Below are 46,715 nucleotides of genomic sequence, written 5' to 3' on the forward strand. Positions count from 1 at the left end.
CGTGAAAAAAGTTAACAGTAAATAGAATTCTATTAAATATATTGTATCATAAGAATATAGAAAGTAAATAAGAGGTATCATGTAGCTAGAAAATAATAGATTGGAGGTTGTTTCAATGCGTAAAAATAAAGATCTATTTCGGGTAATCATTGTCTTTGTGGCAGGGGTTATTTTGATTCTAGCAACCCCAGTGTTATTTAGAGTTGTTATAGAACTACTGTCAAAATAAAATCTGCATTGGTTAGATTCATTAGGATTTAAAATCATTACATGAGAGCTTCTGGATAAATTTAATTTGCTGTAAGATTTGCTTATTTCATCAATTGCTTTTAGTTAGAATCCTGATTTTTAATTTACCATATTTGTATTCACAGAAGTTCTAATCAAGACATTAAAGTGGATATCATGAGAAGAAAATAAGAAAGGTGATTTTATCTATAGTAGGTAGAATCTAAAAAATAAATTATGATTCATTTAAAATTTTATATCAAATCCGTTCTTTGTTCATTGGTATTTTTTATCCTTTTAATTCTTTTTATTAAAAATATATATTATCCTGTTCTAAAGATAACTATTGAAGTTATTCTGTCGTTTTCGATAGGTAGTCTTTGTTATGCCATTTTTTGTAAAACAAATCGAGCTGCTTTCCTGCCAATTTCGGTTATTTTATTTTTGATGACTCTCTATTTGCTGGGAGGATAGTATTTTAGCAGGAATTTTGTCAGTTTGCATTTTTTCTTGGAGAAATTCTGACGATTGAAATCTTAGTGGCTTTAAGTGGAGTAAATTTGCTATCAAGATTTTTCAAAAAAGAGAAGTCAATTGATTTGCTTGTGGATTATAAAGATGGAAGGTAAAATTGGGATATTTAAAATGAAACATTTTTTTGCAGGAATTGGTGAGATAAGATTTATTAGTTATCTATTGTCTCTATGTGTAGGACTAGCCCCTCTTTTTCATATATATGTTATAGGTTCTGAAATGAGTTTTATGAAAATAGTGTTATCTATTTTGGGAATTATATTTGTTTGTATTTTAACTATTGCACGAATTTATAGGTGTTTTTTCTATAAAGAATAGTTTGGAATGAAAAAGTGTCTTATGCTAGAGCTTGGTAGATTATCAGCCTCTTCCTTGTCTTCTCCAACCAAGCATGTTATAATGAAAACTGCTCAAACGACCTTCAATCGTGAAGCACACACGACCTTCAATCGTGAATAAACGAATAGATGGGAGAACTACCATGAGTGATAACTCTAAAACACGTGTTGTCGTGGGGATGAGTGGTGGTGTCGATTCGTCAGTGACGGCTCTTTTGCTTAAGGAGCAGGGCTACGATGTGATCGGTATCTTCATGAAGAACTGGGATGACACAGATGAAAACGGCGTCTGTACGGCGACCGAAGATTACAAGGATGTGGCTGCGGTGGCAGACCAACTGGGCATTCCTTACTACTCTGTCAACTTTGAAAAAGAGTACTGGGACCGCGTTTTTGAGTATTTCCTAGCGGAATACCGTGCAGGACGCACGCCAAATCCAGATGTTATGTGTAATAAGGAAATCAAGTTTAAGGCCTTTTTGGACTATGCCATGACCTTGGGGGCAGACTATGTGGCGACTGGTCACTATGCCCGTGTGGCGCGTGATGAGGATGGCATCGTTCACATGCTTCGTGGCGTGGACAATGGCAAGGATCAGACCTATTTCCTCAGCCAACTTTCACAAGAACAACTCCAAAAGACCATGTTCCCTTTGGGACATTTGGAAAAGCCTGAAGTTCGCAGACTAGCAGAAGAAGCAGGCCTTGCGACTGCTAAGAAGAAAGACTCAACAGGGATTTGCTTTATCGGAGAAAAGAACTTTAAAGAATTTCTCAGCAACTACTTACCAGCTCAGCCTGGTCGCATGATGACTGTGGATGGTCGCGATATGGGTGAGCATGCTGGTCTGATGTACTATACGATCGGTCAGCGTGGCGGACTCGGTATCGGTGGTCAACACGGTGGTGACAATGCCCCTTGGTTTGTTGTCGGAAAAGACCTGAGCAAAAATATCCTCTATGTCGGTCAAGGTTTCTACCATGATTCGCTCATGTCAACCAGTTTAGAGGCTAGTCAAGTCCACTTTACTCGTGACATGCCAGAGGAATTTACGCTCGAATGTACGGCTAAATTCCGCTACCGTCAGCCAGACTCGAAGGTGACGGTTCATGTCAAAGGAGACAAGGCTGAAGTCATCTTTGCAGAACCTCAGCGCGCCATTACACCAGGACAAGCAGTTGTCTTTTATGATGGTGAAGAATGTCTCGGTGGCGGTTTGATTGACAATGCCTACCGTGATGGCAAGGTTTGTCAGTACATTTAGATTGACAAATTTTCTCAATTTGCTACAATAATAAAAGCAATAGAAATGATGGTCAAAGCTCATGGATGTTGCAGGCTTTTTGTCCTGCACTTCTTTGGAGTTTTGACTGTTTTTGTGTCGTTTAGAGGAAAGGACAAAAATGACTCAACAAGACTTTCGGACAAAAGTAGACAATACGGTTTTTGGTGTTCGGGCGACAGCCTTGATTCTTCAAAATCGCAAGCTCCTAGTTACCAAAGACAAGGGCAAGTATTATACTATTGGCGGCGCGATTCAAGTCAATGAAAGCACGGAAGACGCGGTAGTTCGTGAAGTGAGGGAAGAATTAGGTATCCGAGCTCAAGCTGGGCAGCTAGCTTTCGTGGTTGAAAATCGCTTTGAACAAGACGGTGTTTCCTATCACAACATCGAGCTTCATTATCTGGTAGACTTGCTTGAAGATGCTCCATTGACCATGCAGGAAGATGAGAAAATGCAGCCCTGCGAGTGGATTGACTTGGATCAGCTCCAGAATATCCAGCTGGTTCCAGCCTTTTTAAAAACAGCCCTACCAAATTGGGACGGACAATTACGACACATCCATCTTAACGAATAGGAGAGAAAATGATGGTTAAGCTTATTGCCCATGTGCTTGTTCATAGTGGTGGTGATTATTTGCTCATTCAGCGTTCGGAAATTAAAAGAGGACAACCCAACGTTTATCCGACTTACTGGGATATTCCTGGTGGCGGGGTTGAAAAGGGTGAACTTCCGCGAGATGGAGCTCTTAGAGAATGTATTGAAGAAGCGGGAGTTAGGCTAGACAGCAGTTCGCTCAAACTTCTTCACGAAGATAGTCAACTGGATACCTCAAAGGATACTGTCTTTACTCGCTTAGTTTATAAAGCAGAGTGGGTTGGGGAGAAGCCAATTATCAGATTAGATCCTGAAGAGCATACGCACTTTAAATGGGTTACCATGGATCAAGCTCTAGAGGAGGAGAAGTTAGTTCCTTATTTGCGAGAAATTTTTGAAAGGTTAAAAAATGACTTATAATTTTACAGAAGAATACGATATTATTGTAATCGGTGCGGGACACGCTGGGGTTGAGGCTTCCTTGGCTGCCAGCCGTATGGGCTGCAAGGTCTTGCTTGCGACTATCAACATTGAAATGTTGGCTTTCATGCCATGTAATCCATCCATTGGTGGTTCTGCCAAGGGGATTGTCGTGCGCGAAGTCGACGCTCTTGGTGGTGAAATGGCCAAGACCATTGACAAGACTTACATCCAGATGAAGATGCTTAACACTGGGAAAGGTCCAGCTGTTCGTGCCCTTCGTGCGCAAGCTGACAAGGAGCTCTACTCTAAGGAAATGCGCAGGACGGTTGAAAATCAAGAAAATCTAACCCTTCGTCAAACCATGATTGATGAGATTTTGGTGGAGGATGGCAAGGTTGTCGGTGTGCGTACGGCAACTCATCAAGAATATGCTGCTAAGGCTGTAATTGTGACTACAGGGACAGCCCTCCGTGGGGAAATCATCATCGGAGATCTCAAGTACTCATCAGGTCCAAACCACAGCCTAGCTTCGATTAACCTTGCTGATAACCTTAAGGAACTTGGTCTTGAAATCGGTCGTTTCAAGACAGGAACACCTCCACGTGTCAAGGCTTCTTCTATCAACTACGATGTGACAGAGATTCAGCCAGGAGACGAAACACCAAATCACTTCTCATATACTTCACGTGACGAAGATTATGTCAAGGACCAAGTTCCATGCTGGTTGACTTATACCAATGGTACCAGCCATGAGATTATCCAAAACAACCTCCACCGTGCGCCTATGTTTACAGGTGTGGTCAAGGGAGTGGGGCCTCGTTACTGTCCATCGATTGAGGATAAGATTGTTCGCTTTGCGGATAAGGAACGTCACCAACTCTTCCTTGAGCCAGAAGGTCGCAATACAGAGGAAGTTTATGTTCAAGGGCTTTCAACCAGTCTTCCTGAGGATGTCCAACGTGAGCTGGTTCATTCTATCAAAGGTTTGGAAAATGCAGAGATGATGCGTACAGGTTATGCTATTGAGTATGACATGGTCTTGCCTCATCAGTTGCGTGCAACTCTAGAGACCAAGAAAATCTCTGGACTTTTCACTGCTGGTCAGACAAATGGAACGTCAGGTTACGAAGAAGCAGCAGGCCAAGGGATTATCGCTGGTATCAATGCGGCTCTGAAAATCCAAGGCAAGCCTGAGTTGATTTTGAAGAGAAGTGACGGCTATATCGGGGTCATGATTGATGACTTGGTGACCAAGGGAACTATTGAACCTTACCGTCTCTTGACCAGTCGTGCTGAATACCGTCTCATCCTCCGTCATGACAATGCCGATATGCGTTTGACTGAGATGGGACGCGAGATTGGTCTTGTGGATGATGAGCGCTGGGCTCGTTTTGAAATCAAGAAAAATCAATTTGAGAATGAAATGAAGCGCCTAGACAGCATCAAACTTAAACCAGTCAAGGAAACCAATGCTAAGGTTGAAGCAATGGGCTTCAAGCCATTGACTGATGCCGTGACCGCCAAGGAATTCCTCCGTCGTCCGGAAGTCTCTTACCAAGACGTGGTAGCTTTCATTGGGCCTGCCGCTGAAGAATTGGATGACAAGATTATCGAATTGATTGAAACGGAAATCAAGTACGAAGGATACATCTCAAAAGCCATGGATCAGGTTGCTAAGATGAAACGCATGGAAGAAAAACGGATTCCAGCCAACATCGACTGGGATGATATTGACTCCATTGCGACAGAGGCTCGCCAGAAGTTCAAGCTCATCAATCCAGAAACCATCGGTCAAGCCAGCCGTATTTCGGGAGTAAACCCAGCAGATATTTCTATTTTGATGGTGTATCTGGAAGGTAAAAATCGAAGCATTTCAAAAAACTTAGAAAAAAAGGCTGACTAATACTCAATGAAAATCAAAGAGCAAACTAGGAAGCTAGCCGCAAGCTGTACTTGAGTACGGTAAGGCGACGCTGACGTGGTTTGAATTTGATTTTCGAAGAGTATAAAGACAAAGTGCTGAATTCTCTTTTGGGAATTCAGCTTTTTTGATAGAATCGTCCTCTTTTTTCGAATAAAGAGAAAAGGAGGAATGACCATGCTGACAGTAGAAGAAAAAAATTTTTTAGACCACTATAAAAATGCTTCCTATCATCGTTTTTATGAGATTGAGCGCTTCGCTAATCTCTGTCAAAAGTTAGACAAATGGCCACCACAGGCTGACAAGCTCTAGACTTTTTGATATACTAGAACAAATCAAAATCTAGGAGAGAATGAATGAACGTATATGGCAGATTAGAAGACGAACCAACTCCAACTTGGACTGGAAATCAAGAAAATTCAGCTGGGGGAGAGGAGCGAGAAGAGTTTGAAACACGACAATCTGCTCGCTTACCATTGTTTAAAATCTTAATTTGGAGCACTTTAGCGGTACTTGTATCTGTAGTTCTTCCTTTTGTGCTAGGATTGACCAGTCCAGAGCAGGCTCAGGATTTCTATATTGGATGGGCCATGCACCAAGGAGGAGAAATCTACACAGACTATTTTGGAACGAGTGGTCTCCTCTATTATTTCCTACAGTATCTAGCTAAAGGTAGCCTTTTATTTGCGGCATTTAATTGGCTTGCTTTAGTGGGCGCTGGAATTTTTCTTTTTCGTTCAACCTATGACTTGACGAAAGAGGACGAGCAGTCGCGACAAGTGTTGACGATTTTTTACCTTCTTGCTGGAGGTCTTAGCTTTGGTGGTGGCTATGCCACAATTCTTGCCCTTCCATTTTTATTCTACGCCCTAAACTTAGTCACAACCTATTTTGCAGAATTTAATCATGACAAAGGTTTCTTGCGTATCGGGATGAGTTTGGCTCTAGCATTTTTCTTCGCCCCTCTAGTCACAACTTTATATGCTCTGGTCTTATTCTTTGCTTTGTTAGCCTTTAATATTGGGCGTGGTTACTGGGCTCGCGGCTTTTATCAATTTCTTGCGGTTGGTCTAGGATTTTCACTCTTCTTTTATCCAATCGGTTACTACACAGTTTATAAAGGTAGCTTCGGGAGTGCTATTAGTCAAATTCTCTATCCAATTGATAGTTTGAATTTCATGTCCAACCCTGGTCTGCTAGATAATCTCCTCTTTTATGGATTATTAGCAATCGGTCTTGGAGGATTGACCCTGGTGTTTGCAGGCTTTTTCCAGTCTAAACCAAGCAAGCAATATGTCTTATCTATATTTGCTGCGCTTGCTCTTGTACTATCACTAGGCTTGGAAATTTTCTCTACTGAACCGATCCATGGAAGTCGTCTAGCTGAGTTGCTTCCTTTCATGTCCATTTTGTTGTTGACTCGAATTCGTGCCAATGATGCAGAGGGAGTGAGTCGTCGTAGAAGATATAGCGAAGCTCCTTCAGTATGGGCAATTTTCCTCAAAGGAAATGCTTACCTGCCTATCTTGGCCCTTGCTTACCTATTCTTGGCACCTTTAGTAGCGCGCTATGTCTTTCACCCAGAACAATATCAAGAACGCGCTCGTATGGAAACTACGGTTAAAGGACAAACACAGGCAACCGATCGTATTTATATATGGGATGATCTTGCTAATGGTTATAAGACTAGTGAACGTTTAGCAGCTAGTCAGTTACTAACACCGAAATTACATACAGCTTTATCTGAAAATCATACCAAGCTGGTAAATGATCTACGTGATAACCAGGCTAAAGTGATTGTGGTCAATACAAAAACAGCTCTCTGGACGGAAGTAGAACAGCTTCTAGCAGAAAGCTACCAACCAGTTCAAAGTGAATTCAAAGACTTTAAACTTTACAAATTAAAATAAAACAATCAATATCTAGTGTAAAATTTATGAAAATAGGAATTTTGGCACTAGATGTTGATTTTTATTTTTTTAGTGATATAATACTTTTTAGATACTAGTTTTAGAAAAGAGCCTGGAAATGATTGTATTGGAAGAGAAAATCAGCCCTGATCCAACCTTATTCGTTGAAAAACGCGACGGTAGACGCGTCATTTTTGATGTGGATAAAATTGACAAAGCGCTTCATAAGGCTGCGGAAAAAGTCATGGATGTAACCCCCTTGGTAGAAAAGCGTCTTAATACTCTAGTTGAACGTATTGTAGAAGAGATTCATAGTCGCTTTCCTCAAGGTGTAAAAATCTATGAAATCCAAAATATCGTAGAACATGAGTTATTGGAAGCTAAAGAATATGCCTTGGCAGAGGAATATATCACTTACCGAACTCAAAGGGATTTTGAGCGCTCAAAAGCAACAGATATCAACTTCAGTATCCATAAACTTCTCAACAAAGACCAGGCAGTTGTCAATGAGAATGCTAATAAAGATAGTGATGTTTTTAATACCCAGCGTGATTTGACGGCGGGGATTGTTGGGAAATCAATCGGTCTTCAAATGCTTCCTAAGCATGTGGCTAATGCCCACCAAAAAGGGGATATCCACTATCACGATTTGGACTATAGCCCTTACACCCCGATGACCAACTGCTGTCTGATTGATTTCAAGGGTATGTTGGAAAATGGTTTTAAGATTGGGAATGCTGAGGTAGAGAGTCCGAAGTCTATTCAGACTGCAACTGCTCAGATATCGCAAATCATCGCTAACGTTGCATCAAGCCAGTATGGAGGCTGTTCAGCAGACCGTATTGATGAAGTCTTGGCTCCTTATGCAGAAAAAAATTACCAAAAACACCTCAAAGATGCAGAGGAATGGGTACTGTCTGACAAGTGCGAAGAATATGCCTGGAAGAAAACCCAAAAAGACATCTATGATGCTATGCAATCATTGGAGTATGAAATCAATACCCTCTTCACTTCAAATGGGCAAACACCCTTTACTTCCCTTGGTTTCGGATTAGGAACCAATCGTTTTGAACGCGAAATTCAAAAGGCAATTTTAAACATTCGTATCAAGGGGCTTGGTTCAGAACACCGTACAGCTATCTTCCCTAAACTCATCTTCACTCTTAAAAGAGGACTTAACTTGGAGGAAGGCTCACCTAACTACGATATCAAGCAGTTGGCCCTTGAGTGTGCAACTAAGCGCATGTATCCAGATGTCTTGTCTTACGATAAGATTATCGAATTGACAGGTTCTTTCAAGGTTCCGATGGGATGTCGTTCATTCCTTCAAGGATGGAAGGATGAAAATGGAGTAGAAGTTAATTCAGGTCGTATGAACCTAGGTGTGGTAACAGTCAATCTTCCTCGTATCGCCCTCGAGTCTGAAGGAGACCTGAACAAGTTCTGGGAAATCTTCAATGAGCGTATGAATATCGCTGAAGATGCTCTAGTTTATCGTGTGGAAAGAACCAAGGAAGCCACTCCAGCTAATGCACCAATTCTTTATCAATACGGAGCTTTTGGCCGTCGTCTTGGGAAAGAAGAAAGTGTTGATCAACTCTTTAAGAATCGCCGTGCTACTGTTTCGCTTGGCTACATTGGACTTTATGAGGTGGCAACAGTATTCTTTGGCAACAATTGGGAAAACAATCCAGAAGCTAAAGAATTCACTCTTGATATCATTCGAGACATGAAACATCGAGTAGAAGAGTGGTCAGACCAATATGGCTATCACTTCTCTATTTATTCGACACCATCTGAAAGTTTAACAGACCGCTTCTGTCGCCTGGATACAGAGAAATTCGGTTCTATTCCAGATATAACGGATAAAGAGTACTACACAAATTCCTTCCATTATGATGTCCGTAAAAATCCAACTCCTTTTGAAAAATTGGATTTCGAGAAGGTTTATCCAGAAGCGGGAGCATCAGGTGGATTTATCCACTACTGTGAGTATCCTGTTCTTCAACAAAATCCAAAGGCCTTGGAAGCTGTTTGGGATTATGCTTATGACCGTGTAGGTTATCTAGGAACAAATACTCCGATTGATCGTTGCTACAAGTGTGATTTCGAAGGAGACTTTGATCCAACTGAGAGAGGATTTGCGTGTCCTAACTGTGGCAATAGTGATCCTAAAACAGTAGACGTGGTTAAACGAACCTGTGGCTATCTTGGGAACCCACAAGCGCGTCCGATGGTGAATGGACGCCACAAGGAAATTGCTGCGCGTGTGAAACACATGAACGGTTCAACTATTAAAACAGCAGGACATGAAGTAAGAAATTAGAAAGAGATAGAATGGGAAAATATCAATTAGATGATAAATAGAGCATTATGTTGGATAAAAAATAATTATAAGTTTGTAGTAGAGACGTTGCTAATTGGTTGTATAGGGCTTGTTCTCAGTGCTCAATCGAATCAATTGAGTAAGGTGGCTAATGCTATAGCAGAACAGGCAAATAGTCTCTCAAACGAGGCGAATAATGTGGCTAGAAAAGAATATGGAATTGAGATTACAGACATAGAGACGACTCCTCCCAAGTTGCATGCACCAGTTCAAATAATGGGGGTTGAAGGGCTTACGATTGTAAATAAGACGTTAAACTACAATATAAACATTCGTGAATTAAATGGCGTCCAACAATTAAAACTGCTATCTGAGAATGGAAATGTTATTCAAAGCAGTAGTTCGAAACGTCCGTATCTCCTTTTTAAAAGAGAGGAGATACAAAATGGTGAAATTAATTTATATTTTTCAGATGAAATTCGAGATGAGGATGGAAGCAAGGTTATTCATTCGGCGCCTTTAAACACATCAATTGAATCAATGGAGAAAATTGGTTATTATCGTTACTTTTACATATTAGCAGAATACAATGAATCATTTCAATTGTATTTAGTGGCAATGAAAAATTCACATAAAGGAGAAGAACTGTTTGAAAAATACAAAGTATATAATAAATTTGATATTCATGAGTTAAAATACTCGGATGATGAAGTATTTAAAGAGCTTGATTATAAAATGGCAGAGCAGTACGAAATGATTTATAATCATTATAGTGAATTGAAGCATTAGAAAGAAATAGAATGGGAAAATATTAATTAGATGATAAGGGAAAGGCCTTGGTTCAACGATTCCACGAAAAACATTCAAAGGGTGGAGTTAATAAAAAAGACCGAGTGGCTAGCCTTAGAGAGCAATTTTTAAATAAGAATAAGAAAAAGTGAGAGTCCGCTCTCGCTTTTCTCTTAGTTGGAGGTAAAGATGATATTACGCAGACCAAGATTGGCAGATAAAGAAACAATTTTAGAGATGATGTCAGAGTTTGAGCAGACTCAATCAGCCCACGACGGTGGCTTTTGGGATGCTGAGGGTTTTTCTTACGAGAATTGGCTAGAAACTAACCTTAATAAAGAAATGGGAATAAACTTGCCTGAAAATCGTGTTCCATCAATTCAGTTCGTATTGTTTGATGAATCAGGTCATGCTTTAGGTTTTTTAAATTTACGATTGAGACTAAATGAGGGCTTGCTGAATTATGCCGGTCATATCGGTTACTCCATCCGCCCTTCTGAAAGGGGAAAAGGTTATGCTAAGGAAGCTCTCCATCAAGGTCTAAAAATTGCTAAAGAAAAGAATATCAAACGAGCGCTTGTGACTTGTAGCACAGAAAATCCTGCCAGCAGAGCTGTTATCTTAGCTAATGGAGGGCAGTTAGAGGATGTTCGTAATGGAACGGAGCGCTATTGGATAGAGTTGGAGTAGAAAGCATGACATGGAATACACCAAAACCAGGCGAGTGGAAGAGTGAGGAGCTTAGTCAAGGGCGTATTATTGACTATAAGGCTTTTAACTTTGTGGATGGAGAGGGAGTGCGCAACTCTCTCTATGTCGCAGGCTGTATGTTTCACTGCGAAGGTTGCTATAATGTTGCGACCTGGTCATTTAATGCGGGAATTCCTTATACACCAGAGTTAGAAGAACAAATCATGGCAGACTTAGCCCAGCCCTATGTTCAAGGTTTGACCTTGCTGGGAGGAGAACCATTCCTCAATACAGGTATTCTCTTACCCCTTGTAAAACGCATTCGGAAAGAATTGCCAGAAAAAGACATCTGGTCTTGGACAGGATACACCTGGGAAGAAATGATGTTGGAGACGCCTGATAAACTAGAACTTTTATCCCTGATTGATATCCTAGTCGATGGACGGTATGATAAAAGTAAGCGTAATCTTATGCTTCAGTTCCGCGGCTCTTCCAATCAACGAATTATCGATGTGAAAAAATCCCTGCAAAGTGGAAAAGTAGTTATTTGGGAAAAGCTTAACGATGGAAAAGAAAGCTATGAACAGGTGAAGAGAGAATGAATAAAAAAGAGTTAATAGAAAGACTAGTATCTGAAATAGAGTCGGGAAAAATAAAAACGCTGGGTATCTACGGTCACGGAGCATCAGGGAAATCAACTTTTACCCAAGAATTATACCAAGCATTGGATGCTGAAAAGGTAAATTTACTAGAGACAGGTCCCTATATTACTTCGGGACGACATTTGGTAGTGCCTAAAGAAACACCGGACCAAAAGGTAACAGCATGTTTACCAGTAGCGCATGAGCTGGCAAGTTTGCAAAGAGATATTCTTGCTCTGCAAGCGGGTATGGACATCTTAACAATTGAGGAACCCTGGAAGGCTAGTGAGGTCTTATCGGGAGCAAAACCAATTCTGATAGTCGAAGGGATGTCTGTGGGTTTTCTACCCAAGGAACTCTTTGATAAAACTGTTTGTTTCTACACAGATGAGGAGACCGAATTAAAAAGACGTCTAGCTCGAGATACGACTGTGAGAAATGATGATGCATCCATTATATTGACTAGTCAGCAGATAAGACGAGAGCAGTATCTACAATACTATAAAGAAACCGAGTCAAGAGCTGATATCTTGGTAGATCAATCAGATGATAAATTTCAAATTAAAACTAGCATTATATAGAAGAAAAGACAGATAATCTAGCACTTAAATATGAAAATTTATTAAAATGGAATAAGAAAACAGTTTCATATAAAAAATTTAAAAAAACCTGTCAAAACCCTTGCAATCGCAGGGGCTTTGTGTTATTCTATTATGGTGCTGTAAATTACAGCTTTAGCTTTGATGCAAGAGGTTGCGACACGCTCGGTTGCATTGCCACGCAACGCGCGTCGGTTTTCTTGTGGAGCTAGCCTATTATCTTAAATAGACGAAAAGGAGAAAAAGATGGCAAACAAAAAAATCCGTATCCGTTTGAAAGCTTACGAACACCGTACGCTTGACACAGCGGCTGCAAAAATCGTAGAATCAGCTACTCGTACAGGTGCACAAGTTGCGGGTCCAATCCCACTTCCAACTGAGCGTAGCCTCTACACAATCATTCGTGCGACTCACAAATACAAAGACTCTCGCGAACAATTTGAAATGCGTACACACAAACGTTTGATCGATATCGTTAACCCAACTCAAAAAACAGTTGACGCTTTGATGAAATTGGATCTTCCAAGTGGTGTAAACGTAGAAATCAAACTTTAATTTAAAGCTTGATAACTTGAGCATAAAAAACGCTCGTTAAAAACTTTTTGAATAAAAAATATAGAAAAGGAACTATTTTCTCATGACAAAAGGAATCTTAGGGAAAAAAGTGGGAATGACTCAAATCTTCACTGAAGCTGGCGAATTGATCCCTGTAACAGTTATTGAAGCAACTCCAAACGTTGTTCTTCAAGTTAAAACTGTTGAAACAGACGGATACAACGCTATCCAAGTTGGTTTCGATGACAAACGCGAAGTATTGAGCAACAAACCTGCTAAAGGACATGTAGCAAAAGCTAACACGGCTCCTAAGCGCTTCATTCGTGAATTCAAAAACGTTGAAGGCTTGGAAGTTGGTGCTGAAATCACAGTTGAAACTTTCGCAGCTGGAGACATTGTTGATGTAACTGGTACATCTAAAGGTAAAGGTTTCCAAGGTGTTATCAAACGCCACGGACAATCACGTGGACCTATGGCTCACGGTTCTCGTTACCACCGTCGTCCAGGTTCTATGGGACCTGTTGCACCTAACCGCGTATTCAAAGGTAAAAACCTTGCAGGACGTATGGGTGGCGACCGTGTAACAATTCAAAACCTTGAAGTTGTACAAGTTGTTCCAGAAAAGAACGTTATCCTTATCAAAGGTAACGTACCAGGTGCTAAGAAATCTCTTATCACTATCAAATCAGCAGTTAAAGCTGGTAAATAATAAGGAAAGGGGAATACAGTCAAAATGGCAAATGTAACATTATTCGACCAAACTGGTAAACAAGCGGGCGAAGTTGTTCTTAACGATGCAATCTTTGGTATCGAACCAAACCAATCTGTTGTGTTTGATGTCATCATCAGCCAACGTGCTAGCCTTCGTCAAGGAACTCACGCTGTTAAAAACCGTTCAGCCGTTTCAGGTGGCGGACGCAAACCATGGCGTCAAAAAGGAACTGGACGTGCTCGTCAAGGTTCTATCCGCTCTCCACAATGGCGTGGTGGTGGAATCGTCTTCGGACCAACTCCACGTAGCTATGCGTACAAACTTCCTCAAAAAGTTCGTCGCCTTGCACTAAAATCTGTTTACTCAGAAAAAGTTGCTGAAAACAAATTTGTAGCCGTTGATTCTCTTGAATTTACAGCTCCAAAAACTGCTGAATTTGCAAAAGTTCTTGCAGCTTTGAGCATCGATTCTAAAGTCCTTGTTATTCTTGAAGAAGGAAACGAATTCGCAGCTCTTTCAGCTCGTAACCTTCCAAACGTGAAAGTTGCGACTGCTACAACTGCAAGTGTTCTTGACATCGCAAATAGTGACAAACTTCTTGTTACTCAAGCAGCTATCTCTAAAATCGAGGAGGTTCTTGCATAATGAATTTGTATGATGTTATCAAAAAACCTGTTATCACTGAAAGCTCAATGGCTCAACTTGAAGCAGGAAAATATGTATTTGAAGTTGACACTCGTGCACACAAACTTTTGATCAAGCAAGCTGTTGAAGCTGCTTTTGAAGGTGTTAAAGTTGCAAATGTTAACACAATCAACGTAAAACCTAAAGCTAAACGTGTTGGACGTTACACTGGTTTTACTAACAAAACTAAAAAAGCTATCATCACTCTTACAGCTGATTCAAAAGCAATCGAGTTGTTTGCTGCTGAAGCTGAATAATCTAAGGAGGAAATATCGTGGGAATTCGTGTTTATAAACCAACAACAAACGGTCGCCGTAATATGACTTCTTTGGATTTCGCTGAAATCACAACAAGCACACCAGAAAAAACTTTGCTTGTTGCTTTGAAGAACAAGGCTGGTCGTAACAACAACGGTCGTATCACAGTTCGTCACCAAGGTGGTGGACACAAACGTTTCTACCGTTTGGTTGACTTTAAACGTAACAAAGATAACGTTGAAGCAGTTGTTAAAACTATCGAGTACGATCCAAACCGTTCTGCAAACATCGCTCTTGTACACTACACTGACGGTGTGAAAGCATACATCATCGCTCCAAAAGGTCTTGAAGTTGGACAACGTATCGTTTCAGGTCCTGAAGCAGATATCAAAGTAGGTAACGCTCTTCCACTTGCTAACATCCCAGTTGGTACTTTGGTCCACAACATTGAGTTGAAACCAGGTCGTGGTGGTGAATTGGTTCGTGCTGCTGGAGCTTCTGCTCAAGTATTGGGACAAGAAGGTAAATACGTTCTTGTTCGTCTTCAATCAGGTGAAGTTCGTATGATTCTTGGAACTTGTCGTGCTACAGTTGGTGTTGTCGGAAACGAACAACATGGACTTGTAAACCTTGGTAAAGCAGGACGTAGCCGTTGGAAAGGTATCCGCCCAACAGTTCGTGGTTCTGTAATGAACCCTAACGATCACCCACACGGTGGTGGTGAAGGTAAAGCACCAGTTGGTCGTAAAGCACCATCTACTCCATGGGGCAAACCTGCTCTTGGTCTTAAAACTCGTAACAAGAAAGCGAAATCTGACAAACTTATCGTTCGTCGTCGCAACGAGAAATAATTTAAAACTAGTCGCTTAAGCAACTAGGAAATTCCGCCAGCTCGGTAGCGCTCCTTGTGAGCGCAAGCCGCTGTGGTACAACATTTAAAGGAGAAAATATAAAAATGGGACGCAGTCTTAAAAAAGGACCTTTCGTCGATGAGCATTTGATGAAAAAAGTTGAAGCTCAAGCTAACGACGAAAAGAAAAAAGTTATCAAAACTTGGTCACGTCGTTCAACGATCTTCCCAAGTTTCATTGGTTACACAATCGCAGTTTATGATGGACGTAAACACGTACCTGTTTACATCCAAGAAGACATGGTAGGTCACAAACTTGGTGAATTCGCACCAACTCGTACTTACAAAGGTCACGCCGCAGACGACAAGAAGACACGTAGAAAATAAGGAGAACATAAATGGCAGAAATTACTTCAGCTAAAGCAATGGCTCGCACAGTACGTGTTTCACCTCGTAAATCACGTCTTGTTCTTGACAACATCCGTGGTAAAAGCGTAGCCGATGCAATCGCAATTTTGACATTCACTCCAAACAAAGCTGCTGAAATCATCTTGAAAGTTTTGAACTCAGCTGTAGCTAACGCTGAAAACAACTTTGGTTTGGATAAAGCTAACTTGGTAGTATCTGAAGCATTCGCAAACGAAGGACCAACTATGAAACGTTTCCGTCCACGTGCGAAAGGTTCAGCTTCACCAATCAACAAACGTACAGCTCACATCACTGTAGCTGTTGCAGAAAAATAAGGAGGTAAAATCGTGGGTCAAAAAGTACATCCAATTGGTATGCGTGTCGGCATCATCCGTGATTGGGATGCCAAATGGTATGCTGAAAAAGAATACGCGGATTACCTTCATGAAGATCTTGCAATCCGTAAATTCGTTCAAAAAGAACTTGCTGACGCAGCTGTTTCAACTATTGAAATTGAACGCGCAGTAAACAAAGTTAACGTTTCACTTCACACTGCTAAACCAGGTATGGTTATCGGTAAAGGTGGTGCTAACGTTGATGCACTCCGTGCTAAACTTAACAAATTGACTGGAAAACAAGTACACATCAACATCATCGAAATCAAACAACCTGATTTGGATGCTCACCTTGTTGGTGAAGGAATTGCTCGTCAATTGGAGCAACGTGTTGCTTTCCGTCGTGCACAAAAACAAGCAATCCAACGTGCTATGCGTGCTGGAGCTAAAGGAATCAAAACTCAAGTATCAGGTCGTTTGAACGGTGCAGATATCGCCCGTGCTGAAGGATACTCTGAAGGAACTGTTCCACTTCACACACTTCGTGCAGATATCGATTACGCTTGGGAAGAAGCAGACACTACATACGGTAAACTTGGTGTTAAAGTATGGATCTACCGTGGTGAAGTTCTTCCAGCTCGTAAAAACACTAAAGGAGGTAAATAACCAATGTTAGTACCTAAACGTGTTAAACACCGTCGTGAATTCCGTGGTAAAATGCGCGGTGAAGCTAAAGGTGGAAAAGAAGTAGCATTCGGTGAATACGGTCTTCAAGCTACAACTAGCCACTGGATCACTAACCGCCAAATCGAAGCTGCTCGTATCGCCATGACTCGTTACATGAAACGTGGTGGTAAAGTTTGGATTAAAATCTTCCCACACAAATCATACACAGCTAAAGCTATCGGGGTTCGTATGGGATCTGGTAAAGGGGCACCTGAAGGTTGGGTAGCACCAGTTAAACGTGGTAAAGTAATGTTTGAAGTTGCTGGTGTATCTGAAGAGATCGCTCGCGAAGCGCTTCGTCTTGCAAGCCACAAATTGCCAGTTAAATGTAAATTCGTAAAACGTGAAGCAGAATAAGGAGAAGGCATGAAACTTAATGAAGTAAAAGAATTTGTTAAAGAACTTCGTGGTCTTTCTCAAGAAGAACTCGCGAAGCGCGAAAACGAATTGAAAAAAGAATTGTTTGAACTTCGTTTCCAAGCTGCTACAGGTCAATTAGAACAAACAGCTCGCTTGAAAGAAGTTAAAAAACAAATCGCTCGTATCAAAACAGTTCAATCTGAAGCGAAATAATAGACTAGGGAAGGAGAAATTTCAATGGAACGCAATAATCGTAAAGTTCTTGTTGGACGTGTTGTATCTGACAAAATGGACAAGACAATCACAGTTGTAGTTGAAACAAAACGTAACCACCCAGTCTATGGTAAACGTATTAACTACTCTAAAAAATACAAAGCACATGATGAAAACAATGTTGCCAAAGAAGGCGATATCGTACGTATCATGGAAACTCGTCCGCTTTCAGCTACAAAACGTTTCCGTCTTGTAGAAGTCGTTGAAGAAGCGGTTATCATCTAATCAAACCTGAAAGGAGAAAACTGAAATGATTCAAACAGAAACTCGTTTGAAAGTCGCAGACAACAGCGGTGCACGCGAAATCTTGACTATCAAAGTTCTTGGTGGTTCTAAACGTAAATTTGCGAACATCGGTGATGTTATTGTGGCATCTGTAAAACAAGCTACTCCTGGTGGTGCGGTTAAAAAAGGTGACGTTGTTAAAGCAGTTATCGTTCGTACTAAATCAGGTGCTCGTCGTGCTGATGGTTCATACATCAAATTTGACGAAAACGCAGCAGTTATCATCCGTGAAGATAAAACTCCTCGCGGAACACGTATCTTTGGCCCAGTTGCACGTGAATTGCGTGAAGGTGGCTTCATGAAGATCGTGTCACTTGCTCCAGAAGTACTTTAATTGATTGCTCAAAGAAAATTAAATCAAGTCTAGGAAGTAAGACGAAAGCATAACTTAAGTTAGGTGAGTTGAAACTGACGAAGGATTGCTTTAATTTTCACAGAGCAAAAACAAACAAACACAGTCCCCTGGCTTAGCCAGGGTGCCCATTGGGCGTAAGAATAAAAGGAGAAAAAAATGTTTGTAAAAAAAGGCGACAAAGTTCGCGTAATCGCTGGTAAAGATAAGGGAACAGAAGCTGTTGTCCTTACTGCCCTTCCAAAAGTAAACAAAGTTATCGTTGAAGGTGTTAACATCGTTAAGAAACACCAACGTCCAACTAACGAACTTCCTCAAGGTGGTATCATCGAGAAGGAAGCAGCTATCCACGTATCAAACGTTCAAGTTTTGGACAAAAACGGTGTAGCTGGTCGTGTTGGTTACAAATTTGTAGACGGTAAAAAAGTTCGCTACAACAAAAAATCAGGCGAAGTGCTTGATTAATCACGAAGGAAAGGAGAAGTATAATGGCAAATCGTTTAAAAGAAAAATATCTTAATGAAGTAGTTCCTGCTTTGACAGAACAATTCAACTACTCATCAGTGATGGCTGTGCCTAAAGTAGATAAGATCGTTTTGAACATGGGTGTTGGTGAAGCTGTATCAAACGCTAAAAGCCTTGAAAAAGCTGCTGAAGAATTGGCGCTTATCTCAGGTCAAAAACCACTTATCACTAAAGCTAAAAAATCAATCGCCGGCTTCCGTCTTCGTGAAGGTGTTGCGATCGGTGCAAAAGTTACCCTTCGTGGTGAACGTATGTACGAATTCTTGGATAAATTGGTTTCAGTTTCACTTCCACGTGTGCGTGACTTCCATGGTGTTCCAACAAAATCATTTGATGGACGCGGAAACTACACACTTGGTGTGAAAGAACAATTGATCTTCCCAGAAATCAACTTTGATGACGTTGACAAAACTCGTGGTCTTGACATCGTTATCGTAACTACTGCTAACACTGACGAAGAGTCACGTGCATTGCTTACAGGCCTTGGAATGCCTTTTGCAAAATAATATAGGAGGTATAACTAATGGCTAAAAAATCTATGATTGCTAAGAACAAACGCCCAGCGAAGTTCTCTACTCAAGCATACACTCGCTGTGAACGTTGTGGACGTCCACACTCAGTTTACCGCAAGTTTAAACTTTGCCGTGTTTGCTTCCGTGAATTGGCATATAAAGGTCAAATCCCTGGTGTAACAAAAGCATCTTGGTAATTTCATGATACAAAGAGCGTAACAACCCCAGCAAAAATAGGAGATTTGGTGCAGGAGCGATACTCCAAGACAAATCTATCTTTTTTGCCCAGGTTGTAGCTCGTGTTCAAATGAGATTATCTTGTTTGAATGTGTCAATACTATCTGAGCCCAGCTCAATCATTAACTAGCAAGTGCAACTTGCAAACTACTAGTAAGAGGAGAAAAATAAAATGGTTATGACTGACCCAATCGCAGACTTCCTAACTCGTATTCGTAACGCTAACCAAGCAAAACACGAAGTACTTGAAGTACCTGCATCAAACATCAAAAAAGGGATTGCTGAAATCCTTAAACGCGAAGGTTTTGTTAAGAACGTAGAAATCATCGAAGATGACAAACAAGGCATCATCCGTGTATTCCTTAAATACGGACCAAACGGTGAAAAAGTTATCACAAACTTGAAACGTGTTTCTAAACCAGGACTTCGTGTCTACAAAAAACGTGAAGACCTTCCAAAAGTACTTAACGGTCTTGGAATTGCTATCCTTTCAACTTCTGAAGGTTTGCTTACTGATAAAGAAGCACGCCAAAAGAACGTTGGTGGAGAAGTTATCGCTTACGTTTGGTAATATTTAACTCCCAATTTCTTTGTGACTCGTCGTTATCGTGTTGCCTAACCCAAAGTTATTTCTGCGAGACGATGCCTAGATTCACTTTGAAATTGAAACCTAAATGTTCCTTCAAATCGAGAAATCGATTTACCCCCGTGAAAACTGGCCAACATGGCCTGACAATTTAACAGGAGAATAAAAACATGTCACGTATTGGTAATAAAGTTATCGTGTTGCCTGCTGGTGTTGAAATCACTAACAATGACAACGTTGTAACTGTAAAAGGACCTAAAGGAGAACTTACTCGTGAGTTCTCAAAAGATATTGAAATTCGTGTGGAAGGTACTGAAGTAACTCTTCACCGTCCAAACGATTCAAAAGAAATGAAAACTATCCACGGAACTACTCGTGCTCTTTTGAACAACATGGTTATTGGTGTATCAGAAGGATTCAAGAAACAACTTGAAATGCGTGGGGTTGGTTACCGTGCTCAACTTCAAGGAAACAAACTTGTTTTGGCTGTTGGTAAATCACATCCAGACGAAGTTGAAGCTCCAGAAGGAATTACTTTTGAACTTCCAAACCCAACAACAATCGTTGTTAGCGGAATTTCAAAAGAAGTAGTTGGTCAAACAGCTGCTTACGTACGTAGCCTTCGTTCACCAGAACCATACAAAGGTAAAGGTATCCGTTACGTTGGCGAATATGTTCGTCTTAAAGAAGGTAAAACAGGTAAATAATATTGAGTGGTTGATTTTCAGCCACCAATATCATTTCCAACTTTGTGCATAGCACACGATTTAAAACTAAAGAGGTGAAAACTGTGATTTCTAAACCAGATAAAAACAAACTCCGCCAAAAACGCCACCGTCGCGTTCGCGGAAAACTCTCTGGAACTGCTGATCGCCCACGTTTGAACGTATTCCGTTCTAATACAGGCATCTACGCTCAAGTTATTGATGACGTAGCGGGTGTAACGCTCGCAAGTGCTTCAACTCTTGACAAAGAAGTTTCAAAAGGAACAAAAACTGAACAAGCCGTTGCTGTCGGTAAACTCGTTGCAGAACGTGCAAACGCTAAAGGTATTTCAGAAGTGGTGTTCGACCGCGGTGGATATCTATATCACGGACGTGTGAAAGCTTTGGCTGATGCAGCTCGTGAAAACGGATTGAAATTCTAATAGGAGGACACTAGAAAATGGCATTTAAAGACAATGCAGTTGAATTAGAAGAACGCGTAGTTGCTGTTAACCGTGTTACTAAAGTTGTTAAAGGTGGACGTCGTCTTCGTTTTGCAGCTCTTGTAGTCGTTGGTGACCACAATGGGCGCGTAGGATTTGGTACTGGTAAAGCTCAAGAAGTTCCAGAAGCAATCCGCAAAGCAGTAGAAGATGCTAAGAAAAACTTGATCGAAGTTCCTATGGTTGGAACAACAATCCCACACGAAGTTATTTCAGAATTCGGTGGAGCTAAAGTATTGTTGAAACCTGCTGTAGAAGGTTCAGGGGTTGCCGCTGGTGGTGCTGTTCGTGCCGTTATCGAGTTGGCAGGTGTAGCTGATGTTACATCTAAATCTCTTGGCTCAAATACTCCAATCAACATTGTTCGCGCAACTGTTGAAGGTTTGAAACAATTGAAACGCGCTGAAGAAGTTGCTGCCCTTCGTGGTATTTCAGTTTCTGATTTGGCATAAGAAAGGGGATAAAATGGCTCAAATTAAAATTACTTTGACTAAGTCTCCAATCGGACGCATTCCATCACAACGTAAAACTGTTGTAGCACTTGGACTTGGCAAATTGAACAGCTCTGTTATTAAAGAAGATAACCCAGCAGTACGTGGTATGATCACTGCAGTATCTCACTTGGTAACAGTTGAAGAAGTAAACTAATTAAATTTTAGGGGATGTGCAGTATACCATCCCCTAAAACTAGATATAGTCATCTTTGATGACAAACGTATAGGCGAGTTGATAGGAGAGACAACCTTTTCTCTCTTATCGGCGCTAGCATTTTACAAAAGAGGAGAAAATATATAATGAAACTTCATGAATTGAAACCTGCAGAAGGTTCTCGTAAAACTCGTAACCGTGTTGGTCGTGGTACTTCATCAGGTAACGGTAAAACATCTGGTCGTGGTCAAAAAGGTCAAAAAGCTCGTAGCGGTGGCGGAGTACGTCTTGGTTTTGAAGGTGGACAAACTCCATTGTTCCGTCGTCTTCCAAAACGTGGATTCACTAACATCAACGCTAAAGAATACGCAATTGTTAACCTTGACCAATTGAACGTCTTTGAAGATGGTGCAGAAGTAACTCCAGTTGTTCTTATCGAATCAGGAATTGTTAAAGCTGAAAAATCAGGTATCAAGATTCTTGGTAACGGTGAGTTGACTAAGAAATTGTCTGTAAAAGCAGCTAAATTCTCTAAATCAGCTGAAGAAGCTATCACTGCTAAAGGTGGTTCAGTAGAAGTCATCTAAGAGAGGTGACCTATGTTTTTTAAATTATTGAGAGAAGCCTTCAAAGTCAAGCAAGTTCGATCAAAAATTCTTTTTACAATTTTTATCGTCTTTGTCTTCCGTATCGGGACTAGCATTACGGTTCCATGGGTGAATGCCAATAGCTTGAATGCTTTGAGTGGTCTATCTTTTCTAAATATGTTAAGTTTGGTGTCTGGTAATGCCATGAAAAACTTTTCAGTTTTTGCACTTGGTGTTAGTCCATACATTACTGCTTCTATCGTTGTCCAACTCTTACAAATGGATTTATTACCGAAGTTTGTAGAGTGGGGCAAACAAGGGGAAGTTGGTCGTAGAAAGTTGAACCAGGCAACTCGATATATTGCCCTTGTTCTTGCATTCGTGCAATCTGTCGGAATTACTGCTGGTTTTAATGCTTTATCTGGAGCCAAACTTTTGACTGTTCCTTTAACACCACAAGTTTTCCTTGTGATTGGAGCAATCCTAACAGCGGGTAGTATGATTGTAACTTGGTTGGGAGAGCAAATTACTGATAAGGGTTATGGAAATGGTGTTTCCATGATTATCTTTGCGGGGATTGTTGCTTCAATTCCTGATATGATCAAGGGAATTTATGTTGACTACTTTGTCAATGTACCAAGCAGTCGCTTGACTTCATCCCTCATTTTTGTTGCTATCTTAATTGTAGCAGTCTTATTGATTGTTTACTTTACAACTTATGTTCAACAAGCTGAATATAAGATACCAATTCAGTATACTAAGGTAGCACAAGGAGCACCGTCAAGTTCCTATCTTCCATTGAAGATTAACCCTGCAGGAGTTATTCCAGTTATCTTTGCTAGCTCGATTACTGCAGCACCAGCGGCAATTTTACAATTTGTAAGTGCATCTGGTCTTGATTGGGCCTGGGTACGTAGTGCTCAGGAGTTGCTATCTACAACAGCCCCTACAGGTATCGCTTTGTACGCTTTGTTGATTATCCTCTTTACATTCTTCTATACATTTGTACAGATTAATCCAGAGAAAGCAGCAGAAAATTTGCAAAAGAGCGGTGCTTATATCCACGGTGTCCGTCCTGGTAAAGGGACAGAAGAGTATATGTCAAAACTTCTTCGTCGTCTCGCAACAGTCGGTTCCCTCTTCCTAGGTGTCATTTCTATTTTACCTATTGTAGCTAAGGATTTATTTGGTCTTTCAGAAGTTGTTGCTTTTGGGGGGACAAGTCTTTTGATCATTATCTCAACAGGTATTGAAGGAATTAAACAATTGGAAGGTTATTTATTGAAACGTAAGTATGTTGGTTTCATGAATACAACAGAATAATTGTAATAGAAAAGAAAATTCACTATTGCTCAGAGAGTGGAGTTTAAAAATCAAAGACCTTGTCAGATTTTTATCTCCTCTCTTCTATTTTGTTTTTAAATAGGAGTTGAAATGAATTTTTGCTTCTATTTAAAAACAAAAAAGGAGTTTGAATCATGAATCTTTTGATTATGGGCTTACCTGGTGCAGGTAAGGGTACACAGGCAGCAAAAATTGTTGAACAATTCCATGTTGCTCATATCTCAACAGGTGATATGTTCCGTGCGGCGATGGCTAACCAAACTGAAATGGGTGTCTTAGCTAAGTCTTATATCGACAAAGGCGAGTTGGTTCCAGATGAAGTTACAAATGGTATCGTGAAAGAGCGTCTTTCACAAGATGACATTAAAGAAACTGGTTTCTTGTTGGACGGATACCCACGTACAATTGAGCAAGCTCATGCCTTGGATAAAACTTTAGCTGAATTAGGGATTGAGCTTGAAGGTGTTATTAACATCGAAGTAAATCCAGATTGTCTTTTGGAACGTTTGAGTGGTCGTATCATTCACCGTGAAACTGGCGAAACTTTCCATAAAGTTTTCAACCCACCAGTTGACTACAAAGAAGAAGACTATTACCAACGTGAAGATGACAAACCTGAAACAGTAAAACGTCGTTTAGATGTTAATATTGCCCAAGGTGAACCAATTATTGCCCACTATCGTGCAAAAGGTTTGGTACATGATATCGAAGGTAACAAAGATATCAATGATGTCTTTGCAGATATCGAAAAAGTATTGACAAAATTGAAATAAAAGCGTTTTTCATGCTTGCAAAATGTCTCTACAAATGTTATACTGAGTTAGTCTGACTTATAATTGTTGTCTCTGTGTCTAGAGGCATCAAATCGAAATTTATGGAGGTACTTTTGCGTGGCAAAAGACGATGTGATTGAAGTTGAAGGTAAAGTAGTTGATACTATGCCGAATGCAATGTTTACGGTTGAACTTGAAAATGGACATCAGATTTTAGCAACAGTTTCTGGTAAAATTCGTAAAAACTATATTCGTATTTTAGCGGGAGATCGTGTTACTGTCGAAATGAGTCCATATGACTTGACACGTGGACGTATCACTTACCGCTTTAAATAATCGAAAAACTTGGAGGGATAAGAAATGAAAGTAAGACCATCGGTCAAACCAATTTGCGAATACTGTAAAGTAATTCGTCGTAATGGTCGTGTTATGGTAATTTGCCCAGCAAATCCAAAACACAAACAACGTCAAGGATAAGATAGAAAGGAGAAAACATGGCTCGTATTGCTGGAGTTGACATTCCAAATGACAAACGCGTAGTAATTTCATTGACTTATGTGTACGGTATCGGACTTCCAACATCTAAAAAAATCTTGGCAGCTGCTGGAATTTCAGAAGATGTACGTGTTCGCGATCTTACACCAGATCAAGAAGATGCTATCCGTCGTGAAGTGGATGCAATTAAAGTTGAAGGTGACCTTCGTCGTGAAGTTAACTTGAACATCAAACGTTTGATGGAAATCGGTTCATACCGTGGTATCCGTCACCGTCGTGGACTTCCTGTCCGTGGACAAAACACTAAAAACAACGCTCGCACTCGTAAAGGTAAAGCTGTTGCGATTGCTGGTAAGAAAAAATAATATAGGAGGTAAAAGTCTTGGCTAAACCAACACGTAAACGTCGTGTGAAAAAGAATATCGAATCTGGTATTGCTCATATTCACGCTACATTTAATAACACTATTGTTATGATTACTGATGTGCATGGTAATGCAATTGCTTGGTCATCAGCTGGTGCTCTTGGTTTCAAAGGTTCTCGTAAATCTACACCATTTGCTGCTCAAATGGCTTCTGAAGCTGCTGCTAAATCTGCACAAGAACACGGTCTTAAGTCAGTTGAAGTTACTGTTAAAGGTCCAGGTTCTGGTCGTGAGTCAGCTATTCGTGCTCTTGCTGCCGCTGGTCTTGAAGTAACAGCAATTCGTGATGTGACTCCAGTGCCACACAATGGTGCTCGTCCTCCAAAACGTCGCCGTGTATAATCATAACCTTACACTGCTTTTCGTTTAAGAGGGAGTAACTAAATGATCGAGTTTGAAAAACCAAATATAACAAAAATTGATGAAAATAAAGATTATGGCAAGTTTGTAATCGAACCGCTTGAACGTGGTTACGGTACAACACTTGGTAACTCTCTTCGTCGTGTACTTCTAGCTTCTCTTCCAGGGGCTGCTGTAACATCTATCAATATCGAAGGTGTATTGCATGAATTTGATACAGTTCCGGGTGTTCGCGAAGACGTGATGCAAATCATTCTGAACATCAAAGGTATTGCAGTAAAATCTTACGTTAAAGACGAAAAGATCATTGAACTAGATGTGCAAGGTCCTGCTGAAATTACAGCTGGAGATATCTTGACAGATAGCGACATTGAAATTGTAAATCCAGATCATTATCTCTTTACAATCGGTGAAGGTTCTTCTCTAAAAGCGACAATGACTGTTAACAGTGGTCGTGGATATGTACCTGCTGATGAAAACAAAAAAGATAATGCACCAGTTGGAACACTTGCTGTAGATTCTATTTATACACCAGTTACAAAAGTCAACTATCAAGTTGAACCTGCTCGTGTAGGTAGCAATGATGGTTTCGACAAATTAACCCTTGAAATCTTGACTAATGGAACAATTATTCCAGAAGATGCTTTAGGGCTTTCAGCACGTATCTTGACCGAGCACCTTGATTTGTTTACAAATCTTACAGAGATTGCTAAGTCAGCAGAAGTGATGAAAGAAGCTGATACTGAATCGGACGACCGTATCTTGGAACGTACGATTGAGGAACTTGACTTGTCTGTACGTTCATATAACTGTTTGAAACGTGCCGGTATTAACACTGTGCATGATTTGACAGAAAAATCTGAAGCAGAGATGATGAAAGTAAGAAATCTTGGACGCAAGAGTTTGGAAGAAGTGAAAGTCAAACTCATTGATTTGGGTCTTGGATTAAAAGATAAATAAAGGAGGAATAAATGGCTTACCGTAAACTAGGACGCACTAGCTCACAACGTAAAGCAATGCTTCGCGATTTGACAACTGACCTTTTGATCAACGAATCAATCGTGACAACTGAAGCTCGTGCTAAAGAAATCCGTAAAACTGTTGAAAAAATGATTACTCTAGGTAAACGTGGTGATTTGCATGCACGTCGTCAAGCAGCTGCTTTCGTACGTAATGAAATCGCATCTGAAAACTATGATGAAGCAACTGATAAGTACACTTCTACTACAGCACTTCAAAAATTGTTCTCAGAAATCGCACCTCGTTATGCTGAGCGTAACGGTGGATACACTCGTATCCTTAAAACTGAACCACGTCGTGGTGATGCAGCGCCAATGGCGATCATCGAATTAGTATAAAATCATCAATTTTGTTGAGTGTTATGATGATGGAGTCTTGTGCTCTTAGTCTAGCTCTGGTCTACCGCTAGGACTTATGTCCTAGCGGGAACACTCATCATAAGATGATAAGGTAGACGCTTGTTTACGAAATTGTTTTTCACTTAAGAACAATTTCGTAAGCAGGCGTTTTTGAGTATTTTATTAAGAAATATGCTATACTATTGAAAAAGAAAATCAGCAATATTCATTTTTTCAAAAATATTCTATAAAGAGGTTATGTGCCAATAAATTATCAGTTTTAAGTTCTAAACTAGCGACTTGGTAAAAAATATTAGCCTGGTACAAGATCACCTAAGAGATTTTTTTAGGGTTTCAACTTGGATAATTATTCACTATTAAGTGATTTAGTTACTCTATCCTCCTTTTTCATTTTATTTTTGTCCAAAATGGATATCGTTCTGTGTTAGAAATGGAGTTTAATCATGAAAGCTATTATTACTGTTGTTGGTAAAGATAAATCTGGAATTGTTGCAGGTGTTGCGACAAAAATTGCTGAATTAGGCTTAAATATTGATGATATCTCACAAACAGTCTTGGATGAATTCTTTACTATGATGGCTGTGGTATCTAGTGATGAAAAACAAGATTTTACACATCTTAGAAACGAATTTGAGGTTTTTGGTCAGACTTTGAATGTCAAAATCAATATTCAAAGTGCGGCTATTTTTGATGCTATGTACAATATCTAGGAGGTATTTATGGATATTAGACAAGTTACCGAAACAATCGCCATGATTGAGGAGCAAAACTTTGACATTAGAACCATTACCATGGGGATTTCCCTTTTGGACTGTATCGATCCAGATATCAATTGTGCTGCAGACAAAGTATATGAAAAGATTACTACAAAAGCAGCTAATTTAGTGGCTGTTGGAGATGAAATTGCGGCTGAGTTAGGAATTCCTATTGTGAATAAACGTGTGTCAGTAACTCCAATTTCCTTGATTGGTGCTGCTACCGATGCGACGGATTATGTAGTCTTAGCTAAAGCACTGGATAAAGCTGCGAAAGAAATTGGTGTTGACTTCATTGGTGGTTTTTCAGCCTTGGTACAAAAGGGTTATCAAAAAGGTGATGAAATCCTTATCAACTCCATTCCTCGTGCTTTGGCAGAAACGGATAAGGTGTGTTCATCAGTAAATATTGGTTCGACTAAATCGGGTATCAATATGACCGCAGTAGCGGATATGGGACGCATTATCCAGGAAACAGCTTCTTTATCTGATATGGGGGCGGCTAAATTGGTTGTATTTGCCAACGCGGTAGAGGACAATCCTTTTATGGCAGGCGCTTTTCATGGGGTTGGTGAAGCAGATGTCATCATCAATGTCGGTGTTTCTGGTCCAGGTGTTGTTAAACGTGCCTTGGAAAAGGTTCGTGGTCAGAGCTTTGATGTTGTTGCTGAAACTGTTAAAAAGACAGCCTTCAAGATTACCCGCATTGGTCAATTAGTTGGTCAAATGGCTAGTGAGCGACTTGGAGTTGATTTTGGAATTGTCGATCTGAGTTTGGCTCCAACTCCAGCAGTGGGTGATTCTGTAGCCCGTGTCCTTGAAGAAATGGGGCTAGAGACAGTTGGGACTCATGGAACGACTGCTGCCTTGGCTCTCTTGAACGATCAAGTTAAAAAAGGCGGAGTTATGGCTTGCAACCAAGTTGGTGGTTTGTCAGGTGCTTTCATCCCAGTTTCTGAGGACGAGGGGATGATTGCTGCAGTGCAAAACGGCTCCCTTAATTTGGAAAAACTAGAAGCTATGACGGCTATCTGTTCAGTTGGTTTGGATATGATTGCCATTCCTGAAGATACACCTGCAGAAACGATTGCGGCAATGATTGCGGATGAAGCTGCTATCGGAGTCATCAATATGAAAACAACTGCTGTACGTATTATTCCAAAAGGAAAAGAAGGCGATATGATTGAATTTGGTGGCCTTCTAGGAACGGCTCCAGTCATGAAAGTTAACGGTGCCTCGTCTGTCGACTTCATTGCACGTGGAGGGCAAATCCCGGCTCCAATCCATAGTTTTAAAAATTAAAAAGAAGTGAAATCTGTTTAAGTTGGATTTAAGGATAGACCTGTATACTACTATCATTAAATAAAGACCTCCTAACTTTATTTAATTAAAATCCTAACTTTTTCATAATAATCTCCTACAAAAGTCACTCCAAAGGGTGACTTTTGTTTTATCTCAAGAGAAAGTAGCATGTTCAAATTTGTAAATTTGTTCAAAAATAAGATGATTCAAAGGATAAAACTAGTTTTTTTATTCTGTAAAATGGGCTAAAACCTTGCTATGATTGGCTTTTTGAAAAATTATGGTATAATAGTAGTAGTTTTAATAGATGGAGTTGAATTTTGAAAAAACGCTTTCGTGTAAAAAAAGAGAAAGATTTTAGTGCAATATTTAAAAAAGGTGAGAGTTTTGCTAATCGTAAATTTGTTATTTATCGATTAGAAAATAATGAACAGCATTTTCGAGTTGGCCTATCTGTCAGTAAAAAATTAGGAAACGCTGTCACAAGGAATCAGATCAAAAGAAGAATTCGACATATTCTGATTGAACATAAAAATCAGCTGGTTGAAATTGTAGATTTTGTTGTGATTGCTCGAAAAGGTGTTGAAATCTTGGACTACGCGGAAATGGAAAAAAATCTACTTCACGTATTAAAGTTATCAAAGATTTACCAGGAAGGAAATGGGAGTGAAAAAGAAATTACAGTTGACTAGCTTAATGGTGCTTGCTTTATTTGTGATGAGCGCCTGCACGGCTAGTGGTACGCCGAGTGAGATTACAGCTGAATCAACAGATTTTTGGAGTAAATTTGTTTATTTTTTTGCTGAAATCATTCGCTTTTTATCATTTGATACAAGTATTGGTCTGGGGATTATTTTATTTACCCTTCTAATCAGAACCATTCTTTTACCAGTCTTTCAGATACAAATGGTGGCATCTAGAAAGATGCAAGAAGTACAACCACTGGTTAAGGAGTTGCGAGAACGTTATACGGGACGGGATATGGAGAGCCGTACCAAGTTGGATCAAGAAATGCGTCAGTTGTTCAAGCAACATGGTGTCAAACAGTCAGCTTCTCTTTGGCCAATCTTAATCCAAATGCCAGTCTTGTTGGCCTTGTTCCAAGCTTTGAGTAGGGTAGAATTTCTAAAAACGGGTCATTTCTTATGGATTAACCTTGGTGGTGTTGATACGACTTTTGTTTTGCCTATTCTGGCAGCTATCTTTACTTTCCTTAGCACCTGGTTATCCAATAAGGCCATGGTTGAGAAAAATGGCGCCATGACAGGGATGATGTATGCAATGCCAGTCATGATTTTCTTCTTTGCCATGTATTCACCAAGTGGGGTTGCCTTATACTGGGCGGTATCCAATGCTTATCAGGTGCTCCAAACCTATTTGCTCAACAATCCATTTAAGATTATTGCAGAGCGTGAGGCAGGAGTACAGGCTAAGAAGGATTTAGAAATCAAGAAGAGAAAAGCTCTCAAGAAAGCACAGAAAAAGAAAAAGTAAGGAGGAATCTTGTAATGGTATTATTTACAGGTTCAACTGTTGAGGAAGCGATCCAAACGGGATTGAAGGAATTGGGGATTCCTAGAATGAAGGCGCATATCAAGGTTGTCTCAAGGGAGAAAAAAGGTTTCTTTGGCCTTTTTGGGAAGAAACCAGCGCAAGTTGATATCGAAGCAATTAGTGAGACAACTGTTGTGAAGGCAAATCAGCAAGCAGTCAAAGGAGTTCCAAAGGAAGTTAATGCTAAGAACGAACCCGTTAAGACTGTTAGTGAGGCAACAGTAGACTTAGGTCATGTTGTTGAAGCAATCAAGAAAATCGAGGAAGAAGGGCAAGGAATCTCTGAAGAGGTTAAGGCCGAAATTCTAAAAAATGAGAAAGAGGCTAGTACAATTTTAGAGGAGACTGGTCATATTGCCATTCTAAAAGATTTACTGCCAGAAGAATCTAAAGAGCAGGAAGAAGTCGAGCAGAATGATGATTTAGAAAATCTAGGTTTGAAGATTGAACCGACCTATGATATTGACCAGGTGGTTGAAGAAGTGACCAGCTATGTTCAAGGTATTATTGATGATATGGATGTTGAGGGAGCAATTTCAAGTACCTCAAATCGCCGTTCTATCAATATGCAAATTGATACCAATGAACCGGGCCGTATTATCGGTTACCATGGTAAGGTTTTGAAATCTCTTCAGCTCTTAGCACAAAATTATCTTTATAACCGCTATTCAAGAACCTTCTATATTACCATCAATGTTAATGATTATGTAGAGCACCGTGCAGAAGTCTTGCAGAGCTATGCACAGAAGTTAGCTACACGTGTCCTAGAAGAGGGGCGTAGTCAGGTGACTGATCCAATGTCTAGCAGCGAACGTAAAATCATCCATCGTATTATTTCACGTATGGAGGGTATCACTAGTTATTCAGAAGGTGATGAGCCAAATCGTTACGTTGTGGTTGATACAGAATAATCAAAGCAAAATCAGGGGCACCCTGATTTTTTGCTATCTAAGGGAGGTTGATCTTATGTTGAATACAATGAGAGAATATCTAGCTTTCTCTGGCTTACAGTATCAAAAACCAGAGAAGGCAGGTCAAGAAGTTGAAAAAATGCTTTATTTGAGGAGTAAGGGGCAGGAGGCTAGAAAGGTCTTTACACACTTAGCCAAGGCTTTTCAAGAAGGACATCCAGAATGGAACCTTCAAGGGACGAGTCAGTGGATGAATCAAGCCCAACGTTTGCGACCGCATTTCTGGGCCTATCTACAGCGTGAGGGGGAAGTGTCAGAACCTATGTTGGCCCTTCGTTTGTATGGAAACCCTTCTGATTTTGGAGTTTCACTAGAAGTGAGTTTTATTGAACGTAAGAAGGATGAGCGAACATTAGGCAAACAAGCCAAGGTCCTAGAAGTTCCAGTGGTAGAAGGAATTTATTATTTAGTATACTCAGAGGGAGAAAGTCAAAGGATGGAGGCTACTGAGGAAAATCGCCGAGTTTTAAGGAAAAAAATCTCCCATCAGGAAGTTCGCAAAGTTTTAGTTAAATCGGATGTTCCAGTGGCCGAAAATTCATCTGAAGAAGAAATCCTAGAAGCTCTACTGGAATCTTATGAAACAATTCTTCCCTTTTATCTAGCTACGAGAAAATAAGATAAGCCGTAAAATATCATAAATCATACAGTCCAAGAGTGAACAGTCCGCTGTGTAATTCTTGGTCTTTTTGTTTCCGTTTTCACATTATATAATAAACTTACAAAAACAATTCAAAAGGAGAACAATTATGGAAGTCATTTCAAGTGTTCTAAATTGGTTTTCTAGCAATATTTTGCAGAATCCCGCATTTTTCGTAGGTTTATTGGTGTTGATAGGATATGCACTTTTGAAAAAACCTGCTCATGACGTTTTCTCAGGTTTCGTTAAAGCAACAGTAGGATATATGTTGCTCAACGTGGGTGCTGGTGGTTTGGTTACAACCTTCCGTCCAATCTTGGCAGCCCTTAACTACAAATTCCAAATTGGTGCAGCGGTTATCGACCCTTACTTTGGACTTGCTGCAGCAAACAACAAAATTGCAGCTGAATTTCCAGATTTTGTCGGAACTGCAACTACAGCTCTGTTGATCGGTTTTGGAGTAAATATCTTGCTTGTAGCTCTACGCAAGATTACGAAAGTAAGAACCCTCTTTATTACTGGTCACATCATGGTACAACAAGCTGCGACTGTATCTCTTATGGTTCTATTCTTAGTCCCACAATTGCGAAATGCTTATGGTACAGCAGCAATCGGTATCATCTGTGGCCTTTACTGGGCAGTTAGTTCAAATATGACTGTTGAGGCAACTCAACGTCTGACTGGTGGTGGCGGATTTGCGATTGGTCACCAACAACAATTTGCAATCTGGTTTGTAGATAAAGTGGCAGGACGCTTTGGTAAGAAAGAAGAAAGTCTAGACAATCTTAAATTGCCTAAGTTCCTCTCAATCTTCCATGATACTGTTGTTGCATCTGCTACTTTGATGCTCGTATTCTTTGGAGCCATTCTGTTAATCTTGGGTCCAGATATTATGTCTAATAAAGAAGTCATCACTTCAGGAACTCTATTCAATCCTGCAAAACAAGATTTCTTTATGTACATTATCCAAACAGCCTTCACCTTCTCAGTTTACTTGTTTGTTTTGATGCAAGGTGTCCGCATGTTCGTATCTGAGTTGACAAATGCCTTCCAAGGTATTTCAAACAAATTGTTGCCAGGTTCATTCCCAGCGGTCGACGTTGCAGCTTCTTATGGATTTGGTTCTCCAAACGCGGTCTTGTCAGGATTTGCCTTTGGTTTGATTGGTCAATTGATCACAATTGTCTTGCTTATCGTCTTTAAAAACCCTATCCTTATTATTACAGGATTTGTACCAGTGTTCTTTGATAATGCAGCCATCGCGGTCTATGCTGATAAGCGTGGCGGATGGAAAGCAGCCGTTATCCTATCCTTCATTTCAGGTGTCCTCCAAGTTGCTCTAGGAGCTCTCTGTGTAGCCCTTCTCGACTTAGCATCTTACGGTGGTTACCATGGAAATATCGACTTTGAATTCCCATGGCTTGGATTTGGTTATATCTTCAAATATCTCGGTATTGTTGGTTATGTACTTGTATGTCTCTTCTTGCTCGTTATTCCTCAACTTCAATTTGCAAAAGCAAAAGATAAAGAGAAATATTACAAGGGTGAAGTTCAAGAAGAAGCTTAGTGTCTAGAAAAGGAGAAATAAAATGGTTAAAGTATTAGCAGCGTGCGGAAATGGAATGGGTTCATCTATGGTTATCAAGATGAAGGTTGAAAATGCCCTCCGTAAGCTTAATCAAACAGACTTTACAGTCAATTCATGCAGTGTCGGTGAAGCAAAAGGTTTAGCAGCAGGCTATGACATCGTAATCGCTTCTCTTCATTTAATCCAAGAATTGGAAGGTCGGACTAATGGGAAGTTAATTGGGCTTGACAACTTGATGGATGATAAAGAAATCACTGAAAAACTCAGTCAAGCACTACAGTAAAAGGTTGGAGGGGGCTGGACAGAAACTGAGAGTTATCGTTTCTGTCCTTCTCCCTCTTTAAATAAAGGAGGCAGATATGAATTTAAAACAAGCTTTAATTGACAATGACTCGATCCGACTAGGTTTAGAAGCTAACGATTGGAAAGAAGCAGTCAAAGTAGCAGTAGATCCCTTGATTGAAAGTGGGGCAATTTTGCCAGAGTATTACGATGCTATTATCGAATCAACTGAAGAGTATGGGCCTTATTATATTTTAATGCCAGGTATGGCTATGCCCCATGCTAGACCAGAAGCTGGGGTGCAAAGAGATGCCTTTTCATTGATCACCTTACAAAATCCTGTTGTATTTTCAGATGGGAAAGAGGTCTCTGTTTTGCTTGCATTAGCAGCAACAAGCTCAAAAATTCACACAAGTGTAGCTATTCCACAAATCATTGCCTTATTTGAATTAGAAGATTCTATCGCACGTTTACAGGCTTGTCAGACTAAAGAAGATGTCTTGGCGATGATCGAAGAATCTAAGGATAGCCCTTATCTTGAAGGATTGGATTTGGAAAGTTAGAAAGAGGAACAAAGAGATGACAAAAAGAATACCTAATTTACAAGTTGCATTAGACCATTCAGACTTGCAAGGAGCGATTAAAGCAGCTGTTTCTGTTGGTCACGAAGTAGATATTATCGAAGCTGGAACTGTTTGCTTGCTTCAAGTTGGAAGTGAATTGGTTGAAGTTTTACGTAGCCTTTTCCCAGATAAGATTATTGTGGCAGACACAAAATGTGCCGATGCTGGTGGAACAGTTGCCAAAAATAATGCCGTTCGTGGAGCAGATTGGATGACTTGCATCTGTTGTGCAACCATCCCTACTATGGAAGCAGCTCTAAAGGCTATCAAGGCTGAACGTGGAGACCGAGGAGAAATCCAAATCGAGCTTTATGGTGATTGGACTTTTGAACAAGCTCAGCTTTGGCTAGATGCAGGTATCTCACAAGCTATCTATCACCAATCTCGTGATGCCCTTCTTGCTGGTGAAACTTGGGGTGAAAAAGACCTTAATAAGGTTAAAAAACTCATTGACATGGGCTTCCGAGTTTCTGTAACAGGTGGTCTAGATGTAGATACTCTCAAACTCTTTGAAGGCGTTGATGTCTTTACCTTTATCGCAGGTCGTGGAATTACAGAGGCTGCGGATCCAGCAGGAGCAGCGCGTGCCTTCAAGGATGAAATCAAACGAATTTGGGGGTAAGCCATGACACGTCCAATTGGAATTTATGAAAAGGCAACCCCGACCCACTTTACTTGGCTAGAACGTTTAAATTTTGCCAAGGAGTTAGGCTTTGATTTTGTCGAGATGTCTATTGACGAACGTGATGAGCGCTTAGCAAGACTTGACTGGAGCAAGGAAGAGCGCTTGGAAGTTGTCAAAGCGATCTATGAAACTGGTGTTCGTATTCCCTCTATCTGTTTTTCAGGCCATCGTCGTTATCCATTGGGATCAAATAATCCAGTTCTAGAGGAAAAATCTCTGGAACTCATGAAAAAATGTATCGAATTAGCTCAAGATTTGGGAGTTCGTACGATTCAATTAGCTGGTTACGATGTTTACTATGAGGAAAAGTCACCCCAGACACGCCAACGTTTTATCAAAAATTTGAGAAAAGCTTGTGACTGGGCTGAAGAAGCTCAGGTGGTACTTGCTATTGAAATTATGGATGATCCTTTCATCAATAGCATCGAAAAATACTTGGCTATAGAGAAAGAGATTGACTCTCCCTACCTTTTTGTCTACCCAGATATTGGTAATGTATCTGCCTGGCATAATGATGTCTACAGTGAATTTTATCTCGGTCACCATGCCGTCGCAGCTCTCCATCTCAAGGATACTTATGCAGTGACAGAAAGTTCAAAGGGCCAGTTCCGAGATGTACCTTTTGGGCAAGGTTGTGTCGAATGGGAAGAAGCTTTCGATATTTTAAAGCAAACCAATTATAATGGACCTTTCCTAATCGAAATGTGGTCTGAAAATTGTGAAACTGTAGAAGAAACACGCGCAGCCATTCAAGAGGCCCAAGCCTTTCTCTACCCACTTATTAAGAAAGCAGGTCTGATGTAAGATGAATCAAGTAATCAATGATATGCGTAAACGAGTCTGTGATGCCAATCAATCATTGCCAAAACATGGACTTGTTAAATTTACCTGGGGGAATGTATCGGAAGTCAATCGCGAACTCGGTGTCATTGTTATCAAACCATCAGGTGTAGATTATGACGAATTGACACCTGAAAATATGGTGGTAACTGACCTAGATGGCAAGGTTCTAGAAGGAGATTTAAGACCATCTTCTGATCTTCCAACTCATGTGCAGTTATATAAGGCTTGGCCAGAGATTGCTAGTGTGGTCCATACCCATTCGACTGAAGCTGTTGGTTGGGCTCAGGCAGGTCGTGATATTCCTTTCTATGGAACAACCCATGCGGATTATTTCTACGGTTCCATTCCTTGCGCCCGTAGTTTGACAAAGGATGAAGTAGAAGTGGCCTATGAAAAAGATACTGGCCTAGTTATCGTAGAAGAGTTTGAACGTCGTGGTCTCAACCCTGTTGAAGTACCAGGGATTGTCGTACGTAATCACGGTCCATTCACTTGGGGCAAAAACCCAGAGAATGCTGTTTATCACTCAGTTGTACTAGAGGAAGTATCAAAGATGAATCGCTTCACAGAACAAATCAATCCAAGGGTTGAACCTGCTCCTCAGTACATCCTAGAAAAACACTACCAACGTAAGCATGGACCAAATGCTTATTACGGTCAAAAGAAATAAGAAAATGAATTGAAAAGAGGCTAGGACCTTGCGATCCAAGCCTCGCTTTTGTAGTTGTAAGTATCCACTGTTAAGAGTTTACAGCACATAATTGCAAAGTCTGTACGAATGTGATACCATTATAAAGTTGTTTTGGAAGCGATTGACAAATAGAGGAGTATGAATTATGGTTTTAGATAAGGCGAGCTGTGACTTGCTTCAATATTTGATGGATCAAGAAACGTCCAAAACGATTATGACGATTTCAAAAGATCTAGCTCAATCTCGAAGAAAAATCTACTATCACATTGATAAAATCAATGATGCTTTGGATGATGAGAATTTGCATATCATCAGTCTGCCTCGGATTGGTATCCACTTAACCGAGGAACAAAGAGAAGCTTGTCGTCAATTATTAGACGAAGTTGATTCTTATGATTATATCATGAGTGCCAACGAGCGGATGCAGCTGATGCTTCTTTTGATTGGTATTTCCAAAGAGAGAATCACTCTTGAAAAACTCATGGAATTAACAGAAGTCTCTCGAAATACAGTCCTTAATGACTTAAATAGCATTCGTTATCAGCTAACCTTGGAGCAGTATCAAGTAACACTTCAAGTTAGTAAATCTCGAGGTTACTATCTAAATGCACATCCTCTTAATAAAATCCAGTATCTTCAATCCCTTCTCTATCATGTCTTTATGGAAGAAAATCCAGCTTTTGTTGCTATTTTAGAGGAGAAAATCAAAGAGCGATTAGACGGTGAGATGCTTCTTTCCGATGAGGTCAATCAATTTCTTAAAAAACAGGTTCCGTTGGTTGAGCAGGATTTGGGGAAAAAAATAAACCATCACGAAGTCACTTTTATGTTACAGGTCCTTCCCTATCTTCTACTAGGGTGTGATACCGTTACTCGAAATCAAGATAAACATCAAGAAATTGAGCAAGAGTTTTCATTGATTCGAAAAAGAATTGAATATCAGGTATCCAAAAAACTAGGAGAGCGCTTGTTTGAAACATTTAGCATCTCGTTTTCAGAATTAGATAGATCTCTGTTAGCTATTCTTTTGTTATCCTATCGAAAAGATCGAGACATCCATGCAGAAAGTAAAGATTTTCAGCATTTGAGAATGGCTTTAGAAGAGTTTATTTGGTATTTTGAATCCCAAACCAGAATGGAGATTGAACAGAAAGAAGACTTATTGAGGAATCTTGTGATTCATTGTAAGGCGCTATTATTCAGAAAGAACTATGGTATTTTCTCAAAAAATCCTTTAACTCGGCAGATTCGTTCTAAGTATAGTGAACTTTTCGTAATTACAAAAAAATGTGCAGAAGTGTTAGAAGAAGCTTGGCAGATTCGATTGACGGATGATGAGATTGCCTATTTGACCATTCATGTTGGAGGTTTTTTAAAGTATACTCCATCGATTCAAAACAATACCAAGAAGATTTATATTGTGTGTGATGAAGGAGTGGGCGTCTCTAAACTCTTACTTAAACAATGTCGATTCTATCTTCCAAATGAACAGATAGGGGCAGTCTTTACAACTGAGCAGTTCAAAAGCGTAGAGGATATTACTCAGGTTGATTTACTAATCACAACCAACGATGAACTTGAGAGTCATTTCCCAGTTTTAAAGGTAAATCCTATACTTGAGGCAGAAGATATTTTACGCATAACAGACTTTATGAAGAATAAGGTCCTCAGAAAAGACGGTCGAACCTTCAAGGAAAATCTATCAACAATTATTGCTACCTATATATCTGATAAACACGCTGCAGCAAAATTACAAGAAGAAATTCAACTTTTAATCAACCAAGAATTAGTCATCCAAGCTTTTTTAGATGAATCATAAACATCACAGTCCAATGATGAACACAAGCCTGTGTTTTTCTTGGTCTTTTTTAATATATCGGTCGGTGTTATACTAAGTATGAAATAAATACTTGAACAAAATATGGAGGATTTCAAATGCCAAACGTAAAAGAAATTACAAGAGAATCATGGATTTTAGCTACTTTCCCAGAGTGGGGAACATGGTTGAACGAAGAAATCGAAGAAGAAGTCGTTCCTGAAGGTAACTTTGCCATGTGGTGGCTAGGCAACTGTGGTACTTGGATTAAAACACCAGGTGGTGCTAACGTTGTCATGGACCTTTGGTCAAACCGTGGAAAATCAACTAAAAAAGTGAAAGATATGGTTCGCGGACACCAAATGGCAAATATGGCAGGTGTTCGTAAATTGCAACCAAACTTACGTGTTCAGCCAATGGTTATCGATCCATTTGCTATCAATGAACTCGACTACTACTTGGTTTCACACTTCCATAGTGACCATATCGACCCATACACAGCTGCAGCAATTCTCAATAATCCTAAGTTAGAACATGTTAAGTTTATCGGCCCTTACCATTGTGGACGAATCTGGGAAGGATGGGGTGTTCCAAAAGAACGCATCATCGTTGTCAAACCAGGTGATACTATTGAACTAAAAGACATGAAGATTCATGCGGTAGAATCATTTGACCGTACTTGCTTGGTAACGCTACCAGTAAACGGTGCTGATGAGACAGGTGGCGAACTTGCTGGTTTAGCTGTTACAGATGAAGAAATGGCTCAAAAGGCTGTTAACTATGTCTTTGAAACACCAGGTGGAACCATTTATCATGGTGCAGATTCTCACTTCTCAAACTATTTTGCGAAACATGGTAAAGACTTCAAAATTGATGTTGCTTTGAATAACTATGGTGAAAATCCAGTAGGTATCCAAGATAAAATGACCTCTATCGACCTACTTCGTATGGCAGAAAATCTTCGTGCTAAAGTCATTATCCCAGTTCACTATGATATCTGGTCTAACTTCATGGCTTCTACGAATGAAATCCTAGAACTTTGGAAAATGAGAAAAGATCGCTTGCAATACGATTTCCATCCATTTATCTGGGAAGTTGGTGGTAAATACACTTATCCTCAAGACCAACACTTAATAGAATATCATCACCCACGTGGTTTTGATGACTGCTTCGAACAAGACTCAAATATCCAATTCAAAGCCTTGCTTTAATATAAAAATTTTTTCTGGAGGTTATCCGTATGTTGCACGATACGGATAATTTTCATATAATAGTACAAATAGAATATGTGATAGACCTATCACCTCAAAGAGAAAGGAAATTCTATGTCAAATCTATCTGTTAATGCGATTCGTTTTCTAGGTATTGACGCTATCAATAAAGCGAACTCAGGTCACCCAGGGGTGGTTATGGGAGCTGCACCGATGGCATACAGCCTATTCACTAAAGAACTTCGTATCAATCCAGCTCAACCAAACTGGATTAACCGCGACCGTTTCATTCTTTCAGCTGGTCACGGATCAATGCTTCTTTATGCCCTTCTTCACCTTTCTGGATTTGAAGATGTGAGCATGGATGAAGTGAAGAACTTCCGTCAATGGGGCTCTAAAACTCCAGGTCACCCAGAATTTGGTCATACAGCAGGGGTTGATGCAACAACAGGCCCTCTAGGACAAGGGATTGCGACTGCGACAGGTTTTGCACAAGCAGAACGTTTCCTTGCAGCTAAGTACAACCGTGAAGGTTATAACATCTTTGACCACTACACTTACGTTATCTGTGGAGATGGTGACTTGATGGAAGGTGTCTCAAGTGAAGCTGCTTCTTATGCAGGCTTGCAAAAGCTTGACAAGTTGGTTGTTCTTTATGATTCAAATGATATCAACTTGGATGGTGAGACAAAAGATTCTTTCACAGAAAGTGTCCGCGATCGTTACAATGCTTATGGTTGGCATACAGCCTTGGTAGAAGATGGAACAGACTTAGAAGCTATTCATGCTGCTATCGAAGAAGCTAAGGCTTCAGGAAAACCATCTTTGATCGAAGTGAAAACTGTTATTGGTTATGGTTCTCCAAATAAACAAGGAACCAATGCTGTACACGGTGCTCCTCTTGGAGCGGATGAAACTGCAGCAACTCGCCAGGCACTTGGTTGGAACTATGAACCATTTGAAATCCCAGCAGAAGTTTATGCTGATTTCAAAGAAAATGTTGCAGACCGTGGTGCATCAGCCTATGAAGCATGGACAAAACTAGTCGCAGATTATAAAGAAGCTCACCCAGAACTGGCTGCAGAAGTGGAAGCAATTATCGAAGGACGCGATCCAGTTGAGTTGACTCCAGAAGACTTCCCAGCTTTAGAAAATGGCTTCTCTCAAGCAACTCGTAACTCAAGTCAGGATGCTTTGAATGTAGTAGCTGCTAAATTGCCAACCTTCCTTGGTGGATCAGCTGACCTTGCTCATTCAAACATGACTTACATCAAAACTGACGGACTTCAAGATGATGCAAATCGCTTAAATCGTAACATTCAGTTTGGTGTTCGTGAATTTGCAATGGGTACTGTCTTGAACGGAATGGCTCTTCACGGTGGACTTCGAGTTTATGGTGGAACTTTCTTCGTATTCTCAGACTACCTTAAAGCAGCAGTTCGTTTGTCAGCCTTACAAGGTCTTCCAGTGACTTATGTCTTCACTCACGATTCAATCGCAGTTGGTGAAGATGGACCAACTCATGAACCGATTGAGCACTTGGCAGGTCTTCGTGCGATTCCAAACCTTAATGTTTTCCGCCCAGCAGATGCGCGTGAAACTCAAGCGGCTTGGTATCAAGCAGTGAAGAGCGAGAAAACACCAACTGTTCTTGTCTTGACTCGTCAAAACTTGACTGTTGAAGAAGGAACAGACTTTGACAAGGTTGCGAAAGGTGCTTATGTCGTTTATGAAAATGCAGCAGACTTCGACACTATCTTGATTGCGACTGGTTCAGAGGTTAATCTCGCTGTTGCAGCCGCTAAAGAATTGGCAAGCCAAGGTGGAAAAGTTCGCGTAGTCAGCATGCCATCTACAGATGTCTTTGATGCACAAGATGCAGCATACAAAGAAGAGATTTTACCAAATGCAGTTCGTCGTCGTGTAGCAGTTGAAATGGGAGCAACTCAAAACTGGTATAAATACGTTGGTCTTGATGGAGCGGTTCTCGGTATTGATACCTTTGGAGCGTCTGCGCCAGCACCAAAAGTTTTAGCAGAGTATGGATTTACAGTTGAAAACTTAGTAGAACTTGTAAACAACTTGAAATAATATAGAGGCATATTGCTAAAAAAGTCGAGGTTGGGAATTTTTGTCCTAGCCTCTTTCTTGATATAAAAGCATGGCCTAATCTTGTAAAAACACTTAAAATTTGTTATAGTAGTTTTATCTGAAATACAAAGGAGTAAAAATAATGGGTGGGAATTTAACATTTTTAATTATGCTTGTCTTGATGTTGGGCTTGATGTTCTTCATGCAACGTTCTCAAAAGAAACAAGCAGAAAAACGTATGGAAAGCCTCAATAAGCTTCAAAAAGGCTACGAAGTAATCACTATCGGTGGTCTCTACGGTACAGTCGATGAAGTAGACACAGAAAATAGAACAATTGTTCTTGATGTTGATGGCGTATACTTAACCTTCGAACTGGCAGCAATTCGAACTGTTTTGCCAGTCAAAGAAGCTGTGACACCTGAAGGAGCTGTTATTGAAGACGGCAGTGCTATTGAAGAATAAAACGGGGTGGATCTCATTCCCGTTTTTCTATAAGTGAGAGGAAGAGTAATGAAAAAAATTGCTTTTGTCTGTCTTGGTAATATTTGTCGTAGTCCTATGGCGGAATTTGTGATGAAATCCTTGACTGACAAATATGAGATTCAAAGCCGAGCGACTTCTTCCTGGGAACATGGCAATCCGATCCACAAAGGGACACAAGAAATCTTTCGAAGCCATGGCGTTCCTTATGATACTTCGAAAACTTCCCAACAAATTTCTAAAAATGACTTTGAGTATTTTGACTATATCATTGGTATGGATGAGTCTAACCTTGCTGACTTATATCAGATGTGCCCGCAAGATCAACAAGATAAGATCCAAGCGTTTGCATCTGAAAGCGTTCCAGACCCATGGTATACAGGTGATTTTGAAGAAACTTACGATCGGATTTCAACTGGTTGTCGAGCTTGGTTAAGTCGCTTAGAAAATGAGAGTGAAAATGGAAAATATAAAGAAACTCTATGAAAAATACAGTGTCTATTTGACACGTCCTCGACTAGAAATCGCGACAGTAATCATCATTGTTGTCTGCGCAGGGTTAGTATTTCTGACAAATCTTCCCAAGCAAGGAGTTCTCAAACTGGATGGGGATACCATTGTTTACGATGGAAGCCTAGTTCGTGGTAAGATGAATGGTCAGGGCACTGTTACCTTCTCAAACGGTGATAGCTATACTGGAGAATTTAGCAATGGTGCCTTCAATGGTAAAGGTACCTACCAAGCTAAAGCAGGTTGGGTATATGAGGGAGACTTTGTAAATGGCCAAGCTGAAGGAAAAGGAAAACTGACTACCGAACAAGAAGTAGTCTATGAAGGGGATTTCAAACAAGGTTTATTTCAACAAGCACAATAACCTCCTCCTAGAAGGAGGTATTCTTCCAGAATATAAGAAAGCGCTTACATGGAAGCGAAAGGCATTTCCAACCTCTCTTTACAATTAAGTTTGTGAAAAATAAAACTTTTTTAAAAACATTCACAAACTAGTGGCTCAAAAGCATCTGCAAAAGGGTGTTTGACATCATTTTCACAAACAAATAAAAAAAGTTTGTGAAATGTCTATGAAACTGTTTACAAACGTTTAAAAAAGAGTTATAATAAACTTGTGAAAAAATTAACAAAGGACTTACAATCCTTGAAAGCTATGGAGGAAAATATGGCTGATAAAAAAACTGTAACACCAGAAGAAAAGAAACTCGCTGCTGAAAAGCATGTCGATGGTTTGGTGCAAAAAGCTTTAGTTGCCCTTGAAGAAATGCGTAAACTTGACCAAGATCAAGTCGATTATATCGTAGCAAAAGCTTCAGTTGCTGCACTTGATGCTCACGGAGAATTGGCTTTACATGCCTTTGAAGAAACAGGACGTGGAGTATTTGAAGATAAAGCAACTAAAAACCTATTTGCTTGTGAGCACGTGGTAAATAACATGCGCCACACTAAAACAGTTGGTGTTATCGAAGAAGATGATGTAACAGGATTGACTCTTATCGCTGAACCAGTTGGTGTTGTTTGTGGGATCACTCCAACAACTAACCCAACTTCAACAGCAATCTTTAAAGCGTTGATTTCATTGAAGACTCGTAATCCTATTGTCTTTGCATTCCACCCATCAGCTCAAGAATCATCAGCTCACGCAGCTCAAATCGTTCGTGATGCAGCGATTAAAGCAGGTGCTCCTGAAAACTGTGTACAGTGGATTACTGAACCATCTATGGAAGCAACTAGTGCGCTTATGAACCACGAAGGTATTGCAACAATCCTTGCAACAGGTGGTAATGCCATGGTTAAAGCCGCATACTCATGTGGTAAACCAGCTCTTGGGGTAGGTGCCGGTAACGTTCCAGCTTATGTTGAAAAATCAGCTAACATCCGCCAAGCTGCTCACGATATCGTAATGTCTAAATCATTTGATAACGGTATGGTCTGTGCATCTGAACAAGCGGTTATCATTGATAAAGAAATTTACGATGAATTTGTAGCAGAGTTCAAATCTTATCACACTTACTTTGTAAACAAAAAAGAAAAAGCTCTTCTTGAAGAGTTCTGCTTCGGCGTGAAAGCAAACAGCAAAAACTGTGCTGGTGCAAAATTGAACGCTGACATCGTTGGTAAACCAGCAACTTGGATTGCAGAACAAGCAGGATTTACTGTTCCAGAAGGGACAAACATTCTTGCTGCAGAATGTAAAGAAGTTGGTGAAAACGAGCCATTGACTCGTGAAAAATTGTCACCAGTTATCGCAGTTTTGAAATCTGAAAGCCGTGAAGATGGTATTGCTAAAGCTCGTCAAATGGTTGAATTTAACGGTCTTGGGCACTCAGCAGCCATCCATACAGCTGATGAAGAATTGACTAAAGAATTTGGTAAAGCTGTTAAAGCTATTCGTGTTATCTGTAACTCACCTTCTACTTTCGGTGGTATCGGGGACGTTTATAATGCCTTCTTGCCATCATTGACACTCGGATGTGGTTCTTACGGACGTAACTCAGTTGGGGATAACGTTAGCGCCATCAACCTCTTGAACATCAAAAAAGTCGGAAGACGGAGAAATAACATGCAATGGATGAAACTTCCTTCAAAAACATACTTTGAACGTGATTCAATTCAATACCTTCAAAAATGTCGTGACGTTGAGCGTGTCATGATCGTTACTGACCACGCTATGGTAGAGCTTGGCTTCCTTGATCGTATCATCGAACAACTTGACCTTCGTCGCAATAAGGTTGTTTACCAAATCTTTGCAGATGTAGAACCAGATCCAGATATTACTACAGTTGAACGTGGTACTGAGATCATGCGTGCCTTCAAACCAGATACAATCATCGCTCTTGGTGGTGGATCGCCAATGGATGCTGCTAAAGTAATGTGGCTCTTCTACGAACAACCAGAAGTGGACTTCCGTGACCTTGTTCAAAAATTCATGGATATCCGTAAACGTGCCTTCAAATTCCCATTGCTTGGTAAGAAGACTAAATTCATCGCGATCCCAACTACATCTGGTACAGGATCTGAAGTAACTCCATTTGCCGTTATCTCTGATAAAGCAAACAACCGTAAATACCCAATCGCTGACTACTCATTGACACCAACTGTGGCAATCGTAGATCCTGCTTTGGTATTGACAGTTCCTGGATTTGTTGCTGCTGATACTGGTATGGACGTATTGACTCACGCAACTGAAGCTTACGTATCACAAATGGCTAGCGACTACACTGATGGTCTTGCTCTTCAAGCAATCAAACTTGTATTCGAAAACCTTGAAAGCTCAGTTAAGAATGCAGACTTCCACTCACGTGAGAAAATGCATAACGCTTCAACAATCGCTGGTATGGCCTTTGCAAATGCCTTCCTAGGTATTTCTCACTCAATGGCTCACAAGATTGGTGCGCAATTCCACACAGTTCACGGACGTACAAATGCAATCTTGCTTCCATACGTTATCCGTTACAACGGTACACGCCCAGCTAAGACAGCTACATGGCCTAAGTACAACTACTACCGTGCAGACGAGAAATATCAAGATATCGCTCGTATGCTTGGCCTTCCAGCTTCTACACCAGAAGAAGGTGTGGAATCTTACTCAAAAGCTGTCTACGAACTTGGTGAGCGCGTAGGTATCCAAATGAACTTCAAAGCACAAGGTATTGACGAAAAAGAATGGAAAGAACATTCACGTGAATTGGCCTTCCTTGCTTATGAAGATCAATGTTCACCTGCAAACCCACGTCTTCCAATGGTTGACCATATGCAAGAAATCATCGAAGATGCTTACTATGGTTACAAAGAAAGACCAGGACGCCGTAAATAATTGATTATCAGCCAAAACCGAGGGTAAACCTCGGTTTTTTTATGCTTAGAGAATATATTTTTTATTAAGAAATGCAGGCTCATTGTCAACTGTAGTGGGTTGAATAAAAACTAACATCTGGAGAGGACAATTGATGTCCTCTTCATTTTTATATTCAGAGCGATGAAAATTCGTTTCTTAAAGTTGTCAAAGTTCCGAAATCC

At 40.2% G+C, this 46,715-nt stretch carries 61 protein-coding genes; all 61 read left to right on the forward strand.

Annotated features, from left to right (window positions below):
• Positions 1-873 precede the first annotated feature (873 nt).
• The 61 genes from QM928_RS04000 to adhE all read left to right on the forward strand — a co-directional run bounded on the left by QM928_RS04000 (position 874) and on the right by adhE (position 46,512).
• Entirely contained in the window at positions 874-1,080 is a 207-nt protein-coding gene (locus tag QM928_RS04000) for a hypothetical protein (protein ID WP_315640896.1), read from the forward strand.
• A 6-nt stretch (positions 1,081-1,086) separates the two neighbouring features.
• Positions 1,087-1,221, forward strand: coding sequence for a hypothetical protein (locus tag QM928_RS04005; RefSeq protein ID WP_315640935.1), 135 nt, complete (start codon positions 1,087-1,089; stop codon positions 1,219-1,221).
• A gap of 22 nt (positions 1,222-1,243) precedes the next feature.
• Positions 1,244-2,365: a tRNA 2-thiouridine(34) synthase MnmA gene (gene mnmA, locus QM928_RS04010; protein ID WP_070677838.1), complete on the forward strand. Its 1,122-nt coding sequence runs from the start codon at positions 1,244-1,246 to the stop codon at positions 2,363-2,365.
• 139 nt (positions 2,366-2,504) lie between these two features.
• Positions 2,505-2,960 (forward strand): NUDIX hydrolase, encoded by a 456-nt coding sequence (locus tag QM928_RS04015; protein WP_414294570.1) that lies wholly within the window; start codon positions 2,505-2,507, stop codon positions 2,958-2,960.
• A gap of 8 nt (positions 2,961-2,968) precedes the next feature.
• Complete coding sequence (locus QM928_RS04020) at positions 2,969-3,400, forward strand: NUDIX hydrolase (RefSeq protein WP_414289231.1); 432 nt, start codon at positions 2,969-2,971, stop codon at positions 3,398-3,400.
• The gene (mnmG, locus tag QM928_RS04025; protein ID WP_414294571.1) at positions 3,390-5,306 is read left to right on the forward strand and encodes a tRNA uridine-5-carboxymethylaminomethyl(34) synthesis enzyme MnmG; all 1,917 of its coding nucleotides are present in this window, start codon (positions 3,390-3,392) and stop codon (positions 5,304-5,306) included. Before QM928_RS04020 ends, mnmG begins: the two co-directional genes overlap by 11 nt.
• A 195-nt stretch (positions 5,307-5,501) precedes the next feature.
• On the forward strand, positions 5,502-5,636 hold the full coding sequence (locus QM928_RS04030; RefSeq protein WP_000958549.1) for a hypothetical protein: 135 nt from the start codon (positions 5,502-5,504) through the stop codon (positions 5,634-5,636).
• 44 nt (positions 5,637-5,680) lie between these two features.
• Positions 5,681-7,234 (forward strand): damage-inducible protein CinA, encoded by a 1,554-nt coding sequence (locus tag QM928_RS04035; protein ID WP_414294572.1) that lies wholly within the window; start codon positions 5,681-5,683, stop codon positions 7,232-7,234.
• Between the two features lie 118 nt (positions 7,235-7,352).
• Positions 7,353-9,560, forward strand: a complete 2,208-nt coding sequence (gene nrdD / locus QM928_RS04040; protein ID WP_414294573.1) for an anaerobic ribonucleoside-triphosphate reductase — start codon at positions 7,353-7,355, stop codon at positions 9,558-9,560.
• 30 nt (positions 9,561-9,590) lie between these two features.
• Positions 9,591-10,349, forward strand: coding sequence for a hypothetical protein (locus tag QM928_RS04045; RefSeq protein WP_414294574.1), 759 nt, complete (start codon positions 9,591-9,593; stop codon positions 10,347-10,349).
• 189 nt (positions 10,350-10,538) lie between these two features.
• Positions 10,539-11,039: a GNAT family N-acetyltransferase gene (locus QM928_RS04050; protein ID WP_414294575.1), complete on the forward strand. Its 501-nt coding sequence runs from the start codon at positions 10,539-10,541 to the stop codon at positions 11,037-11,039.
• 5 nt (positions 11,040-11,044) lie between these two features.
• Positions 11,045-11,641 carry an anaerobic ribonucleoside-triphosphate reductase activating protein gene (gene nrdG, locus QM928_RS04055; protein WP_414294576.1) on the forward strand — a complete coding sequence of 199 codons (597 nt, stop codon included), beginning with the start codon at positions 11,045-11,047 and terminating at the stop codon, positions 11,639-11,641.
• Positions 11,638-12,261 carry a uridine kinase family protein gene (locus tag QM928_RS04060; protein WP_414294577.1) on the forward strand — a complete coding sequence of 208 codons (624 nt, stop codon included), beginning with the start codon at positions 11,638-11,640 and terminating at the stop codon, positions 12,259-12,261. Before nrdG ends, QM928_RS04060 begins: the two co-directional genes overlap by 4 nt.
• A gap of 264 nt (positions 12,262-12,525) precedes the next feature.
• Positions 12,526-12,834 carry a 30S ribosomal protein S10 gene (gene rpsJ / locus QM928_RS04065; RefSeq protein ID WP_001284513.1) on the forward strand — a complete coding sequence of 103 codons (309 nt, stop codon included), beginning with the start codon at positions 12,526-12,528 and terminating at the stop codon, positions 12,832-12,834.
• An 82-nt stretch (positions 12,835-12,916) separates the two neighbouring features.
• Positions 12,917-13,543 (forward strand): 50S ribosomal protein L3, encoded by a 627-nt coding sequence (rplC, locus tag QM928_RS04070; RefSeq protein WP_004251088.1) that lies wholly within the window; start codon positions 12,917-12,919, stop codon positions 13,541-13,543.
• Positions 13,544-13,567: 24 nt separating this feature from the next.
• On the forward strand, positions 13,568-14,191 hold the full coding sequence (rplD, locus tag QM928_RS04075; RefSeq protein ID WP_000024549.1) for a 50S ribosomal protein L4: 624 nt from the start codon (positions 13,568-13,570) through the stop codon (positions 14,189-14,191).
• The gene (locus QM928_RS04080) at positions 14,191-14,487 is read left to right on the forward strand and encodes a 50S ribosomal protein L23 (protein ID WP_001055347.1); all 297 of its coding nucleotides are present in this window, start codon (positions 14,191-14,193) and stop codon (positions 14,485-14,487) included. The genes rplD and QM928_RS04080 overlap by 1 nt, the downstream gene beginning before the upstream one ends.
• A gap of 17 nt (positions 14,488-14,504) precedes the next feature.
• Positions 14,505-15,338 (forward strand): 50S ribosomal protein L2, encoded by an 834-nt coding sequence (rplB, locus tag QM928_RS04085; RefSeq protein ID WP_000512914.1) that lies wholly within the window; start codon positions 14,505-14,507, stop codon positions 15,336-15,338.
• A 104-nt stretch (positions 15,339-15,442) separates the two neighbouring features.
• On the forward strand, positions 15,443-15,724 hold the full coding sequence (gene rpsS / locus QM928_RS04090) for a 30S ribosomal protein S19 (RefSeq protein WP_000533766.1): 282 nt from the start codon (positions 15,443-15,445) through the stop codon (positions 15,722-15,724).
• A gap of 11 nt (positions 15,725-15,735) precedes the next feature.
• The gene (gene rplV, locus QM928_RS04095; RefSeq protein WP_000818137.1) at positions 15,736-16,080 is read left to right on the forward strand and encodes a 50S ribosomal protein L22; all 345 of its coding nucleotides are present in this window, start codon (positions 15,736-15,738) and stop codon (positions 16,078-16,080) included.
• A 12-nt stretch (positions 16,081-16,092) separates the two neighbouring features.
• A complete protein-coding gene (rpsC, locus tag QM928_RS04100; RefSeq protein ID WP_000529936.1) occupies positions 16,093-16,746 on the forward strand; it encodes a 30S ribosomal protein S3 in 654 nt (217 codons plus the stop codon).
• A gap of 3 nt (positions 16,747-16,749) precedes the next feature.
• Complete coding sequence (gene rplP / locus QM928_RS04105; protein ID WP_000960948.1) at positions 16,750-17,163, forward strand: 50S ribosomal protein L16; 414 nt, start codon at positions 16,750-16,752, stop codon at positions 17,161-17,163.
• A gap of 9 nt (positions 17,164-17,172) precedes the next feature.
• Positions 17,173-17,379: a 50S ribosomal protein L29 gene (rpmC, locus tag QM928_RS04110; protein ID WP_000772918.1), complete on the forward strand. Its 207-nt coding sequence runs from the start codon at positions 17,173-17,175 to the stop codon at positions 17,377-17,379.
• Between the two features lie 24 nt (positions 17,380-17,403).
• Complete coding sequence (gene rpsQ, locus QM928_RS04115) at positions 17,404-17,664, forward strand: 30S ribosomal protein S17 (RefSeq protein ID WP_000440801.1); 261 nt, start codon at positions 17,404-17,406, stop codon at positions 17,662-17,664.
• 25 nt (positions 17,665-17,689) lie between these two features.
• Complete coding sequence (rplN, locus tag QM928_RS04120) at positions 17,690-18,058, forward strand: 50S ribosomal protein L14 (protein WP_000616548.1); 369 nt, start codon at positions 17,690-17,692, stop codon at positions 18,056-18,058.
• A 177-nt stretch (positions 18,059-18,235) separates the two neighbouring features.
• The gene (rplX, locus tag QM928_RS04125) at positions 18,236-18,541 is read left to right on the forward strand and encodes a 50S ribosomal protein L24 (RefSeq protein ID WP_000497691.1); all 306 of its coding nucleotides are present in this window, start codon (positions 18,236-18,238) and stop codon (positions 18,539-18,541) included.
• A gap of 23 nt (positions 18,542-18,564) precedes the next feature.
• On the forward strand, positions 18,565-19,107 hold the full coding sequence (gene rplE, locus QM928_RS04130; protein WP_000013542.1) for a 50S ribosomal protein L5: 543 nt from the start codon (positions 18,565-18,567) through the stop codon (positions 19,105-19,107).
• Positions 19,108-19,124: 17 nt separating this feature from the next.
• Complete coding sequence (locus QM928_RS04135; RefSeq protein ID WP_001085699.1) at positions 19,125-19,310, forward strand: type Z 30S ribosomal protein S14; 186 nt, start codon at positions 19,125-19,127, stop codon at positions 19,308-19,310.
• 212 nt (positions 19,311-19,522) lie between these two features.
• A complete protein-coding gene (gene rpsH, locus QM928_RS04140; protein WP_000245504.1) occupies positions 19,523-19,921 on the forward strand; it encodes a 30S ribosomal protein S8 in 399 nt (132 codons plus the stop codon).
• A 185-nt stretch (positions 19,922-20,106) separates the two neighbouring features.
• The gene (gene rplF / locus QM928_RS04145) at positions 20,107-20,643 is read left to right on the forward strand and encodes a 50S ribosomal protein L6 (RefSeq protein ID WP_153224689.1); all 537 of its coding nucleotides are present in this window, start codon (positions 20,107-20,109) and stop codon (positions 20,641-20,643) included.
• 83 nt (positions 20,644-20,726) lie between these two features.
• The gene (gene rplR, locus QM928_RS04150) at positions 20,727-21,083 is read left to right on the forward strand and encodes a 50S ribosomal protein L18 (protein WP_000624044.1); all 357 of its coding nucleotides are present in this window, start codon (positions 20,727-20,729) and stop codon (positions 21,081-21,083) included.
• 17 nt (positions 21,084-21,100) lie between these two features.
• A complete protein-coding gene (gene rpsE, locus QM928_RS04155) occupies positions 21,101-21,595 on the forward strand; it encodes a 30S ribosomal protein S5 (protein WP_000874203.1) in 495 nt (164 codons plus the stop codon).
• A 13-nt stretch (positions 21,596-21,608) separates the two neighbouring features.
• On the forward strand, positions 21,609-21,791 hold the full coding sequence (rpmD, locus tag QM928_RS04160) for a 50S ribosomal protein L30 (protein WP_000057243.1): 183 nt from the start codon (positions 21,609-21,611) through the stop codon (positions 21,789-21,791).
• Positions 21,792-21,937: 146 nt separating this feature from the next.
• Positions 21,938-22,378, forward strand: coding sequence for a 50S ribosomal protein L15 (gene rplO, locus QM928_RS04165; RefSeq protein WP_000766079.1), 441 nt, complete (start codon positions 21,938-21,940; stop codon positions 22,376-22,378).
• A 12-nt stretch (positions 22,379-22,390) separates the two neighbouring features.
• Positions 22,391-23,701, forward strand: coding sequence for a preprotein translocase subunit SecY (secY, locus tag QM928_RS04170; RefSeq protein WP_075230994.1), 1,311 nt, complete (start codon positions 22,391-22,393; stop codon positions 23,699-23,701).
• A 155-nt stretch (positions 23,702-23,856) separates the two neighbouring features.
• On the forward strand, positions 23,857-24,495 hold the full coding sequence (locus tag QM928_RS04175) for an adenylate kinase (protein WP_153224690.1): 639 nt from the start codon (positions 23,857-23,859) through the stop codon (positions 24,493-24,495).
• A 117-nt stretch (positions 24,496-24,612) separates the two neighbouring features.
• Positions 24,613-24,831 (forward strand): translation initiation factor IF-1, encoded by a 219-nt coding sequence (gene infA / locus QM928_RS04180; RefSeq protein WP_001029883.1) that lies wholly within the window; start codon positions 24,613-24,615, stop codon positions 24,829-24,831.
• 24 nt (positions 24,832-24,855) lie between these two features.
• Positions 24,856-24,972: a 50S ribosomal protein L36 gene (gene rpmJ / locus QM928_RS04185; RefSeq protein ID WP_001808836.1), complete on the forward strand. Its 117-nt coding sequence runs from the start codon at positions 24,856-24,858 to the stop codon at positions 24,970-24,972.
• A 17-nt stretch (positions 24,973-24,989) separates the two neighbouring features.
• Positions 24,990-25,355 (forward strand): 30S ribosomal protein S13, encoded by a 366-nt coding sequence (gene rpsM / locus QM928_RS04190; protein ID WP_000090783.1) that lies wholly within the window; start codon positions 24,990-24,992, stop codon positions 25,353-25,355.
• Positions 25,356-25,372: 17 nt separating this feature from the next.
• The gene (rpsK, locus tag QM928_RS04195; RefSeq protein ID WP_001118385.1) at positions 25,373-25,756 is read left to right on the forward strand and encodes a 30S ribosomal protein S11; all 384 of its coding nucleotides are present in this window, start codon (positions 25,373-25,375) and stop codon (positions 25,754-25,756) included.
• A gap of 42 nt (positions 25,757-25,798) precedes the next feature.
• Positions 25,799-26,734 carry a DNA-directed RNA polymerase subunit alpha gene (locus QM928_RS04200; protein WP_000568996.1) on the forward strand — a complete coding sequence of 312 codons (936 nt, stop codon included), beginning with the start codon at positions 25,799-25,801 and terminating at the stop codon, positions 26,732-26,734.
• An 11-nt stretch (positions 26,735-26,745) separates the two neighbouring features.
• Positions 26,746-27,132 carry a 50S ribosomal protein L17 gene (gene rplQ / locus QM928_RS04205; protein ID WP_000331493.1) on the forward strand — a complete coding sequence of 129 codons (387 nt, stop codon included), beginning with the start codon at positions 26,746-26,748 and terminating at the stop codon, positions 27,130-27,132.
• Positions 27,133-27,596: 464 nt separating this feature from the next.
• Entirely contained in the window at positions 27,597-27,863 is a 267-nt protein-coding gene (locus QM928_RS04210) for an ACT domain-containing protein (RefSeq protein WP_000644115.1), read from the forward strand.
• 9 nt (positions 27,864-27,872) lie between these two features.
• Complete coding sequence (locus QM928_RS04215; protein WP_414294578.1) at positions 27,873-29,210, forward strand: PFL family protein; 1,338 nt, start codon at positions 27,873-27,875, stop codon at positions 29,208-29,210.
• 320 nt (positions 29,211-29,530) lie between these two features.
• Entirely contained in the window at positions 29,531-29,902 is a 372-nt protein-coding gene (gene rnpA, locus QM928_RS04220) for a ribonuclease P protein component (protein WP_414294579.1), read from the forward strand.
• Complete coding sequence (locus QM928_RS04225; protein ID WP_414294580.1) at positions 29,877-30,704, forward strand: YidC/Oxa1 family membrane protein insertase; 828 nt, start codon at positions 29,877-29,879, stop codon at positions 30,702-30,704. Before rnpA ends, QM928_RS04225 begins: the two co-directional genes overlap by 26 nt.
• A gap of 14 nt (positions 30,705-30,718) precedes the next feature.
• Positions 30,719-31,675, forward strand: a complete 957-nt coding sequence (gene jag, locus QM928_RS04230; protein ID WP_315640103.1) for an RNA-binding cell elongation regulator Jag/EloR — start codon at positions 30,719-30,721, stop codon at positions 31,673-31,675.
• 55 nt (positions 31,676-31,730) lie between these two features.
• Positions 31,731-32,354 (forward strand): HI_0552 family protein, encoded by a 624-nt coding sequence (locus QM928_RS04235; protein ID WP_315640102.1) that lies wholly within the window; start codon positions 31,731-31,733, stop codon positions 32,352-32,354.
• Between the two features lie 130 nt (positions 32,355-32,484).
• On the forward strand, positions 32,485-33,942 hold the full coding sequence (locus tag QM928_RS04240) for a PTS ascorbate transporter subunit IIC (protein WP_049548841.1): 1,458 nt from the start codon (positions 32,485-32,487) through the stop codon (positions 33,940-33,942).
• 22 nt (positions 33,943-33,964) lie between these two features.
• Positions 33,965-34,246: a PTS sugar transporter subunit IIB gene (locus QM928_RS04245; protein ID WP_000241466.1), complete on the forward strand. Its 282-nt coding sequence runs from the start codon at positions 33,965-33,967 to the stop codon at positions 34,244-34,246.
• Positions 34,247-34,322: 76 nt separating this feature from the next.
• Entirely contained in the window at positions 34,323-34,808 is a 486-nt protein-coding gene (locus QM928_RS04250) for a PTS sugar transporter subunit IIA (protein ID WP_061863925.1), read from the forward strand.
• A gap of 16 nt (positions 34,809-34,824) precedes the next feature.
• The gene (locus QM928_RS04255) at positions 34,825-35,490 is read left to right on the forward strand and encodes a 3-keto-L-gulonate-6-phosphate decarboxylase UlaD (protein ID WP_061863926.1); all 666 of its coding nucleotides are present in this window, start codon (positions 34,825-34,827) and stop codon (positions 35,488-35,490) included.
• Positions 35,491-35,493: 3 nt separating this feature from the next.
• A complete protein-coding gene (locus tag QM928_RS04260) occupies positions 35,494-36,357 on the forward strand; it encodes an L-ribulose-5-phosphate 3-epimerase (RefSeq protein WP_414294581.1) in 864 nt (287 codons plus the stop codon).
• Position 36,358: 1 nt separating this feature from the next.
• A complete protein-coding gene (locus QM928_RS04265; RefSeq protein ID WP_075230987.1) occupies positions 36,359-37,066 on the forward strand; it encodes an L-ribulose-5-phosphate 4-epimerase in 708 nt (235 codons plus the stop codon).
• Between the two features lie 166 nt (positions 37,067-37,232).
• The gene (locus QM928_RS04270) at positions 37,233-38,906 is read left to right on the forward strand and encodes a BglG family transcription antiterminator (protein ID WP_414294582.1); all 1,674 of its coding nucleotides are present in this window, start codon (positions 37,233-37,235) and stop codon (positions 38,904-38,906) included.
• Between the two features lie 116 nt (positions 38,907-39,022).
• Entirely contained in the window at positions 39,023-40,114 is a 1,092-nt protein-coding gene (gene ulaG / locus QM928_RS04275) for an L-ascorbate 6-phosphate lactonase (protein ID WP_006153413.1), read from the forward strand.
• Positions 40,115-40,228: 114 nt separating this feature from the next.
• Positions 40,229-42,205, forward strand: a complete 1,977-nt coding sequence (tkt, locus tag QM928_RS04280) for a transketolase (RefSeq protein ID WP_414294583.1) — start codon at positions 40,229-40,231, stop codon at positions 42,203-42,205.
• Between the two features lie 142 nt (positions 42,206-42,347).
• The gene (yajC, locus tag QM928_RS04285) at positions 42,348-42,668 is read left to right on the forward strand and encodes a preprotein translocase subunit YajC (RefSeq protein ID WP_075230544.1); all 321 of its coding nucleotides are present in this window, start codon (positions 42,348-42,350) and stop codon (positions 42,666-42,668) included.
• Between the two features lie 48 nt (positions 42,669-42,716).
• Complete coding sequence (locus tag QM928_RS04290; RefSeq protein WP_414294584.1) at positions 42,717-43,172, forward strand: low molecular weight protein-tyrosine-phosphatase; 456 nt, start codon at positions 42,717-42,719, stop codon at positions 43,170-43,172.
• Positions 43,147-43,560, forward strand: a complete 414-nt coding sequence (locus QM928_RS04295) for a hypothetical protein (RefSeq protein WP_414294585.1) — start codon at positions 43,147-43,149, stop codon at positions 43,558-43,560. Before QM928_RS04290 ends, QM928_RS04295 begins: the two co-directional genes overlap by 26 nt.
• A 300-nt stretch (positions 43,561-43,860) precedes the next feature.
• Positions 43,861-46,512 carry a bifunctional acetaldehyde-CoA/alcohol dehydrogenase gene (adhE, locus tag QM928_RS04300; protein WP_414294586.1) on the forward strand — a complete coding sequence of 884 codons (2,652 nt, stop codon included), beginning with the start codon at positions 43,861-43,863 and terminating at the stop codon, positions 46,510-46,512.
• Positions 46,513-46,715 lie beyond the last annotated feature (203 nt).

It is taken from the genome of Streptococcus infantis (genome assembly GCF_047460405.1).
GTDB lineage: Bacteria > Bacillota > Bacilli > Lactobacillales > Streptococcaceae > Streptococcus > Streptococcus infantis_Q.

Coding starts and splice junctions, on each gene's coding strand:
- QM928_RS04295 (WP_414294585.1), top strand. CDS start 43,147: ATGGAAAATATAAAGAAACTCTATGAAAAATACAGTGTCTATTTGACA.
- QM928_RS04060 (WP_414294577.1), top strand. CDS start 11,638: ATGAATAAAAAAGAGTTAATAGAAAGACTAGTATCTGAAATAGAGTCG.
- QM928_RS04045 (WP_414294574.1), top strand. CDS start 9,591: ATGATAAATAGAGCATTATGTTGGATAAAAAATAATTATAAGTTTGTA.
- nrdG (WP_414294576.1), top strand. CDS start 11,045: ATGACATGGAATACACCAAAACCAGGCGAGTGGAAGAGTGAGGAGCTT.
- mnmA (WP_070677838.1), top strand. CDS start 1,244: ATGAGTGATAACTCTAAAACACGTGTTGTCGTGGGGATGAGTGGTGGT.
- rplX (WP_000497691.1), top strand. CDS start 18,236: ATGTTTGTAAAAAAAGGCGACAAAGTTCGCGTAATCGCTGGTAAAGAT.
- rplO (WP_000766079.1), top strand. CDS start 21,938: ATGAAACTTCATGAATTGAAACCTGCAGAAGGTTCTCGTAAAACTCGT.
- rplP (WP_000960948.1), top strand. CDS start 16,750: ATGTTAGTACCTAAACGTGTTAAACACCGTCGTGAATTCCGTGGTAAA.
- rpsJ (WP_001284513.1), top strand. CDS start 12,526: ATGGCAAACAAAAAAATCCGTATCCGTTTGAAAGCTTACGAACACCGT.
- rplV (WP_000818137.1), top strand. CDS start 15,736: ATGGCAGAAATTACTTCAGCTAAAGCAATGGCTCGCACAGTACGTGTT.
- rplF (WP_153224689.1), top strand. CDS start 20,107: ATGTCACGTATTGGTAATAAAGTTATCGTGTTGCCTGCTGGTGTTGAA.
- QM928_RS04270 (WP_414294582.1), top strand. CDS start 37,233: ATGGTTTTAGATAAGGCGAGCTGTGACTTGCTTCAATATTTGATGGAT.
- QM928_RS04240 (WP_049548841.1), top strand. CDS start 32,485: ATGGAAGTCATTTCAAGTGTTCTAAATTGGTTTTCTAGCAATATTTTG.
- QM928_RS04200 (WP_000568996.1), top strand. CDS start 25,799: ATGATCGAGTTTGAAAAACCAAATATAACAAAAATTGATGAAAATAAA.
- rpsH (WP_000245504.1), top strand. CDS start 19,523: ATGGTTATGACTGACCCAATCGCAGACTTCCTAACTCGTATTCGTAAC.
- rpmD (WP_000057243.1), top strand. CDS start 21,609: ATGGCTCAAATTAAAATTACTTTGACTAAGTCTCCAATCGGACGCATT.
- rplD (WP_000024549.1), top strand. CDS start 13,568: ATGGCAAATGTAACATTATTCGACCAAACTGGTAAACAAGCGGGCGAA.
- QM928_RS04255 (WP_061863926.1), top strand. CDS start 34,825: ATGACAAAAAGAATACCTAATTTACAAGTTGCATTAGACCATTCAGAC.
- rpmC (WP_000772918.1), top strand. CDS start 17,173: ATGAAACTTAATGAAGTAAAAGAATTTGTTAAAGAACTTCGTGGTCTT.
- ulaG (WP_006153413.1), top strand. CDS start 39,023: ATGCCAAACGTAAAAGAAATTACAAGAGAATCATGGATTTTAGCTACT.
- QM928_RS04000 (WP_315640896.1), top strand. CDS start 874: ATGAAACATTTTTTTGCAGGAATTGGTGAGATAAGATTTATTAGTTAT.
- QM928_RS04260 (WP_414294581.1), top strand. CDS start 35,494: ATGACACGTCCAATTGGAATTTATGAAAAGGCAACCCCGACCCACTTT.
- QM928_RS04245 (WP_000241466.1), top strand. CDS start 33,965: ATGGTTAAAGTATTAGCAGCGTGCGGAAATGGAATGGGTTCATCTATG.
- QM928_RS04215 (WP_414294578.1), top strand. CDS start 27,873: ATGGATATTAGACAAGTTACCGAAACAATCGCCATGATTGAGGAGCAA.
- rpsS (WP_000533766.1), top strand. CDS start 15,443: ATGGGACGCAGTCTTAAAAAAGGACCTTTCGTCGATGAGCATTTGATG.
- QM928_RS04175 (WP_153224690.1), top strand. CDS start 23,857: ATGAATCTTTTGATTATGGGCTTACCTGGTGCAGGTAAGGGTACACAG.
- QM928_RS04015 (WP_414294570.1), top strand. CDS start 2,505: ATGACTCAACAAGACTTTCGGACAAAAGTAGACAATACGGTTTTTGGT.
- QM928_RS04005 (WP_315640935.1), top strand. CDS start 1,087: ATGAAAAAGTGTCTTATGCTAGAGCTTGGTAGATTATCAGCCTCTTCC.
- rplC (WP_004251088.1), top strand. CDS start 12,917: ATGACAAAAGGAATCTTAGGGAAAAAAGTGGGAATGACTCAAATCTTC.
- QM928_RS04210 (WP_000644115.1), top strand. CDS start 27,597: ATGAAAGCTATTATTACTGTTGTTGGTAAAGATAAATCTGGAATTGTT.
- QM928_RS04020 (WP_414289231.1), top strand. CDS start 2,969: ATGATGGTTAAGCTTATTGCCCATGTGCTTGTTCATAGTGGTGGTGAT.
- QM928_RS04290 (WP_414294584.1), top strand. CDS start 42,717: ATGAAAAAAATTGCTTTTGTCTGTCTTGGTAATATTTGTCGTAGTCCT.
- QM928_RS04250 (WP_061863925.1), top strand. CDS start 34,323: ATGAATTTAAAACAAGCTTTAATTGACAATGACTCGATCCGACTAGGT.
- nrdD (WP_414294573.1), top strand. CDS start 7,353: ATGATTGTATTGGAAGAGAAAATCAGCCCTGATCCAACCTTATTCGTT.
- QM928_RS04035 (WP_414294572.1), top strand. CDS start 5,681: ATGAACGTATATGGCAGATTAGAAGACGAACCAACTCCAACTTGGACT.
- mnmG (WP_414294571.1), top strand. CDS start 3,390: ATGACTTATAATTTTACAGAAGAATACGATATTATTGTAATCGGTGCG.
- yajC (WP_075230544.1), top strand. CDS start 42,348: ATGGGTGGGAATTTAACATTTTTAATTATGCTTGTCTTGATGTTGGGC.
- secY (WP_075230994.1), top strand. CDS start 22,391: ATGTTTTTTAAATTATTGAGAGAAGCCTTCAAAGTCAAGCAAGTTCGA.
- rplN (WP_000616548.1), top strand. CDS start 17,690: ATGATTCAAACAGAAACTCGTTTGAAAGTCGCAGACAACAGCGGTGCA.
- tkt (WP_414294583.1), top strand. CDS start 40,229: ATGTCAAATCTATCTGTTAATGCGATTCGTTTTCTAGGTATTGACGCT.
- jag (WP_315640103.1), top strand. CDS start 30,719: ATGGTATTATTTACAGGTTCAACTGTTGAGGAAGCGATCCAAACGGGA.
- QM928_RS04265 (WP_075230987.1), top strand. CDS start 36,359: ATGAATCAAGTAATCAATGATATGCGTAAACGAGTCTGTGATGCCAAT.
- rpsM (WP_000090783.1), top strand. CDS start 24,990: ATGGCTCGTATTGCTGGAGTTGACATTCCAAATGACAAACGCGTAGTA.
- rpsE (WP_000874203.1), top strand. CDS start 21,101: ATGGCATTTAAAGACAATGCAGTTGAATTAGAAGAACGCGTAGTTGCT.
- QM928_RS04030 (WP_000958549.1), top strand. CDS start 5,502: ATGCTGACAGTAGAAGAAAAAAATTTTTTAGACCACTATAAAAATGCT.
- rpmJ (WP_001808836.1), top strand. CDS start 24,856: ATGAAAGTAAGACCATCGGTCAAACCAATTTGCGAATACTGTAAAGTA.
- QM928_RS04235 (WP_315640102.1), top strand. CDS start 31,731: ATGTTGAATACAATGAGAGAATATCTAGCTTTCTCTGGCTTACAGTAT.
- rplQ (WP_000331493.1), top strand. CDS start 26,746: ATGGCTTACCGTAAACTAGGACGCACTAGCTCACAACGTAAAGCAATG.
- rplE (WP_000013542.1), top strand. CDS start 18,565: ATGGCAAATCGTTTAAAAGAAAAATATCTTAATGAAGTAGTTCCTGCT.
- rpsQ (WP_000440801.1), top strand. CDS start 17,404: ATGGAACGCAATAATCGTAAAGTTCTTGTTGGACGTGTTGTATCTGAC.
- QM928_RS04050 (WP_414294575.1), top strand. CDS start 10,539: ATGATATTACGCAGACCAAGATTGGCAGATAAAGAAACAATTTTAGAG.
- adhE (WP_414294586.1), top strand. CDS start 43,861: ATGGCTGATAAAAAAACTGTAACACCAGAAGAAAAGAAACTCGCTGCT.
- QM928_RS04135 (WP_001085699.1), top strand. CDS start 19,125: ATGGCTAAAAAATCTATGATTGCTAAGAACAAACGCCCAGCGAAGTTC.
- QM928_RS04080 (WP_001055347.1), top strand. CDS start 14,191: ATGAATTTGTATGATGTTATCAAAAAACCTGTTATCACTGAAAGCTCA.